Source organism: Mixta mediterraneensis, assembly GCF_030283135.1.
GTDB classification, from domain to species: Bacteria; Pseudomonadota; Gammaproteobacteria; order Enterobacterales; family Enterobacteriaceae; genus Pantoea; species Pantoea mediterraneensis.
The window spans coordinates 173,015-230,685 of sequence record NZ_JASUAZ010000001.1; the positions used below are offsets into that span (position 1 = coordinate 173,015).

At 51.2% G+C, this 57,671-nt stretch carries 46 protein-coding genes, 5 pseudogenes and 1 other annotated feature (2 of these 52 running past the window's edge); of the genes and pseudogenes, 23 read left to right on the forward strand and 28 right to left on the reverse strand.

Annotated elements, in window-relative coordinates; genetic code table 11:
• From yciA to QRY16_RS00840, 4 genes are all read right to left on the reverse strand, one after another.
• Positions 1–315, reverse strand: the 5' portion of a protein-coding gene (gene yciA, locus QRY16_RS00825; protein WP_289775300.1) for an acyl-CoA thioester hydrolase YciA. The gene continues 108 nt to the left of window position 1, outside the view; the window shows 315 of its 423 coding nt (coding positions 1–315); the start codon lies at positions 313–315; its stop codon lies off the left edge, out of view.
• A gap of 1,001 nt (positions 316–1,316) precedes the next feature.
• A complete protein-coding gene (locus QRY16_RS00830) occupies positions 1,317–1,853 on the reverse strand; it encodes a septation protein A (protein WP_289775301.1) in 537 nt (178 codons plus the stop codon).
• A 56-nt stretch (positions 1,854–1,909) separates the two neighbouring features.
• Positions 1,910–2,644, reverse strand: coding sequence for a YciC family protein (locus QRY16_RS00835; protein WP_289775302.1), 735 nt, complete (start codon positions 2,642–2,644; stop codon positions 1,910–1,912).
• 27 nt (positions 2,645–2,671) lie between these two features.
• Entirely contained in the window at positions 2,672–3,088 is a 417-nt protein-coding gene (locus QRY16_RS00840; protein ID WP_193404336.1) for a YkgJ family cysteine cluster protein, read from the reverse strand.
• A 253-nt stretch (positions 3,089–3,341) separates the two neighbouring features.
• On the opposite strand from QRY16_RS00840, the pseudogene ompW reads away from it, so the two are divergent.
• Positions 3,342–3,976: pseudogene (gene ompW / locus QRY16_RS00845) on the forward strand (outer membrane protein OmpW).
• A 47-nt stretch (positions 3,977–4,023) separates the two neighbouring features.
• Here ompW and QRY16_RS00850 read toward each other — a convergent pair.
• From QRY16_RS00850 to QRY16_RS00875, 6 genes and pseudogenes are all read right to left on the reverse strand, one after another.
• Positions 4,024–4,338, reverse strand: coding sequence for a BON domain-containing protein (locus QRY16_RS00850; protein WP_289775303.1), 315 nt, complete (start codon positions 4,336–4,338; stop codon positions 4,024–4,026).
• 144 nt (positions 4,339–4,482) lie between these two features.
• Positions 4,483–5,286, reverse strand: coding sequence for a tryptophan synthase subunit alpha (gene trpA / locus QRY16_RS00855; protein WP_289775304.1), 804 nt, complete (start codon positions 5,284–5,286; stop codon positions 4,483–4,485).
• On the reverse strand, positions 5,286–6,476 hold the full coding sequence (gene trpB, locus QRY16_RS00860) for a tryptophan synthase subunit beta (RefSeq protein WP_289775305.1): 1,191 nt from the start codon (positions 6,474–6,476) through the stop codon (positions 5,286–5,288). Before trpB ends, trpA begins: the two co-directional genes overlap by 1 nt.
• A gap of 46 nt (positions 6,477–6,522) precedes the next feature.
• Positions 6,523–7,884 (reverse strand): bifunctional indole-3-glycerol-phosphate synthase TrpC/phosphoribosylanthranilate isomerase TrpF, encoded by a 1,362-nt coding sequence (trpCF, locus tag QRY16_RS00865; protein WP_289775306.1) that lies wholly within the window; start codon positions 7,882–7,884, stop codon positions 6,523–6,525.
• Between the two features lie 2 nt (positions 7,885–7,886).
• Positions 7,887–9,479: pseudogene (trpD, locus tag QRY16_RS00870) on the reverse strand (bifunctional anthranilate synthase glutamate amidotransferase component TrpG/anthranilate phosphoribosyltransferase TrpD).
• Entirely contained in the window at positions 9,479–11,041 is a 1,563-nt protein-coding gene (locus tag QRY16_RS00875) for an anthranilate synthase component 1 (protein ID WP_289775307.1), read from the reverse strand. The pseudogene trpD and the gene QRY16_RS00875 overlap by 1 nt, the downstream one beginning before the upstream one ends.
• Before the next feature lie 24 nt (positions 11,042–11,065).
• Positions 11,066–11,170 (reverse strand) — a sequence feature (Trp leader region).
• A 154-nt stretch (positions 11,171–11,324) separates the two neighbouring features.
• On the opposite strand from QRY16_RS00875, the gene rnm reads away from it, so the two are divergent.
• Positions 11,325–12,209, forward strand: a complete 885-nt coding sequence (gene rnm, locus QRY16_RS00880; protein WP_289775308.1) for an RNase RNM — start codon at positions 11,325–11,327, stop codon at positions 12,207–12,209.
• A gap of 12 nt (positions 12,210–12,221) precedes the next feature.
• Complete coding sequence (locus QRY16_RS00885) at positions 12,222–12,842, forward strand: L-threonylcarbamoyladenylate synthase (protein ID WP_193404327.1); 621 nt, start codon at positions 12,222–12,224, stop codon at positions 12,840–12,842.
• Positions 12,843–12,869: 27 nt separating this feature from the next.
• On the opposite strand, the pseudogene QRY16_RS00890 reads toward QRY16_RS00885, so the two are convergent.
• Positions 12,870–13,462 (reverse strand): annotated as a pseudogene (locus QRY16_RS00890) (serine protease).
• Between the two features lie 201 nt (positions 13,463–13,663).
• On the opposite strand from QRY16_RS00890, the gene rluB reads away from it, so the two are divergent.
• On the forward strand, positions 13,664–14,551 hold the full coding sequence (rluB, locus tag QRY16_RS00895; protein ID WP_193404326.1) for a 23S rRNA pseudouridine(2605) synthase RluB: 888 nt from the start codon (positions 13,664–13,666) through the stop codon (positions 14,549–14,551).
• 48 nt (positions 14,552–14,599) lie between these two features.
• On the opposite strand, the gene cobO is transcribed toward rluB, so the two are convergent.
• Both cobO and QRY16_RS00905 read right to left on the reverse strand, forming a co-directional pair.
• Positions 14,600–15,190 carry a cob(I)yrinic acid a,c-diamide adenosyltransferase gene (gene cobO, locus QRY16_RS00900; protein ID WP_289775309.1) on the reverse strand — a complete coding sequence of 197 codons (591 nt, stop codon included), beginning with the start codon at positions 15,188–15,190 and terminating at the stop codon, positions 14,600–14,602.
• Positions 15,190–15,951: a YciK family oxidoreductase gene (locus tag QRY16_RS00905; RefSeq protein WP_193404324.1), complete on the reverse strand. Its 762-nt coding sequence runs from the start codon at positions 15,949–15,951 to the stop codon at positions 15,190–15,192. Before QRY16_RS00905 ends, cobO begins: the two co-directional genes overlap by 1 nt.
• 175 nt (positions 15,952–16,126) lie before the next feature.
• On the opposite strand from QRY16_RS00905, the gene sohB reads away from it, so the two are divergent.
• The gene (sohB, locus tag QRY16_RS00910) at positions 16,127–17,173 is read left to right on the forward strand and encodes a protease SohB (protein WP_289775310.1); all 1,047 of its coding nucleotides are present in this window, start codon (positions 16,127–16,129) and stop codon (positions 17,171–17,173) included.
• Positions 17,174–17,227: 54 nt separating this feature from the next.
• Here the strand turns inward: sohB and QRY16_RS00915 are convergent.
• Positions 17,228–17,474 (reverse strand): annotated as a pseudogene (locus QRY16_RS00915) (DUF2498 family protein).
• Positions 17,475–17,846: 372 nt separating this feature from the next.
• Here QRY16_RS00915 and topA point away from each other — a divergent pair.
• The 5 genes from topA (at position 17,847) to acnA (ending at position 25,546) form a co-directional block, all read left to right on the forward strand.
• Entirely contained in the window at positions 17,847–20,444 is a 2,598-nt protein-coding gene (gene topA / locus QRY16_RS00920; protein ID WP_289775311.1) for a type I DNA topoisomerase, read from the forward strand.
• Between the two features lie 187 nt (positions 20,445–20,631).
• A complete protein-coding gene (gene cysB, locus QRY16_RS00925) occupies positions 20,632–21,606 on the forward strand; it encodes an HTH-type transcriptional regulator CysB (RefSeq protein WP_289775312.1) in 975 nt (324 codons plus the stop codon).
• 494 nt (positions 21,607–22,100) lie between these two features.
• Positions 22,101–22,259, forward strand: a complete 159-nt coding sequence (locus QRY16_RS00930; RefSeq protein ID WP_193404320.1) for a YmiA family putative membrane protein — start codon at positions 22,101–22,103, stop codon at positions 22,257–22,259.
• 3 nt (positions 22,260–22,262) lie between these two features.
• Positions 22,263–22,442 (forward strand): YciX family protein, encoded by a 180-nt coding sequence (locus QRY16_RS00935; RefSeq protein ID WP_193404319.1) that lies wholly within the window; start codon positions 22,263–22,265, stop codon positions 22,440–22,442.
• A gap of 419 nt (positions 22,443–22,861) precedes the next feature.
• Entirely contained in the window at positions 22,862–25,546 is a 2,685-nt protein-coding gene (acnA, locus tag QRY16_RS00940) for an aconitate hydratase AcnA (RefSeq protein WP_289775313.1), read from the forward strand.
• 39 nt (positions 25,547–25,585) lie between these two features.
• On the opposite strand, the gene ribA is transcribed toward acnA, so the two are convergent.
• Positions 25,586–26,179 (reverse strand): GTP cyclohydrolase II, encoded by a 594-nt coding sequence (gene ribA / locus QRY16_RS00945; RefSeq protein ID WP_193404373.1) that lies wholly within the window; start codon positions 26,177–26,179, stop codon positions 25,586–25,588.
• Positions 26,180–26,404: 225 nt separating this feature from the next.
• Between ribA and pgpB the strand changes: the two genes are divergently transcribed.
• The 5 genes from pgpB to yciH all read left to right on the forward strand — a co-directional run bounded on the left by pgpB (position 26,405) and on the right by yciH (position 30,022).
• Positions 26,405–27,169 carry a phosphatidylglycerophosphatase B gene (gene pgpB, locus QRY16_RS00950; RefSeq protein ID WP_193404317.1) on the forward strand — a complete coding sequence of 255 codons (765 nt, stop codon included), beginning with the start codon at positions 26,405–26,407 and terminating at the stop codon, positions 27,167–27,169.
• Positions 27,170–27,297: 128 nt separating this feature from the next.
• On the forward strand, positions 27,298–27,603 hold the full coding sequence (locus tag QRY16_RS00955) for a LapA family protein (protein WP_289775314.1): 306 nt from the start codon (positions 27,298–27,300) through the stop codon (positions 27,601–27,603).
• A 6-nt stretch (positions 27,604–27,609) separates the two neighbouring features.
• The gene (lapB, locus tag QRY16_RS00960) at positions 27,610–28,779 is read left to right on the forward strand and encodes a lipopolysaccharide assembly protein LapB (protein WP_289775315.1); all 1,170 of its coding nucleotides are present in this window, start codon (positions 27,610–27,612) and stop codon (positions 28,777–28,779) included.
• Positions 28,780–28,979: 200 nt separating this feature from the next.
• Positions 28,980–29,699, forward strand: coding sequence for an orotidine-5'-phosphate decarboxylase (pyrF, locus tag QRY16_RS00965; RefSeq protein WP_193404314.1), 720 nt, complete (start codon positions 28,980–28,982; stop codon positions 29,697–29,699).
• Positions 29,699–30,022, forward strand: coding sequence for a stress response translation initiation inhibitor YciH (gene yciH / locus QRY16_RS00970; RefSeq protein ID WP_193404313.1), 324 nt, complete (start codon positions 29,699–29,701; stop codon positions 30,020–30,022). The genes pyrF and yciH overlap by 1 nt, the downstream gene beginning before the upstream one ends.
• Positions 30,023–30,082: 60 nt before the next feature.
• On the opposite strand, the gene osmB is transcribed toward yciH, so the two are convergent.
• Positions 30,083–30,298, reverse strand: coding sequence for an osmotically-inducible lipoprotein OsmB (osmB, locus tag QRY16_RS00975; RefSeq protein WP_193404312.1), 216 nt, complete (start codon positions 30,296–30,298; stop codon positions 30,083–30,085).
• Between the two features lie 303 nt (positions 30,299–30,601).
• On the opposite strand from osmB, the gene araD reads away from it, so the two are divergent.
• The 3 genes and pseudogenes from araD to QRY16_RS00990 all read left to right on the forward strand — a co-directional run bounded on the left by araD (position 30,602) and on the right by QRY16_RS00990 (position 32,766).
• Positions 30,602–31,300, forward strand: coding sequence for an L-ribulose-5-phosphate 4-epimerase (araD, locus tag QRY16_RS00980; protein WP_289775316.1), 699 nt, complete (start codon positions 30,602–30,604; stop codon positions 31,298–31,300).
• Positions 31,301–31,312: 12 nt separating this feature from the next.
• Positions 31,313–31,757: pseudogene (locus QRY16_RS00985) on the forward strand (2-keto-3-deoxygluconate permease); the annotation flags it as partial.
• Positions 31,758–31,899: 142 nt separating this feature from the next.
• Positions 31,900–32,766 carry a crotonase/enoyl-CoA hydratase family protein gene (locus tag QRY16_RS00990; protein WP_193404310.1) on the forward strand — a complete coding sequence of 289 codons (867 nt, stop codon included), beginning with the start codon at positions 31,900–31,902 and terminating at the stop codon, positions 32,764–32,766.
• Positions 32,767–32,781: 15 nt separating this feature from the next.
• Here the strand turns inward: QRY16_RS00990 and pdeR are convergent, their stop codons facing one another.
• The 5 genes from pdeR to QRY16_RS01015 form a co-directional block, all read right to left on the reverse strand.
• Positions 32,782–34,767, reverse strand: coding sequence for a cyclic di-GMP phosphodiesterase (gene pdeR / locus QRY16_RS00995; protein ID WP_289775317.1), 1,986 nt, complete (start codon positions 34,765–34,767; stop codon positions 32,782–32,784).
• A 159-nt stretch (positions 34,768–34,926) separates the two neighbouring features.
• Positions 34,927–35,217: a YbdD/YjiX family protein gene (locus QRY16_RS01000; protein WP_289775318.1), complete on the reverse strand. Its 291-nt coding sequence runs from the start codon at positions 35,215–35,217 to the stop codon at positions 34,927–34,929.
• On the reverse strand, positions 35,210–37,276 hold the full coding sequence (locus QRY16_RS01005; protein WP_289775319.1) for a carbon starvation CstA family protein: 2,067 nt from the start codon (positions 37,274–37,276) through the stop codon (positions 35,210–35,212). The genes QRY16_RS01000 and QRY16_RS01005 overlap by 8 nt, the downstream gene beginning before the upstream one ends.
• Before the next feature lie 189 nt (positions 37,277–37,465).
• The gene (locus QRY16_RS01010) at positions 37,466–39,400 is read right to left on the reverse strand and encodes an exoribonuclease II (protein WP_289775320.1); all 1,935 of its coding nucleotides are present in this window, start codon (positions 39,398–39,400) and stop codon (positions 37,466–37,468) included.
• A gap of 114 nt (positions 39,401–39,514) precedes the next feature.
• Positions 39,515–41,818, reverse strand: coding sequence for an FdhF/YdeP family oxidoreductase (locus QRY16_RS01015; RefSeq protein ID WP_289775321.1), 2,304 nt, complete (start codon positions 41,816–41,818; stop codon positions 39,515–39,517).
• Positions 41,819–42,064: 246 nt separating this feature from the next.
• On the opposite strand from QRY16_RS01015, the gene QRY16_RS01020 reads away from it, so the two are divergent.
• Positions 42,065–43,651 carry a PTS transporter subunit EIIC gene (locus tag QRY16_RS01020; protein WP_289775322.1) on the forward strand — a complete coding sequence of 529 codons (1,587 nt, stop codon included), beginning with the start codon at positions 42,065–42,067 and terminating at the stop codon, positions 43,649–43,651.
• A 209-nt stretch (positions 43,652–43,860) separates the two neighbouring features.
• Positions 43,861–44,190: an anti-adapter protein IraP gene (gene iraP, locus QRY16_RS01025; RefSeq protein ID WP_193404303.1), complete on the forward strand. Its 330-nt coding sequence runs from the start codon at positions 43,861–43,863 to the stop codon at positions 44,188–44,190.
• 78 nt (positions 44,191–44,268) lie between these two features.
• On the opposite strand, the gene QRY16_RS01030 is transcribed toward iraP, so the two are convergent.
• The 5 genes from QRY16_RS01030 to betI all read right to left on the reverse strand — a co-directional run bounded on the left by QRY16_RS01030 (position 44,269) and on the right by betI (position 51,218).
• Positions 44,269–44,595, reverse strand: coding sequence for a four-helix bundle copper-binding protein (locus tag QRY16_RS01030; RefSeq protein WP_289775323.1), 327 nt, complete (start codon positions 44,593–44,595; stop codon positions 44,269–44,271).
• A 161-nt stretch (positions 44,596–44,756) separates the two neighbouring features.
• On the reverse strand, positions 44,757–47,168 hold the full coding sequence (locus QRY16_RS01035) for a membrane-bound PQQ-dependent dehydrogenase, glucose/quinate/shikimate family (protein ID WP_289775324.1): 2,412 nt from the start codon (positions 47,166–47,168) through the stop codon (positions 44,757–44,759).
• 254 nt (positions 47,169–47,422) lie between these two features.
• On the reverse strand, positions 47,423–49,114 hold the full coding sequence (gene betA, locus QRY16_RS01040) for a choline dehydrogenase (RefSeq protein ID WP_289775325.1): 1,692 nt from the start codon (positions 49,112–49,114) through the stop codon (positions 47,423–47,425).
• A 23-nt stretch (positions 49,115–49,137) separates the two neighbouring features.
• Entirely contained in the window at positions 49,138–50,610 is a 1,473-nt protein-coding gene (betB, locus tag QRY16_RS01045) for a betaine-aldehyde dehydrogenase (RefSeq protein ID WP_193404300.1), read from the reverse strand.
• 14 nt (positions 50,611–50,624) lie between these two features.
• Complete coding sequence (gene betI / locus QRY16_RS01050; protein WP_289775326.1) at positions 50,625–51,218, reverse strand: transcriptional regulator BetI; 594 nt, start codon at positions 51,216–51,218, stop codon at positions 50,625–50,627.
• A 246-nt stretch (positions 51,219–51,464) separates the two neighbouring features.
• Here betI and QRY16_RS01055 point away from each other — a divergent pair, with 246 nt between their 5' ends.
• The 3 genes from QRY16_RS01055 (at position 51,465) to QRY16_RS01065 (ending at position 56,072) form a co-directional block, all read left to right on the forward strand.
• Complete coding sequence (locus QRY16_RS01055; protein ID WP_289775327.1) at positions 51,465–53,495, forward strand: choline transporter; 2,031 nt, start codon at positions 51,465–51,467, stop codon at positions 53,493–53,495.
• A 130-nt stretch (positions 53,496–53,625) separates the two neighbouring features.
• Positions 53,626–54,939 carry an MFS transporter gene (locus QRY16_RS01060; RefSeq protein ID WP_289775328.1) on the forward strand — a complete coding sequence of 438 codons (1,314 nt, stop codon included), beginning with the start codon at positions 53,626–53,628 and terminating at the stop codon, positions 54,937–54,939.
• Between the two features lie 239 nt (positions 54,940–55,178).
• Positions 55,179–56,072, forward strand: coding sequence for a LysR family transcriptional regulator (locus QRY16_RS01065; RefSeq protein WP_289775421.1), 894 nt, complete (start codon positions 55,179–55,181; stop codon positions 56,070–56,072).
• Here the strand turns inward: QRY16_RS01065 and QRY16_RS01070 are convergent.
• Positions 56,069–57,187, reverse strand: coding sequence for a CMD domain-containing protein (locus tag QRY16_RS01070; protein WP_289775329.1), 1,119 nt, complete (start codon positions 57,185–57,187; stop codon positions 56,069–56,071). The genes QRY16_RS01065 and QRY16_RS01070 overlap by 4 nt on opposite strands.
• Before the next feature lie 216 nt (positions 57,188–57,403).
• Positions 57,404–57,671: the final stretch of an enoyl-ACP reductase FabI gene (fabI, locus tag QRY16_RS01075; protein ID WP_289775330.1), read on the reverse strand. 521 nt of this gene lie beyond the right edge of the window; 268 of the gene's 789 nt are visible here — the last part of the coding sequence; the start codon falls outside the window, past its right edge; it ends in the stop codon at positions 57,404–57,406.

A 57,671-nucleotide genomic window follows, 5' to 3' on the forward strand; every position in this document is an offset into this window, starting at 1 on the left:
CCCAATCGGTTCTGATGACACCTTTTTGAACCACACCTGGACGTTAATTGTCATTGAGCTGTTACCGGAGCGAATACAACTCGCGTGACAGCTCACCACATCGCCCACCGCGACCGGCTTCAGAAAAGTCATGCCGTCAACGCGCACCGTAACCACGCGTCCTTCAGCAATCTCTTTCGCCAGAATTGCGCCGCCCATATCCATTTGCGACATGAGCCAGCCACCAAATATATCGCCATTGGCATTGGTATCCGCCGGCATGGCTAAGGTACGCAACACCATTTCGCCTTGCAGCAATGTATGCTTATCGTCCATTGTTTCCGTTTCTTATGCAGGTGATGGCGACAAGCGCCCAAAAATACCCAGCGTACCGGGCAGGTTCATTTTTTATTCGAGTGAAATCGGCCTGATAGCCGTTTAATCAGCTTATTTACCGTACGTATCTCAAAGCAAACCTGGGACATAAAGTTATTTGCTGCCCGGATAGGTTTAACTGCGAAATGATTAAATGACTTCAGTTTGTCTGCACTTAGGGTAGTGCTACCGAAAACACAACGCTCACTTCAGACAGCGGCCGGGTCAGTGTTACGGGAAAACAGAAGTCATATCAGAGTGACACGGTTGGCCGGTAAGGCCGTTCTCTTGTATCGACAGAGAATACATCCATACCGCTCAGCGTTAGCAATTATCCAGCAATACTCTTGCCGCACGCAAGGAAACACAGGTAACAATTTCGTAACGCAAGGGACAAGCGATAAAGTGCCTGGCTTCAATCCATGCACCGCGATGCGGTGCCTTCACTTTCATTAAGCTGACGGAGGGGAAAGGGCGATGAGTAAAGTGGATAAGCTGGCGTTAGCCCTGGCGACTCTTTTAATAAGCGGCCATGCATTATTCACGTTCATCATTTGAGTAAACCGATAAATGAAGCAGTACCTCTCCCTCCGTTAATAAAAGGGCAGGATGTTGATGAAAGGCTTCATCATTAAGAGACGATCAATAGTTAATGCCAGCAGAAAACGATAAGGCGAGCAGGTTGCTCATAAGCAACCATCCAGCCTGACGGATTTAGCGCTAACAAAGCAGCACATGATTGCCGTTATTTTGGGCAAGAGGAGTAAAAACAGCGACAGAAGCTGTCCGATAAAACTCGCGGGGTGAGTCGCAAGATATTTTCCGCTAATAGCCACTAAGTCAGCGCGATGTCAGGCTATTGACCTGACATCGCTGACTTAGTTTTATTCGCCTGTTACCGATTGCTCATCGTCACGGTGCTTTTTACTCAACGAATGAATATAACGATTAATTGCTGAGGTTTACTCTTTTTCTTGCGGCATTTGTCGCCAGATGTAAAGTCCGCTGAACAGGGTAAATAGCAGGGTGAGGCCTGTCAGACCGAATACTTTAAAGTTAACCCACATTTCCTGAGGTAACCAAAACGCAACATAGATATTTGCCAGACCGCAGATAAAAAAGAACAGCGCCCAGGCAATATTTAAACGGCGCCAGACGTAATCGGGCAGTTGTAGCTCTTTGCCTAACATACTCTGGATCAACGGTTGCTTCATAAACCATTGGCTAAATAGCAGCGCCAGGGCGAACAGGCTGTAAATTACCGTTACTTTCCATTTAATAAACTCATCGTTATGGAAAACCAGCGTCAATGTGCCAAATACCGCAACCAGCACAAACGTGAAAATGGTCATTTTCTCCAGCTTGCGGTACAGCACCCAGCTTGCAACCAGGGCTAAGCCAGTTGCGACGATCAGCGCGCCAGAAGCAACAAAAATATCGTACATTTTGTAGAAAATGAAAAAAACCACTAAGGGGAGAAAATCAAGTAACTGCTTCATAGTCATTCCAGTAAAGGCAGGAGCGTTAATCAGTGCGTCCGAAGACGCACTGACATTTAACGTAACAGCATATAGAGCCGGTACAGATAAATGATCAAGACGACGGAAACCAGATTACCTACCGCAGTCAGCATTACGGAGGTGACATTTACCGGCAACACGGTCAACGACGAGAAGAAAAACATGACCGCGATCTTAGCCAGCAGCCAGAGAATAATGGCAGGCGCAATCAGTTTCACATTCTTCCAGGCCATACTGATGCTGGCGCGTAGCGAACTTATCACCCCCATTTTTTCACTGACTAACATTACCGGGGCCAGCGACAACAGGATCGCCAGAATCACGCCGGGTAGTAATACCACCATAAAGCCAAGTTGAACCAATAGAGTGATCAGGAAAGTTTGCAGTAACAGTTTCGGCAGCAGCGGTGCGGAAGCGCCAATGGCGCGCAACGCACTCACGCGCTGACCGGTAGAAACCATAGGGATCAGACACAGCATGCCACCTAACAGCAAGGTATTACCGACCAGCGCGGCAAAAGTGCCAGCAGCGGAAGCGCGTAGTAATACGCCTTGTTGTTCGGGTGTCATATTCTGGACCATTTCAAACAGGGAAGTGGCGCTGGAATCGCCCTGTTGCAGAATCGCCAGTTGATCTGCGCCGGGCGTCATGACATGAGCCAGCATAACCGTGATAAAAGCAGTCAATAGTGACAACAGCACCACCGTTAAAAGCTGGTAGCGAAAAAAATTTCCAGTGTCACGGTATAACGAACTCGCCGTGATAGACATGTACACTCCTTGGAGGAACCGGGTTAATTAACCCGGCGATTGTACATGTTCTGGCAGCTCGCTGGCACCCGCTGTGGCATAACTTTCTGTCATTACAGGTAAAGATGGATGAAAAAGTGCCGGCAGACCATAACGCGCTCTGGCACGATCGCAGGCTTCATTCCATTCACCGTTTTCACCCGACATGGCAAACTCGCGGCAGGGCGTAGGTCGCTGTTCATAAATGCCGCAGGAAACACAGCCGCCAATCTCGCCCTGCAACGCCACACAGCGCGGGGTACGATCGTTGGTGCCACGCATATTGCGCATGAATAAGCTAAGCGGTTCGGTTAATTCGGTCGGTACAAGACCGCCGGCATCGTCAGCTTCGGCCCAGTAAAAAGAAACGCGGAAATGGGCGCAACATGCACCACAGCTAATACAAGGATTGTTTATTTCGCTCATCTGATCACCCGCCGCTCCTGAGGCATCGAACCAAAATCACCCGTGAAGATCAGCAAAATAATCCTGCCGGAAATGCCCGGCAAGCGAAATTTTTTAGCGCGAGAGAGCGTCAAAATTGATCTGAATCAACTCATTGTTTTATAAGGTATTTAATTCGATTGATTTGGATGCATTTTCCAGAAAATTCAGTTAAATCTTTGCCGACAAATAACTGACATCGTCGTCAACTATCAAATTCTGCAAAGGAGTGACCATGAAACTGGCAAAATGCGCGATGCTGCTGACGTTGGTACTACCACAACTTGCGCTGGCTCATCAGGCTGGCGATTTTTTTATGCGCGCTGGCAGCGCCACTGTTCGTCCTACAGAAGGTTCCGATAATGTGTTGGGCATGGGGTCTTTTAGCGCCAGCAACAACACACAACTGGGCCTGACGTTTACCTACATGGCAACCGACAATATTGGTGTGGAGCTGCTGGCCGCGACGCCATTCCGCCATAAGGTCGGCTTAGGACCAACCGGCACGCTGGCGACAGTACGACAGTTGCCGCCTACGCTGATGGCGCAATACTATTTTTTTGACAGCAAGAGTAAAGTGCGCCCGTATATTGGCGCGGGTATCAACTACACCACTTTTTTTATGACGCTGATTTTAACCAAACCGGACGTGACGCGGGTCTGACCGATTTAAGCGTTAAAGATTCATGGGGCATGGCGGGACAAGTCGGTCTGGATTATCAGATCAACCGCGACTGGATGCTGAATGCGTCAGTGTGGTATATGGATATTGATACCGAAGTGAAATTTAAAGCCAATGGCGCGCAGCAAAATATCAATATGCGCGTCGATCCCTGGGTATTCTTTTTCGGCGCGGGTTACCGTTTCTGACGAAAAAAGGCCGCTGTGAAGCGGCCTTGTTGACGGAGAAATATGCGCTACTTAATCTGCATATTGTTCACGACAGATTTCACACCCGCTACGTTACGCGTCACTTCTACTGCGCGATTCGCCATTTGTGGCGAGCTGACGAACCCGCTTAGCTGAACTTTCCCTTTAAAGGTTTCTACGTTGATTTCGGTTGACTTTAACGTGTCATCTTTCAGTAGCTGACCTTTAACTTTTGTGGTGATTACGGTGCCATCAATGTAGCCACCGGTTCCTTCTTTAGTCGATGTCGGCGCACAGGCGCTCAGCGTCAGCGCAACCACCCCCGCAATTAACGCACTTGCCAGCACTTTAAACCATTTCATTGCTTCTCTCCCTGTCACAAATGTGAGGCGACGTTACCATAACGGCGCATGGTTAATTGTGGTTCAGAAAATTCAAAATGAGCAAATAGCAGGGCACAAGAAAGAGAGAAAAATCATGCCTTCGAAGATAAGGCATGAGGAGGATTAACGGCTGGCCGCTTTAAGATTGCTAACGAAGGCTTTTAACTTGTTCTGCATTACATCAGGTTGTGCGTGATGTTTCTCAATGATCTTCACTATCGCTGAACCAGAGATAGCACCTGCGGCTCCCGCTGCGATGGCTTCTTTCACCTGGCCCGGCTCGGAAATACCAAAGCCTTGCAGCGGCGGAGCGGCATTATATTCACGCAGTTTGGCAATCAGATGATGTAGCGGCAGACTGGCGCGTTTCTCTGCACCGGTAACCCCAGCGCGCGATAACAGATAGGTATAACCGCGACCATGGGAAGCAATTTCACGCAGCAAATCATCGCTGGCATTCGGCGGGCAAATAAAAATTGGCGCGACACCATGACGCAACGCGGCCTGGCGGAAAGGGGCAGACTCTTCCACCGGCACGTCAGCGACCAGCACCGAATCAACACCCGCTTCAGCACAGCGTGCATAAAATGCGTCAATGCCGTTGGAGAACACCAGATTGGCATACATCAATAAACCGATGGGCAGCTCGGGATATTTTTGACGCACACTGGCGAGGATTTCAAAGCATTGCGCGGTGGTGGTGCCCGCCGCAAAGGCACGTAAGGTCGCGTTTTGAATTGTCGGGCCATCGGCCAGGGGATCGGAGAAAGGAATACCCAGCTCCAGCGCATCAGCGCCGCCGTCAACCAGCGCGTCAATCACGCGCAAAGAGAGTTCAGGTGAGGGATCACCTAACGTGACGAACGGTACAAAAGCGCCTTCCTTACTCGCCGCTAAACGTTTAAATAGTTGCTCGTAACGTTCCATCAGATTTCTCCCTGCGCTGTCAAAATATCATGAACGGTAAAAATGTCTTTGTCGCCGCGACCGGAAAGGTTGACCACGATCAGCTGCTCCTTCTCAGGTTCCGCCTGGATAATCTTCAGCGCGTAGGCAAGGGCATGGGACGACTCCAGCGCCGGGATAATCCCTTCAGAGCGGCACAGCTGTTTAAAGGCAGCCAGCGCTTCATTATCGGTAATTGACACGTACTCGGCACGACCAGTGCTGTTGAGATGCGCATGCTGCGGGCCAACAGAGGGAAAATCAAGACCGGCAGAGATTGAATAAGACTCCTCAATCTGGCCTTCTTCCGTTTGCATCATTGGCGCTTTCATGCCGAAGTAAATGCCCACGCGGCCATGTTTAAGCGGCGCGCCGTGCTCGCCGGTTTCAATACCGTGTCCCGCTGGCTCAACGCCGATTAACTTAACACTGGCGTCATCAATAAAGTCAGCAAACATGCCAATGGCGTTTGAACCGCCACCAACACAGGCGATCACGGCATCTGGCAAACGACCTTCTTTTTCCAGAATCTGTTTTTTGGTCTCTTCACCAATCATGCGCTGAAATTCACGCACGATAGTTGGGAAGGGATGCGGACCAGCCGCAGTACCTAACATATAGTGTGCGGTTTCATAGCTGCCAGACCAGTCGCGCAGCGCCTCGTTACAGGCATCTTTCAGCGTAGCGGAACCGCTGTGAACCGGAATCACTTCGGCACCCATTAAACGCATGCGGAAAACATTGGGCGACTGACGTTCAACGTCTTTAGCGCCCATATAAATACGGCATTTCATGCCAAGCAGCGCACAGGCCAGCGCTGATGCGACACCATGCTGACCAGCGCCGGTTTCGGCGATAATTTCGTTTTTGCCCATGCGTTTGGCTAACAGCGCCTGACCTAACACCTGGTTAGTTTTGTGCGCGCCGCCATGCAGCAGATCTTCACGCTTCAGGTAAAGGCGGGCTTTGGTGCCTTTTGTCAGGTTGCTGCACAGGGTTAATGCAGTGGGACGTCCTGCATAGTTTTTCAGCAAATCGGTAAATTCGGCCTGGAAGGCGGGATCTTTTTGTGCATCAACAAAGGCTTCTTCCAGCTGGCGCAGGGCTGGCATCAGGATTTGCGGTACGTACATACCACCAAATTCACCAAAATAGGGGTTCAGTAACGTCATCTTTTTTTTTCCTTATTCTGCCCCGCAGTCATACGGGGCCGGCAAATCAATAGGCGCGAAGCGTCTGGAATACGGCAGCGATTTTGCTGGCATCTTTAAGGCCCGGCGTACTTTCCACGCCAGAATTAAAGTCGAGTCCTGCACAACCTTGTTGTGCGGCTTCAACGCAGTTGTCAGCCCTTAAACCACCTGCCAGCAATACGTTATGTAGCTTTTGATCTTTTAGCAGTGACCAGTCAAAGCGCTGGCCCGTACCGCCGTTACCGTTATCAAATACATAACGATCAACGTGCGTCCAGTCGCGCTCTGGTAATGCCCCTTCAATACGCATGGCTTTCCAGATTTGTATCGTCGCAGGTAAGGCTGCACGTAACGCCGCGACGTAAGCGCGATCTTCATCACCGTGAAGCTGAACCGCAGCCAGATTGAGGGCATCCGCTTGTGTGACAACGTCACTAATTGATGCATTACGGTAAACTCCCACATAGCTAAGCGGAGCGCCCGTCATGACGGATTTCGCCTGAGTGCTATCCACATAGCGTGGTGAGCCTTCAATAAAAATCAAGCCACCAAAAATCGCGCCGGCAGCATACGCGGCCTGAGCATCTTCGGCTCGGGTCAGGCCGCAGACTTTATTACTGCCCAGCGTAACGCGCCGAACCGCGCTTTGAAGATCATCCTCTTCCATTAGCGCAGAGCCAATCAGGAAGCCATTGGCGAAATGGCTGAGTTCGCGAACATCGCCGTAGCTGTTAATTCCAGATTCACTGATGACCGTCACGCCGTGCGATAAGCGCGGCGCCAGTCGGCGCGTACGATCCAGGTCGATGGACATATCGCGAAGGTCGCGGTTATTAATACCGACCACTTTCGCTTCCAGCGCGATGGCGCGCTCAAGCTCTTCTTCATTACTGACTTCGGTCAGCACGCCCATTTTCAGACTGTGCGCAACAGCAGCGAGTTGACGATATTGCTCATCATCCAGCACTGACAGCATCAGCAAAATCGCATCGGCCTGATAGTGGCGCGCCAGATAGATTTGATAAGGATCGATAATAAAGTCTTTGCACAGCGCGGGTTGGGTGATCGCGGCGCTGACAACAGGCAGGAAAGCAAAATCGCCCTGAAAGTATTTTTCATCGGTTAATACGGACACGGCTGAAGCGTAATGACGATAGACACCTGCGATAGCGGCTGGATCGAAATCCTCGCGGATCAGCCCTTTGGATGGCGATGCCTTCTTACATTCCAGGATGAAGGCGGTGCGTGTTCCTTGCAACGCATCGTAGAAATTACGTGTTGCCGGTTCCACACTATTCTGAAAGCGGGTCAGCGGTTGCTGCTGCTTGCGCGCCTCAACCCAAACTGCTTTGTCCTGAACGATTTTATCTAACACTGTACCTTGCATGGTTATCCTCTTGCTGCCAGAGCGACCACGCGCTCGTAAGCCTGTCCGCTACGGATCGCGGCGAGCGCACGCTGTGCATTTTCACGCAGATCTTCATTGCCAAATACTTTGAGAAGCATAGCCACATTCACGGCAACCGCTTCCTCATGGGCTTGTTCGCCATTACCCTGGAGTAAACGTGTCAGAATGTCACGGTTTTCTTCTGGCGTGCCGCCTGCCAGGGCTTCCTTAGGATGGAAGCTAAAGCCGAAGTCTTCTGGCGACAGCTGATAACGGGTAATTTCACCGTCGCGAAGCTCAGCCACATGAGTAATATCATGCAGCGCCACTTCATCCATGCCGCCGCCGTGAACGACCGCGGCGCGTTGATACCCCAACACTTTCAACGCCTGCGCAATCGGTAGCACCAGATCTGCGCTATATACACCAATGACTGCCAGCGGCGGGCGCGCCGGATTGATCAACGGACCCAGCACGTTAAACAGCGTGCGGGTTTTTAGCTGCTGGCGAACCGGCATCGCATGTCGAAACCCTGTGTGATACTGCGGGGCAAACAGAAAGCAAACATTTAGCTCATCTAACGCGTGACGTGCCTGTTCGGCAGGCATATCAAGGTTGATGCCAAACGCTGCCAGCAAATCAGACGAACCGGATTTGCTGGATACGCTACGGTTACCGTGCTTTGCCACTTTCAAACCACAGGTTGCCGCGACAAAGGCGCTGGCGGTAGAAATATTGATACTGTTGCTGCCGTCACCGCCAGTTCCCACAATATCGGCGAAAGGATAATCGGGACGCGGAAAGGGCTTAGCATCTTCCAGTAATGCGGTTGCCGCCCCGGCGATCTCTTCCGGCTTTTCACCACGCACTTTCATGGCGATAAGCACGGCGGCCAGCTGTGTCGGCTCAAGCTGCCCGGTAATAATAGCGCTGAATAACTGGTGACTTTCAGCCTGATTCAGTGTCTGCGCCTGGTAAAGTTTTTCCAGAATGGTATTCATGATTATCTCCCTTTACTTTGCCAGCGCCCAGGCCAGCGTCTGCTCCAGCAGGCGCGCGCCCTGAGTCGTCAAAATGGATTCCGGATGGAACTGGAATCCGCAAACACGATCTGCATCATGGCGTACCGCCATCACCATGCCGTTGAAACTGGCGTTAACCGTCAGCTCATCTGGCGTATTGCTGCCAACCAGCGAATGATAACGTGCCACTGGCAGCGGATTGCTCAGGCCAGCAAACATCGCCTCACCGTCGTGGTTAATGACTGAAGCTTTGCCATGCAGGATTTCTCCCGCCTGTCCCACCTGTCCACCGTAAGCTTCGACAATGGCCTGATGGCCCAGGCAAATACCAATAATTGGCAGACGGCCACGCAGCACGCGCAGCAGCTCTGGCATACAGCCCGCATCTTTTGGTGCGCCCGGTCCGGGAGACAGCATTAACACGGGGTTTTCCATCTGCTGCAAACGTTCGATCAGACGCTCTGCTGGCAAATTGTTGCGGTAGATCACCACGTTATGACCGAAGGTACGCAGCTGGTCTACAAGGTTGTAAGTAAATGAATCGAAGTTATCGAGCAGCAGGATGTCAGCCATCAGAAAATCTCCTTGCAGTGATGGGCGGTTGCAATGGCGCGCAACACTGCGCGGGCTTTGTTGCGGCTTTCATCCGCTTCCGCTTGTGGATTTGAATCCAGCACGACGCCAGCACCGGCCTGCACCGTAGCAACGCCGTCTTCAACGTAGGCAGAGCGGATCACAATGCAGGTGTCCAAATCACCGTGAGCCGTAAAATAGCCCACTGCGCCGCCATAGCTGCCACGACGCGTACCTTCTGCGGCCGCGATCAGCTGCATAGCACGAACTTTTGGAGCACCGCTTAACGTGCCCATGTTCATACAGGCGCGATAGGCATGCAGCACGTCAAGGTCTTCGCGCAATGTGCCGACTACGCGTGACACCAGATGCATGACAAAAGAGTAACGATCGACTTTGGTCAGATCCGCCAGATAGCGACTGCCAGGCACACAAATGCGTGCTAAATCATTACGCGCCAGATCAACCAGCATTAAGTGCTCAGCCAGCTCTTTATGGTCGGTGCGCATTTCCAGTTCAATACGGCTGTCGAGATCACGATCCAGCGTACCGTCAGCATGACGACCACGCGGACGCGTACCGGCAATCGGATAAATTTCAATCTGACGCGAGGATGCGTCATATTTCAGTGAGCTTTCGGGTGATGCGCCAAACAAGGCGAACTCCTGGTCCTGCATATAAAACATATACGGGCTGGGGTTGCTGTTTTTCAGGGTGTCATAAGCGGCCAGCGGCGAAGGACAAGGCAACGAGAAGCGACGAGACGGCACAACCTGGAAAATTTCGCCGATGCGAATCGCTTCCTGCATCTGACGCACTACGGCGCAATACTCTTCATCGCTTTGACTGGTGCTCAACGTCATCTGTTCAACGCGTTGCACAGGCAACGCAGGCGCGGGTTGCAGCATCTGGCCATGCAGTTGTTCGATACGTCCTTGCAGGCGCTGGAATTCGCTGGTGGACGGGCAGAACAGGCTAGCCTGCAGTCGCGCGCTGCGCTCCTGATGATCCAGCACTAATAAGGTTTCCGCTAAATAGAAGCAGTAATCCGGGCAGCGTTGCTGATTTTGCAACGCGGGCAAATCTTCAAAGCCCGCCACTAAATCATACGCAAACAGCCCACCTAACAGCAGCGCTTCACGTTCGTCAGCGGGGACGTTCACCAACTGAGGAATGAGGCGCAATGCATCGAATACCGAAATTGCCTGCAAACGTGAATCTTCATCCTGCAGACTTTCACTAGTGGAGAAAGTCAGTTCACGGCCATCGGGACGGACATCAATTTTTACCGATTCCGGCAGGGCGGCATCCAGCAGTGGTAACAGTGAGCGACCATTTTCTGACAGGGCTTGCAAGGTGACGCGGTTGCCCAAGGCGCTAATACGCAGGGCGCTATCCACGATCAACAGGCTTTTTAAGTTACGCTTGCTGTCAATATCGGCAGACTCAAGCAGCAAGGTTGCCGGACGTGCGCCGCATAACTGATGAAACACTGCGGCCGGATCTTCGCGATAGGGCGCGATGCCGGTAATTAACTTCAATGTAGGTTTCGCATTTGGCATGATGGATTCTCTGAATGACGCTCAAAAAAAAAGCCCGCTAAGTGGCGGGCCCAGGTATCTGCACAGCGTTTACGCAAATTGTGCACGACGACATCGCCCGTATCTGGGAATATCGCGCCACCAACCGTTAAAAAGCGTATGAACAACAGCCATGATTAAATACCCGCTACGTGTGAACTTGTGTACTAGTTAACGGGTTCGGGGCGGAAATGTCAATACACTTTTTCTCTGGGTAGCAAAATCGTTATCATGCTGGTCGGGTTAGTTCGTTACAGGAGTTAGTTTGAGCAATATCACCCGTTTTCCTCTTTATGATCTCCACTGCCACACGCGGGCATCAGATGGTTTGCTTTCGCCTCAGGCGGTGGTCCAGCGCGCGGTCGATATGCGCGTTGGCGTATTAGCTATTACCGATCACGATTGCGTAGCGGGTGTAAGCGCTGCGCAACAGGCGGCTATTGACCAGAATTTACCTGTCAATGTTATCGCAGGGGTTGAGTTTTCAACCGTGTGGGAAAATCATGAGATTCACATTGTTGGACTCAATATTGATATTCATCATCCGGTAATGACGGGTTTTTTGGCCGCGCAGCATGATTGTCGCCAGACGCGCGCCAAACACATTGCGGAACGTCTGGAAAAAGCGCAGATCCCCGGTGCGCTAGCCGGTGCGACGCGCTTAGCCGAAGGGGGCGTGATTACCCGCGGTCACTTTGCGCGTTTTCTGATTGAACAGGGCCGGGCCGATAATTTTGCTCAGGTTTTCAAATCCTATCTTGCTCGCGGCAAAACCGGTTATGTCCCGCCACAATGGTGTACAATAGAACAAGCTGTTGATGCAATTCATCATTCTGGTGGCTGTGCGGTGTTAGCTCACCCTGGACGCTATGGGTTATCTGCCAAATGGCTTAAGCGGCTGGTGGCACATTTCCGTGAAATCGGCGGTGACGCGATGGAAGTTGCACAATGCCAGCAAGCGCCAAACGAGCGTACCCAGCTGGCGCAATACGCCAGAGAAAATGATTTAGCCGCATCACAAGGTTCTGATTTTCATCAACCCTGTCCGTGGATTGAGCTGGGCCGCAAATTATGGCTGCCCGCAGGCGTCGAGCCGGTTTGGGAACGTTTTCCTGAGCTGGCACCTGTCTTTGAATGCGCGGAAAGGTGACACGAGGTTTCTATGAGTCAACTGTTTCATATCCATCCTGACAATCCACAACCGCGCCTGATTAATCAGGCGGTGGAATATCTTAATAAAGGTGGTGTGATTGTTTATCCCACCGATTCAGGCTATGCGTTGGGCTGTCGTTTAGAAGAAAAGGGGGCAATGGAGCGTATCTGTCGCATCCGGCAGTTAGACGGCCACCACAACTTTACCTTGATGTGTCGCGACCTGTCCGAATTGTCGGTCTATTCCCAGGTCGATAATTCCGCGTTTCGCCTGTTAAAAAACAATACGCCGGGCAATTACACCTTTATTTTGAAAGCGACCAAAGAGGTGCCGCGTCGGCTGATGAATGACAAGCGTAAAACTATCGGCCTGCGCGTACCGTCAAATCCGGTTGCGTTAGCGTTGCTGGAAGCGTTGAACGAGCCCATGATGTCAACTTCGCTGATTTTGCCCGGCAATGATTTTACTGAATCAGATCCGGAAGATATTCAACACAGCATTGGCAAACTGGTCGATTTAATCATTGACGGCGGCACGCTGGGACAGCAGCCAACCACGGTGATTGATTTGACGCGTGATGCGCCCGAAATCATTCGCGCAGGCGTTGGCGATACGCGTCCGTTTCAGTAATCGTCGTCAGGCACCGCGTGTCGGTGCCTAAACGATAGTCTCCCGTAACCAGTTTTTAAACGCACCATAAGGAATATAGAGCGACACGTCTTTTAGAATGATTTTCCGCTGCGTCCATTCTTAATGGCAGAAGAATAGCCCACAATAACGCCGCCCAGAGTTTCATCGCTATTATATACACCGCCGCCCGACATTCCCTGTACGACACCCGCATTTGACGCCATCGCCATGCGGGGACTTTTATTCCAGCCATTACGAATAGCCGTGCGCGCTAAATTAACGTCTGCTGATTCAACCGGCATGGCTGAAATAAAACTGTAACCGTACATTTAAATTGAATCACCCACGTCACTGCTGCGAAATTTAGCCAGAGTGTTAGCGTCATTCTTATGATAAATAATCGCGAGATCGCAATAAGGATGATAAGCCTTAACATGTTGTGCCGCATATTTAGCAACATGTGCAGCGGTCAGGCTATATTCTGGTGTAAGAGGGATGCCGGTGCCCAGTGTACCAGGCCCAGGTATCATCGGGATGCCGGTCACGCTCATATCGACATGCTGCATCGCCGTGCGGCTGTATTCTGTATGGCCTACAGAACAACCGTTCGAAACCAGCATGGCAAATGCTGAGCACAAAAACAGTCTATTATAAATTTCTCACAGCTTCGCTATTATTAAGCGTAAAGTCCTCGGCATAAAGCGCGTTACATCAGGGTTAAATGTCTGTATAATAGACCCAACTTTTTAAGTTAAGCCGTTGATTTAAAAAGACTTACTACCCTACCGTGACGCCTGGGAAGGCGACAAAGAGGAAGCTCAATGAGCGAAAAGTTACAGAAAGTTTTAGCGCGAGCCGGTCATGGTTCGCGTCGTGAAATCGAAACAATGATCGCCGCCGGACGCGTCAGCGTTGATGGCAAACTGGCTACGCTGGGCGACCGTATCGAAAATAGTAAAGCCCTTAAAATCCGTATTGATGGTCATCTGGTCTCAATTGCTGAGTCAGCAACTGAAGTATGCCGCGTGCTGGCGTACTACAAACCAGAGGGCGAGCTCTGCACACGTAGCGATCCGGAAGGGCGTCCAACGGTTTTTGATCGTCTGCCCCGTCTGCGTGGCTCACGCTGGATTGCTGTAGGCCGTCTGGATGTGAATACCTGCGGATTAATGCTGTTCACTACGGACGGCGAATTAGCCAACCGTCTGATGCACCCAAGCCGCGAAGTTGAACGCGAATACGCTGTGCGTGTATTTGGCCAGGTTGATAACGATAAAATTCGTCAGTTGAGTAAAGGTGTGCAGCTGGAAGATGGCCCAGCCGCGTTTAAGACCCTGAAGTTTACCGGTGGCGAAGGTATCAACCAGTGGTACAACGTGACGCTGACTGAAGGTCGTAACCGCGAAGTGCGCCGTTTATGGGAAGCCGTTGGCGTGCAGGTTAGTCGTCTGATGCGCGTCCGTTATGGCGATATTAATTTGCCAAAAGGTTTGCCGCGTGGTGGCTGGACCGAGCTGGATCTGTCTGCGGTCAACTACTTACGCAACCTGGTGGGTATGGACGATGAAACCGTTACCAAACTGGGCGTTGAAAAAGATCGCCGGCGTACCAAAGCTAACCAAATTCGTCGTGCCGTGAAGCGTCACAGCAAGACGAGTGGCACGCAGCGTCGCACTGGCGGTAAAAGCAGCAAGCGAACGTCATCTTAATTTCTGCTCAAACCAAAAAACGCAGCCTGATGGCTGCGTTTTCTTTTACTACCAGTCAATGCCTTGCTGTGCCTGAATCCCTGTATCAAAAGCGTGTTTAACTGGCCGCATTTCGGTCACGGTATCGGCCAGCTCCGTAATGCTGCGATGACAACCGCGACCAGTAATAATAACACTTTGCTGAGAAGGACGCTGACGAAGGGCTGTAAGCAGCGCCTCTAACGGCAGATAGTCCATGCTGACCATATAAGTTATTTCGTCAAGAATGACTAAATCCAGGCTGCTGTCGGCTAACATACGTTTAGCGTGCTGCCAGACTTCCAGACAGGCATCGGTATCAGCCTGACGATTCTGCGTTTCCCAGGTAAATCCCGTTGACATCACCTGAAATTCAACGCCATGTTGCTCAAGTATATTGCGCTCGCCGTTGGGCCATTCGCCTTTAATAAACTGGATTGCGCCGACACGCTTGCCGTGCCCACAGGCACGCAATGCCGTACCAAATGCCGCGGTCGTTTTACCTTTACCATTACCAGTAAATACCATCACGATGCCGCGCACGTCGGTTGCGGAGGCGATACGTGCATCGACTTGCTCTTTTAGACGCTGCTGACGCTGCTGATGACGATCCTCATTCATTATTCGGCCGCCCCTGCTTTTCGACCCGGTTGAGCATCGAAACTGATGCCGGTTTTACGGCGGCTGTCATCACCCATTAAATAAAGGTAGAGCGGCATCAAATCGCCTGGGGTTTTTAGCTTTTTAGCATCTTCCTGCGGAAAAGCGCTGGCACGCATTTTGGTACGCGTTCCGCCAGGATTAATGCAGTTTACCCTTAAATGATGATTTTTATATTCGTCGGCCAGCACCTGCATCATGCCTTCGGTGGCAAACTTCGACACCGCATAAGCTCCCCAGCCGGAACGTCCGGTTCGGCCAACGCTGGAAGTGGTAAAGACCAGTGAACCCGCGTCAGATTTCAACAGCAGTGGCAGTAAGGCCTGGGTGAGATAGAAGGTCGCATCCACATTGATTTTCATCACCTGCTGCCAGATTTGCGGGTCGAGTTCCGCCAGTGGGACAATCTCACCCAGAATACCGGCATTGTGTAACACCCCATCTAGATGGGAAAATTTTTGCGCTAATTGTTGTCCAAGCTGCTGGCAGTTCTCAGGCGTTGCCTGCGCCAGATCGAAAACTATGTGATGAGCAGGACGTTTATTTAGCTGGTTAATGGCGTTTTCAGTTTGCTGCAGTCGCTCAGGGTTGCGGCCTAATACAATCACTTCCGCGCCGTAGCGCGCGTAGGTCAAAGCAGCTTCACGGCCAATGCCGTCAGATGCGCCAGTAACTAAAATAATTCGGTTATTGAGCAGATCGCTTTTCGGTTGATAATGCACAGCGGATTCCTCTGGCGAAGGTCAAAGTGTTTGTGTTTTATGCCTCAATTTCCTGTCGTGTGCAATCATCGACAGGCGCATTCTGTGCCAGGTGCTGGCATTTCAGGCGACGGGTATAGGTAAAACGGTTAAACTAGCCTATTGTCTTTAATTCTCTGTTTACTAAGGCGATGCAATGGATCTTCTTTCAAATTACGGACTTTTTCTCGCAAAAATAGTGACGGTAGTGATTGCCGTTGCGGCGATCGTGCTGATCATTTTAAATGCGGCGTTGCGTAAACGCGGTCAAAGCGGACAGCTGCGTCTGACACATCTGGGTGATGATTATCAGCAGATGAAAGAAGATTTGCAGCTGGCGAAGATGAAACCACAGGTGCAAAAGCAGTGGTTAAAAAATCATAAAAAAGCCGAAAAGCAGAAAGCCAAAGCGGAAAAACGTGCGGCAAAACAGGGTGAAAATGAAACGTTAAAGCCAACGCTGTACGTTATTGATTTTAAAGGCAGCATGGATGCCAGCGAAGTGGCTTCGTTACGTGAAGAGATTTCTGCCGTTCTGGCCGTCAGGCAAACTGGCGATGAAGTGTTGCTGCGTCTGGAAAGCCCTGGCGGCGTGGTACACGGTTATGGATTAGCCGCTTCACAGCTGCAACGCCTGCGTGATGGCGGTCTGCGCGTGACGGCAGCGGTAGACAAAGTTGCCGCCAGCGGCGGTTATATGATGGCTTGCGTTGCGAATCGCATTGTCGCCGCGCCTTTTTCTATCATTGGCTCGATTGGAGTCGTCGCGCAAATCCCTAATTTTAATCGTTTGTTAAAACGTAATGATATTGATGTGGAGCTGCACACGGCCGGTCAATATAAGCGCACGCTAACGTTGTTTGGTGAAAACACGGAAGAAGGTCGGGAAAAATTCCAGGAAGATCTTAACGAAACGCATTTGCTGTTTAAGGATTTTGTCCACCAGATGCGCCCGACACTGAATATTGATAACGTGGCAACCGGTGAACACTGGTATGGACGCCAGGCGTTGGCTCTCGGTTTGATTGATGAGATTGGCACCAGTGATGATCTTATTATTCGCCAGATGAAGTCTTTTAATGTGTTAGGCGTGCACTATGCCCGTCGCCGTAAAATGATTGATCGCGTCACGCATAGCGCAGGTTCGGTGGTTGAAAATTTAATTTTAAAACTTTGGCAACGTGGCGAAAAGCCCCTGTTGTAATAGTAAAACAGCAGGGCAAGACCCGGCGAAAGCCGGGTTTTTTATGCGATGAGGTTATTCCAGATGGTATTGAGCGGATAACACGACCGCGAGATATTTAAAATGTTAAATACCGCCATGGTTTTTTGTGTAGGAACCTCATCTGCATCGAGAAAAAAGGGCCGTGGAACATCAGAACCTCACCTTGTTGCACAACATCGGTCGCTTCCTGACCGGTAAAATAATCCTCATGTTTTTTGATCAGGATGTTTGCTTTTTCCAGTAACGCACGGCGTGTAATAGTCTGGGTATTATTCTGCATATGTTCACGCCTTTTTTGACAGCACCTTAATCCTTTCTATATTACTTGCGAGCCCCATTGTTCGACAAAGGAACGCTGGGGCTGAAAAATTGGCGCTAATTTGGACAGAGTGCTATTTAAGTTGCGTAACGGATTTTATCAGGTAGAGTGTGGGCGATTCAGATTTCAGGGAGATCGCACCGGGATGTGTGATTTTGTCAGGCATAAAAAGCGCTTTTTATCATAAAGTTGCACAATGCCAGTCTGTCTGACCTGAGATTGATCCCGCCGCCTTGAAAAGTTAAACAGGCGCAGCAATATTGAACCCGTTGGGTTTTTGGGCATCAAATCTTCTCCCGTTTAGCAGGACGATTTCATTAGGTAAAGGTAAATATGGGTAAAGCACTCGTTATTGTTGAGTCCCCGGCAAAGGCCAAAACAATCAATAAATACCTCGGCAATGACTACGTGGTTAAATCCAGCGTCGGTCATATTCGAGATCTGCCGACCAGTGGTTCAAACACCAAGAAAAGTGCTGACGCCTCGACAGATAAAAAAGTTAAAAAGGTTAAAAAAGACGAGAAGGCCGCCCTGGTCAGTCGCATGGGCGTCGATCCTTATCATGGCTGGGAAGCTGATTATCAAATTCTGCCAGGTAAAGAGAAAGTTGTCGCGGAACTTAAAGCGCTAGCTGCTAATGCTGACCACGTCTATCTCGCAACCGACCTTGACCGCGAAGGGGAAGCCATTGCCTGGCACCTGCGGGAAGTGATCGGCGGAGATGATAAGCGCTTCAGCCGCGTAGTGTTTAACGAAATCACCAGGAATGCGATTCGTCAGGCGTTTGAAAAGCCCGGCGAACTGAATATAGACCGTGTAAATGCTCAGCAGGCGCGTCGTTTTATGGACCGCGTGGTGGGTTATATGGTGTCTCCGCTGCTGTGGAAAAAAGTGGCGCGTGGTTTATCGGCGGGTCGCGTGCAATCCGTTGCCGTACGTCTGGTGGTAGAGCGTGAGCGCGAGATAAAAGCGTTTGTGCCAGAAGAGTACTGGGAATTACGTGCCAGTCTCGCCACGCCGAAAGGGGACGATTTACCGATGGAAGTCACGCATTATGCTGACAAAGCCTTCCGTCCGGTTAATCGTGAACAGACCCACGCCGCCGTGGCGCTGCTGGAAAAAGCGCGTTATGAAATCGTAGACCGTGAAGATAAACCGACCAGTAGCAAACCTGGCGCACCTTATATTACTTCCACGCTACAGCAGGCAGCCAGCACCCGACTGGGTTTTGGCGTGAAGAAGACCATGATGATGGCGCAGCGCTTATATGAAGCGGGTCATATCACCTATATGCGAACTGACTCGACCAACCTGAGCCAGGACGCGGTTACAATGGCGCGTGGCTATATTGAAAGCAACTTTGGCAAAAAATATTTGCCGGAGTCTGCTAATACCTACGCCAGCAAAGAAAATTCTCAGGAAGCGCACGAAGCGATTCGCCCTTCTGATGTGGATGTGGTTGCTGAAAAACTCAAAGATATGGAAGCGGACGCGCAAAAGCTGTATCAGCTGATTTGGCGTCAGTTCGTTGCCTGTCAAATGATGCCAGCGCAATACGATTCCACCACCCTTACAGCCACCGCTGGCGACTATAAATTGAAGGCCAAAGGGCGCACGCTGCGTTTTGATGGCTGGACTAAAGTTATGCCCGCGCTGCGTAAGAACGATGAAGATCGCACCTTACCTGCGGTGAATGTTGGTGATGTGCTTGATCTGCAACAGCTGATGCCAGGCCAGCATTTTACCAAGCCGCCAGCACGTTTCAGTGAAGCCTCTTTGGTGCGTGAGCTTGAAAAGCGCGGAATTGGCCGTCCTTCCACTTATGCTGCAATCATTTCCACTATTCAGGATCGCGGTTACGTGCGCGTTGAAAACCGGCGTTTCTATGCGGAAAAAATGGGTGAAATCGTTACCGATCGTCTGGAAGAGAACTTCCGCGAATTGATGAATTATGATTTCACCGCGCATATGGAAAACAGCCTTGATCAGGTTGCAAATAACCAGGCGCAATGGAAAGCGGTGCTTGATAACTTCTTTAGCGATTTTAGCCAGCAGCTTGACCAGGCAGGAAAAGATCCTGAAGAAGGCGGCATGCAGCCAAATCAGATGGTGCTGACATCCATTGATTGCCCGACCTGTGGACGCCAGATGGGGATTCGTACTGCCAGTACCGGTGTTTTCCTGGGATGTTCAGGCTATGCGCTGCCGCCGAAAGAGCGTTGCAAACAGACCATCAATCTGATTCCAGAAAATGAAGTCCTCAATATTCTGGAAGGTGACGATGCCGAAACCAATGCGCTACGTGCTCGTCGTCGTTGCCAAAAATGTGGTACGGCAATGGACAGTTATCTGATCGATAATCAGCGCAAATTGCATGTCTGCGGTAATAATCCAGAATGTGACGGCTACGAAATCGAGCAGGGCGAATTCCGGATTAAAGGCTATGATGGCCCGATTGTTGAATGCGAAAAATGTGGTTCTGAAATGCACCTGAAAATGGGGCGTTTCGGTAAGTACATGGCCTGCACCAATGATGAATGTAAAAATACCCGTAAGATCCTGCGTAACGGCGATGTTGCTCCGCCAAAAGAAGATCCTGTTCCGTTGCCAGAGCTGCCATGCGAAAAGTCAGACGCTTATTTTGTCTTGCGCGATGGGGCTGCGGGCGTGTTTCTGGCTGCTAACACGTTTCCAAAATCACGCGAAACACGTGCGCCGTTAGTTGAAGAGTTACAGCGTTTTAGCGATCGCCTGCCTGAAAAATTGAAATATCTGGCAGATGCTCCGGCTGCTGACCCAGAGGGAAATAAGACGATGGTGCGCTTTAGCCGCAAAACTAAGCAGCAATATGTCTCTTCTGAAAAAGAGGGCAAAGCGACCGGCTGGTCAGCGTTTTATATTGATGGCAAATGGCAGGAAGCCAAAAAGTAATCTCTCCAGGCCAGCTTTCGCTGGCCTTTTTCTGAGCCTTATATCAATCCGTTCTACATTTGACTGTTAAATGATATAGTGGTTATAGCATTTCCGACCTTTCTGATACCTGGCATTCAGCACTTTATTAAGGCGACATTACGTCAGCCGGGGATGCGGCTCTGTAACTTACCGGGATGGAACAGATATGAAATTACAGCAGTTGCGTTATATCGTCGAAGTGGTTAATCACAATCTTAATGTATCTTCAACGGCAGAGGGTCTCTATACCTCGCAACCCGGCATCAGCAAACAAGTCCGTATGCTAGAAGATGAACTAGGCGTACAAATCTTTGCCCGAAGTGGCAAACATTTAACTCAGGTGACACCGGCTGGCGAAGAGATTATCCGTATTGCCCGCGAAGTTTTGTCGAAGGTTGATGCCATTAAGTCAGTAGCGGGCGAGCATACCTGGCCTGATAAAGGTTCGCTATACGTCGCAACCACTCATACACAAGCTCGCTATGCACTACCTGGCGTAATCAAAGGCTTTATTGAACGTTATCCACGTGTTTCGCTACATATGCATCAGGGTTCACCCACGCAAATTGCAGAAGCCGTGTCGAAAGGGAATGCTGATTTTGCTATTGCTACTGAAGCGTTGCATCTCTATGACGACCTGATTATGTTGCCGTGCTATCACTGGAATCGCGCGATTGTCGTTACGCCAGATCACCCTTTAGCAGGAAAAGCGCAGGTAACGATTGAGGAGCTGGCAGATTATCCGCTGGTAACCTATACGTTTGGCTTTACGGGTCGCTCTGAACTTGATACCGCCTTCAATCGGGCAGGGTTAGTGCCACGTATTGTTTTTACCGCAACCGTTGCAGACGTCATCAAAACTTACGTTAGATTAGGATTAGGCGTAGGGGTGATTGCCAGTATGGCCGTTGATCCTGTATCTGATCCTGACCTGGTCAGGATTGAAGCTGCTGAAATTTTCATAAACAGCACCACGAAAATTGGCTTTCGCCGCAGCACCTTTCTGAGAAGTTATATGTATGATTTTATACAACGTTTTGCCCCTCATTTGACCCGTGATGTGGTGGACGCTGCGGTTGCATTACGTTCAAATGAAGATATTGAAGCGATGTTTAAAGACATCAAATTGCCATTTAAATAATTGCGTTATTCATTAATATTACTAAAGGCCGCTTGAAGCGGCCTTTTTTACGGCTAGCAGTTAGCGCCAGCCTAATGTCGAATTTTTTTTATTATTTTTTGTAAATGAAACATCGGTCACATGTTTCCTTACTGCTGTTCCTTAAATGCGAATTAGTACACATTTTTTGTGTTAGCGCTTTGCGGCCTACCAGGAATATTCCCATACTCTAGTTAAAACAGGATGTGAAACCGCGCTTTATCAGGATCTGAATTTAAAACTTTAGTTTTAGCTGGCACTAATAACAATTTAAGCCAAATTTACAATGTAATGTTTTAATTAAAATGCTGCGCCGAAGTTAATGATTCCTTAAGTTATTCGGCCATTTTGATAAATAGCGTTAATCGTTGTGTTCAATAAAAATAACTGGATTTTTGGTCTTAACGAGTTTAGGATTCATCCTAATTCTTTATCGGCATTAACAATCATTTTATTGAGAGTGATTATAAAAAACTATGACTACGAGACTGACTGTACAAACGGGATTCCCGACTAAAAGTACCAAGGTTGAGCGTTCAGGCAATACTCGCCGCAAAGCCTGGTTAACTGTATTTGCTGCTTCTGCACTGTTCTGGGTAGTCGTAGCTTTAATGATCTGGCGTATGTGGGGCTAAGCTATGTGGGCAAACACACTCAACCATAAACGTTCTCTGACAGCGCGCCAGCACAAGCCTTCTGCCTGTAAAGCAAAAGAGCCAGTCGCGAAGCAGGAAGGAACGGCAATCCCGGTTTCCTGGGAGTTGAGTGATACCCAGCGTAACTTCATCGAATCCTTCATGGATCCGAAAAGTAAATAATGCAGTAAGCCGTAAACAATTATTTATTAATCTATTCGTCTCTTCTTTCCGGTTATTCCGGCGGGTACGTTAAAAACCCATCCTCACGCTCAGCATAAAAGATGTCGTCCATAACGGGATAAGCACATAACTTTTTGCGCCGTTTTCGGCGGGAGTGAACCTATGAACATTATCAAACTGTCCTGGCTTAGCGCCTACGCCTTTTCTCTGGCGTTTTGGTCTGCAGCTGTATGGATCGCATTTTAATTTGAATTAAATCACCTCTTTCTGATGCCTCGTAGCTACTACGGGGCATTTTTGTTTACATTAGAAGGTAGCAATCTGTGGTGTAATCAAAACGTTAACGGAATTGTGGTCTATATTTAACATAAACCTTATTATCGCTGAGGTTTAAAGATCATGATTATAAAGGAGGAGCTATGCCGTTAACCCTACGAGAGCAAAGTCAGGAAACATTACAGGCCGACAACCAAACCTATCATTTTTTTAGCCTGCCACGCGCTGCACAACACCTCGGTAATATTGATCGTCTCCCTAAATCCATGAAAGTTTTACTGGAAAACCTTTTGCGCTGGCAAGACGGCGATTCCGTGACGGCAGAAGATATTCAGGCAATTGTTGACTGGCAAAAGACAGCCCACGCCGATCGTGAAATAGCCTATCGTCCGGCGCGCGTATTGATGCAGGATTTTACCGGCGTTCCCGCTGTGGTCGATCTGGCAGCCATGCGTGAAGCGGTTAAACGTTTTGGCGGCGATGTAGCAAAAGTGAACCCGTTATCTCCGGTTGATTTGGTCATTGACCATTCGGTAACGGTTGACCATTTTGGCGATGATGATGCCTTCGAAGAGAACGTTCGGCTGGAGATGGAACGTAACCATGAACGCTATGTCTTTTTACGTTGGGGCCAAAAAGCTTTCGACAAATTCCGCGTTGTGCCGCCGGGCACCGGGATTTGTCACCAGGTTAACCTGGAGTATCTGGGTAAATCCATCTGGCACGAAAATATCGACGGTAAAGAATATGCCTGGCCGGATACCTTAGTTGGCACCGACTCGCATACGACAATGATCAACGCGCTTGGCGTTCTGGGCTGGGGCGTGGGGGGAATTGAGGCTGAAGCCGCAATGCTGGGTCAGCCGGTATCAATGCTGATCCCGGACGTAGTAGGCTTCAAGTTAACCGGCAAGTTGCGGCCCGGTATCACCGCAACAGATTTAGTTCTGACCGTAACGCAAATGCTGCGTAAGCACGGTGTGGTAGGGAAGTTTGTGGAGTTTTATGGCGATGGCCTGGCCGATTTGCCGCTGGCGGATCGCGCAACGATTGCCAACATGGCTCCAGAATACGGCGCAACCTGCGGCTTTTTTCCGATTGACGAAGTTACGCTGAGTTATATGACTTTAACGGGTCGGGAAGCAGAACAGGTGGCGCTGGTTGAAGCCTACGCTAAGCAGCAGGGGATGTGGCGTAATGCGGGCGATGAACCTGTATTTACCAGCACCTTAGCATTAGATATGAATGATGTTGAATCAAGCCTGGCGGGGCCGAAGCGTCCACAAGATCGCGTTTCGCTGGGGGATGTTCCTGCCGCTTTTGATGCCAGCAATGAGCTGGAAGTGAATCAGGCGCAAAAAAACCATAAAACTGTCAATTATACCGATAGTGAAACAGGCTTAAGCCATGCGCTTACTGACGGCGCGGTGGTCATCAGCGCGATAACGTCTTGTACTAACACGTCTAACCCCAGCGTTTTAATGGCGGCCGGTTTGCTGGCGAAGAAAGCGGTCGAGCGGGGCCTTAAGCGTAAGCCGTGGGTCAAAGCGTCGCTGGCTCCCGGATCTAAGGTTGTTTCGGATTACCTTGCTGTGGCGCAGCTAACGCCTTATCTGGATAAACTGGGCTTTAACCTGGTGGGGTATGGCTGTACGACCTGTATCGGTAACTCCGGTCCGCTGCCTGATGAAATTGAATCCTCGATTAAAGAAGGCGATTTAACCGTTGGAGCAGTACTGTCCGGCAATCGTAACTTTGAAGGCCGTATTCATCCCCTGATAAAAACAAACTGGCTGGCTTCGCCGCCGCTGGTGGTGGCGTATGCCCTGGCGGGGAATATGAAGGTTAATCTGCAAACCGATCCCATCGGTAACGATCGTAACGGACAGCCGGTTTATCTTCAGGATATCTGGCCTTCCCCGGAAGAAATCTCAACAGCCGTTCAGCAAGTTACCAGCGACATGTTTCATAAAGAATATGCCGAAGTCTTTGATGGCACGCCGGAATGGCAGCAGATTAAAGTCAGTGAAGCTGCTACCTACGACTGGGATGAAGGCTCAACCTATATCCGCCTTTCCCCCTTCTTTGATGATATGGAAAAACAGCCGAAGCCAGTTCAGGATATTAAGGGCGCGCGCGTACTGGCAATGCTGGGCGATTCCGTTACTACCGACCATATTTCGCCAGCAGGCAGTATTAAAGCGGAAAGTCCAGCCGGGCGTTATTTACTGGCGCATGGTGTTGAGCGCAATGATTTCAACTCCTACGGTTCGCGCCGTGGTAACCATGAAGTTATGATGCGCGGTACGTTTGCCAATATCCGTATCCGTAACGAAATGGTGCCTGGCGTAGAAGGGGGTTATACCAGGCATCATCCTGATGGCGAACAGTTAGCAATCTATGATGCTGCAATGAAATACCAGGATGAGGGGATTCCCCTGGCCGTCATTGCCGGTAAAGAGTACGGTTCAGGCTCAAGTCGTGACTGGGCAGCGAAAGGGCCACGTCTGCAGGGCGTTCGTGTTGTCATTGCCGAATCGTTTGAACGTATTCACCGCTCAAACCTCATTGGTATGGGGATTTTGCCGCTGGAGTTCCCGGTGGGTACGACACGTAAAACGCTGGGATTAACCGGCGAAGAGTTAATCGATGTTGAAAATCTGGAGCAGTTGCAGCCAGGCTGCACGGTTAACGTCACCTTAACGCGGGCTGATGGCAGTAAAGACATGCTTGAAACCCGATGCCGTATAGATACAGGTAATGAACTGACCTATTACCGTAATGATGGCATTTTGCACTATGTGATTCGTAATATGCTCAACGAATAAAAAAGCCGGGGTTCGTTGCAGAACCCTGGCTTTTTTACATCAAGACTTCGGCAGTAAATGTCCCATCTTGGCTGCTTTAGTATCGAGATAGTGCGAATTTTTCGGATTGCGGCCCACAATCAACGGCACACGCTCAACGATATTAATGCCGGCTTCCGATAAGATCTCTACTTTGCGTGGATTATTGGTTAACAACCGGACTTCATTAACCCCAAGCAGTTTAAACATGTCTGCGCAGAGCGTGAAATCGCGTTCGTCAGCGGCGAAACCCAGTTGATGATTGGCTTCAACGGTATCGTAACCTTTATCCTGCAATGCGTAAGCGCGAATTTTATTCAGCAGGCCAATATTGCGACCTTCCTGGCGATGGTAAAGAAGCACACCACGACCTTCTTCAGCAATCGCGTTTAAGGCTGCTTCTAGCTGGAAGCCACAGTCGCAACGCAAACTAAAAAGCGCATCGCCCGTCAGGCACTCCGAATGGACGCGCGCCAAAACCGGATCGTTATCATTAATCTCACCAAAGACCAGCGCGACATGGTCATGGCCGGTTGCCAGTTCTTCAAAACCTACCATCAGGAAATCTCCCCATGGCGTTGGCAGTTTGGCTTCTGCCACCCGTTTAAGCTGCATGTGACTCTCCAGAACCTTCAGCGGATGCACTATCATCATGATAGCGCCGGGCGAGTGTAGCCCGATAAACGTTAATATTGTGCCACAACCCACAGGTAGGCTGGTAATCTGTCAGAGCGATTGTAGTGATAAAGCACAATTATCCAATCTGCAATGGTTATGTTATTCTTTTTTAAGCTAAAGTTATTCGCCTGACGCTAATCTGGCCCTGTAAAAGGAAAATGGATGTATAAGATTTTGCGCCGCACCACGGTAGGGCTGCTGCTGCTTTTGATTATGCCGCTAACAGTGTGGGTTTCTGGCTGGCAATGGCAACCCGGCGAAAGCGGTACGGTATTAAAATTTTTATTTTGGATGACTGAAACCGTCTCCAGCCCGTGGGGGACATTAACCAGTTTGCTTTTAAGCGCGTGGGTAATGTGGTGTCTGCGCTTTCGCTGGAAGCCTGCGATTTTGCTGCTGTTGATTATGAACGTCACTATCCTGACCGGACAGTACACTAAATCTTATATCAAAGATCGGGTTCAGGAACCGCGTCCGTATGTGGTGTGGCTGGAACACAGTCATGATCTGGACGATAAAGCGTTCTATGCGTTAAAGCGCAAACAGCGCAGCCAGAGGGTGGAAACATTGATGGCAGACGATACGCTGTTACCGGCCTGGCTAAAAAGACATTGGGCGCACGAAACCGGCTTTGCATTTCCTTCGGGACATACTATGTTTGCCGCCAGCTGGGCATTACTGATCGCTGGATTACTGTGGCCACGTCGGCATTACAAAACGGTAGCAATAGTGTTCTTGTGGGCCAGCGCCGTAATGGGCAGCCGTCTGTTACTCGGTATGCACTGGCCGCGTGATTTGGTGATGGCGACGGGATTGTCATGGTTGCTGGTGACCATCGCAACCTGGCTGGCGCAGCGTTTCTGCGGGCCGCTTAGCTTGCCTCCTGGTGAGCAAAATGAAGTCGCACAACGCAAGCCTGAATTGTAATTCCACGCGTCGGCTTCATATTTTTGATTGCGCTTGCGTAAAAACGAATCGTCCGGTGCTGCTGGCAGCAGCATTTTTGCAGTAATTTTGGCATAATTATTCCCGATAACCTCACAACAGGATGCACTGTGAAATATTTGCTGATTTTTTTAGTGGTTTTGGTCATCTTCATCATTTCCGTCACCTTAGGCGCGCATAACGATCAGGTCATCACCTTTAACTATCTGCTCGCACAGGGCCAATTCCGTATCTCTACCTTACTGGCAGCCTTGTTTGGCGCAGGATTTTTGCTCGGCTGGGCAATTTGCGGTTTGTTCTGGTTACGCGTCCGCGTTTCGTTGGCAAATGCACAGCGCAAAGTAAAACGTATGCAGGCGCAAATTGAACAGGGCAGTACGTCAATGACGACGACATCATCGTCTGCCCGGGAATAATCGTCCATGCTTGAATTGCTGTTTCTGTTGCTTCCAATTGCTGCTGCGTACGGCTGGTATATGGGCCGACGTAGTGCGCAGCAGGGCAAGCAACAGGAAGCGAACCGCTTATCTCGCGAATATGTCACGGGTGTGAACTTCCTGCTGTCCAACCAGCAAGATAAAGCGGTTGATCTGTTTCTGGATATGCTGAAAGAGGACAGCGGCACGGTTGAGGCTCACCTTACGTTAGGTAACTTATTCCGTTCGCGTGGCGAAGTTGATCGTGCCATTCGTATCCATCAGTCATTAATGGAAAGCGCGTCTCTGAGCTACGATCAGCGTTTACTTGCCATTCAGCAGTTAGGGCGCGATTACATGGCTGCCGGTCTTTATGACCGTGCAGAGGACATGTTCAAGCAATTAACTGATGAAACAGATTTTCGTCTCAGCGCATTACAACAGCTATTGCTGATTCACCAGGCTACCAGCGACTGGCAGCAGGCAATAGACGTTGCCGAGCGTTTAGTTAAATTAGGTAAAGATAAACAAAAAGGCGAAATTGCCCATTTTTATTGCGAACTCGCGTTGCAGGCGATGAGCAGCGACGATCTCGATCGCGCCATGAATTTACTGAAAAAGGGCGAAGCCGCCGATCGGCAAAGTGCGCGTATTTCTATCATGATGGGTCGCATCCTGATGGAGAAGGGCGATTATGCCAAAGCCGTTGGACATTTGCAGCGTGTGCTTGATCAGGATAAAGAGTTAGTGAGTGAAACACTCCCTATGCTGGAAACCTGTTTCCAGCGCCTGAACCAGCCGGAAGCCTGGGCTGATTTTCTGCAGCGTTGCGTTGAAGAAAACACCGGGGCTGCGGCCGAGCTTTACCTGTCCGAAATACTTGAGCAGCAGCAGGGCCCGGAAGCGGCGCAGCTGTATATCAATCGACAATTACAACGTCATCCCACGATGCGGGTGTTTCATCGCCTGATGGATTTCCACCTGCACGAAGCTGAAGACGGGCGCGCAAAAGAAAGCCTTATGGTATTACGCGATATGGTGGGCGAGCAGATTCGCACCAAACCGCGCTATCGCTGCCAAAAATGTGGCTTCACTGCACATGCGCTTTACTGGCATTGTCCTTCCTGCCGTACCTGGTCCTCTGTAAAACCCATTCGTGGTCTCGACGGACAATAAAGCGGGGGGATTGCAGAGCGAAAGCACGTCGGCACATATTTTAGTTACAACATACAAATAAAAATACTTATTCCATTGCCAGCATCGAGCAGCTTCTTGTCATACAGGCAAGAACAGCGATTGTGATGATGCAGGGCCGCAGGTAGAATGCTTGCCGTTTGAATCATGCGCCTGCGGGTGCCCACTGCAGAGGAAATGCTATGCCTTCACCCCAAACTGTGACCGCTTCGCCGATTCTGGTGGCGCTCGATTATCACGACCTTAATAGCGCGTTACGTTTTGTTGACCAGATCGATCCTCGCAGTTGCCGACTGAAAGTGGGCAAAGAGATGTTCACCTTATTTGGCCCAACGCTGGTAAAAGACCTGCAACAGCGCGGTTTCAATGTATTCCTTGATCTCAAATTTCATGATATTCCAAACACTACCGCGCATGCTGTTGCCGCAGCCGCCGATCTTGGCGTCTGGATGGTGAACGTGCATGCCAGCGGCGGGGCGCGAATGATGAATGCCGCACGTGAAGCGTTAATACCGTTTGGCAAAGATGCCCCGTTGCTTATCGCTGTTACGGTATTAACCAGCATGGATGCCGACGATCTTAAAGGTTTGGGTATTACGCTCACGCCAGCAGAACAGGCGGAGCGGCTGGCAAAATTAACCGCCGAATGTGGACTTAACGGGGTAGTGTGTTCCGCCCATGAAGCCGGACGTTTCAGGCAGGCAATAGGACAGGATTTTACGCTAGTCACGCCAGGTATTCGTCCGGCGGGTAGCGATGCCGGCGATCAGCGCCGCATTATGACGCCACAACAGGCGAAACAGGCTGGCGTAGACTATATGGTAATTGGGCGTCCGATCACCCAATCAGCCGATCCGGCCGCTACCCTGCAATCCATTCTGCACAGCCTGGGAGAAGCTTAATGAGTCGCGATAATCCTCTGGTGTATTCGACCGGTGTGGGGCGCATAGAACAGCCGCAGCCTAAAGCCGAACGGCCTAAAGGTGATGGCATCGTTCGCATACAGCGACAGACCAGTGGCCGTAAAGGTAAAGGCGTCTGCCTGATTACTGGTATCGATTTGGATGATGCGGCATTAACCCAGCTTACCGCTGAGCTGAAGAAAAAATGCGGCTGCGGTGGTTCATTAAAAGATGGCGTTATCGAAATCCAGGGTGATAAACGTGATCTGCTCAAAAATCTGCTGGAAGCGAAGGGGATGAAGGTCAAGCTGGCGGGCGGTTAAGGCAATGAATCGGGCTAGTTAGTTAGCCCGATGTACAGGTAGCCGCGTTTAATTAGGCTATTAATGGACCTGATGACCGATAATACCGCCTACCGCTGCACCGCCCACGGTGCCAAGCCCGCTGCCATTAGTCAGAACAGAACCACCAATGGCGCCAGCACCGGCCCCAATAGCCGTATTGCGATCGCGCTTCGACCAGTTTGAACAACCGCTTAACGCGACAATCAACGTGGTAGCAAGAACGGCTGCACTAATTCGCTTCATTGTAATTGTCATAAACTTCTCCTTTAGTGTGCTCACAGAGGCAACACGTTAAGTATAGCGCCGAAATAAATTTCACCCGCTACCGTCATTCTGTTACCCCTCCCTTAAGAGCATTAAACCCAGGCAAACAGGGCCGCTCTATATTTGAAAATATTTTAAACATTCTGTGAAATTTCCGAAGGCAGACAATTCTCAATTCACACCACAATTTTGCTTTCATAGCCAATTCATTCTGCGTTTATAGCTATTTGCTCCATAACCTTTTACCCGCTTGCTCCGCAAACTTTAAGCACGATTGTCAGCCGGAGAAAAGGAATGCTGGAACAGCTTAAACAACAGGTTTTAGAAGCCAATCTGGATTTGCCCAAATATAATTTAGTGACGTTTACCTGGGGAAATGTCAGCGCTATCGATCGCGAGCAAAACCTGCTGGTAATCAAACAGTCGGGTGTGCGTTACGACGTAATGAAGCGGGATGATATGGTAGTGGTTGATCTTGCTACCGGTGAAGTCGTTGAAGGGGACAAACGTCCTTCTTCTGACACGGCAACCCATCGCGCGCTTTACCTTGCCTGGCCAGAAGTTGGCGGTATTGTGCATACACATTCGCGCCACGCCACGATCTGGGCGCAGGCGGGACGCGCAATACCTGCATGGGGAACTACCCATGCGGATGATTTTTATGGCGAAATCCCCTGTACGCGTGCAATGCGCGATCAGGAAATTAAAAGCGAATATGAATGGAATACCGGCGAAGTGATTATTGAGACCTTTGCTCAACGTGAACTCTCTCCCAGTGCTATTCCCGCTGTGCTGGTTAATTCGCACGGACCTTTCGCATGGGGAAAAGACGCACATGCTGCTGTTCACAGCGCTGTAATATTAGAAGAAGTGGCTTATATGGGTTTATTCAGCCAGCAATTAACCGCCAGCTTGCCGCCGATTCAGCAAACCTTGCTTGATCTCCATTATCTGCGCAAACACGGTGAAAATGCCTGGTATGGACAAAAGTAAATAACCTAAAGGGGTTTTGCGCTGGGTAATCCCGACCCGGAACGACGTGAATTTTTTGGCAAAGCGGTACATACGCTGATCCCGTTCTTCGCTTTTGCCTTAGGCAATACGATTAACCTGGCGGTGGTTGCCGAAACCGGCTTGCTGGGCATTATGCCTGGTGTTGCGGTGAATTATAATTACCGGCATTCCGTTAATCATCACCGATCGCCTTATTGGTGGTGGTGATGGAACCGCAGGTATCGCCGCGTCCAGTACCGCAGGTACTGCCGTCGCCACGCCGGTATTAATTGCTGAAATGCTGCCCCAGTTTAAACCGGTTACACCTGCCGCAACTGCACTTGTTGCGACTTCAGTTATTGTCACTTCCGTCCTGGTACCGATTATCATCGCTGTTTATTCAAAACGCGTTAAGCGTTCGCAGATTGCGATAAGTCAACGCGCGGCCATTAAGTAACCCTCCTAATCAATCCCTGATAGACGTGTCGGGGATACCTCTGGATTTCGTGTTATAAATCAATCACTCATTTGGTCTGGCCTCGCTCTGCATTACGCTGATGTAGCGTAAAAAACGCATCTAATAAACAGAGGATGAGACTATGACAGTAATTAACCAAGCAACTTGCAGATTGTTTACCGAAGTCGGACATACCACACAGTTGGTGGCTTATTACGAGGAAGGACGCCGCACCATGTGGATGATGTTGCGGGCGCAACCGCGTCCCAGCTTCAATCATGAATTGATCGAGGAAATCATGAACCTGAGTTACGCCGCTCAGCGTTCGGGCTTGCCGATTGATTTCTGGGTAACTGGCTCGCTGGTGCCGCAGATGTTTAATGCGGGCGGTGATTTACGCTTTTTTGTCGAGTGCATTCGCAATAATCGTCGCGAGGCTTTACGTGCTTATGCCCGCGCCTGTGTGGATTGCATTCACTCAGCAGCGCGTGGGTTCGATACCGGTGCGGTAACGTTAGCAATGATTGAAGGCAGTGCATTAGGCGGTGGATTTGAAGCCGCACTGGCACACCATTTTATCCTGGCGCAAAACAATGCACGCATGGGCTTCCCTGAAATCGCCTTTAACCTGTTTCCGGGCATGGGCGGATATTCGTTGGTGGCTCGTCGTGCAGGTATGAAACTGGCGGAAGAGCTAATCTGTGAAGGGGAATCACACAGCGCCGAATGGTTCGAAACGCGCGGCCTGGTCGACAAAGTGTTCCAGCCGGGCGAGAGTTATCGCGCCACGCGTACGTTCATTGACACCCTCCGCCCTAAACTGAATGGCGTGCGGGCAATGCTCAAAGCGCGTCAGCGCGTACTGCAACTGTCGCGCGCTGAGCTAATGGACATCACTGAAGATTGGGTTGATTTTGCTTTCACCATTGAACCAAAAGATATTGCTTATATGGAACGTCTGGTGCAATTACAAAACCGCCATAGCGCTTCGTTGCGTAAAGCGGGATAGTAATATAAGCCAGCGTTAAACGCGGGCAGGATGCTTAGCCAGCCAATGCCCAAACTGCTCTGCGGGCATTGGTTTTGCATAGTAGTAACCCTGGCGTCCATCAACTCCGCTATTGAGAACAAATTTTTCTTCAGCTTCAGTTTCAATGCCTTCAGCAATCACCTGCAAATCAAGTGCCTTGGCTACGGCAAAAATCGCACGAACCAGCGACTGTGAAACCGGTTGTTGATTAATATTACGAATAAAGCTCTGATCGAGCTTAATAGCGTTGATTGGCATACGGGCTAACTGTGACAGCGACGAATAACCCGTACCAAAATCGTCAAGATGAACCTGAGCACCCAGCGCCTGAAACTGTTTCATTAGCGTCAGGGCTTCGGCTTCATTCTCAATCAGGCAGCTTTCGGTCAGCTCAATATCGATTGGGCAATCGCTCAGTCCGGCGTCGGTTAAGGCTTGTTTCAGATCACAATAAATACTTTTATCGAGCAGCTGACGCGCCGAAACATTCACCGCCACGCGCAGGTCAATATCCTGCTGACGCCAGGTAAGCACCTGTTGCAGGACGTTGAGCATAACCCAGCGCCCCAGCGGGACGATCAATCCGGACTCTTCCGCGTATGGAATAAATTCTGCGGGAGACACCATGCCACGCTCCGGCGAGTTCCAGCGCACTAACGCTTCTGCGCTGCGCACTTCGCCATCGCTGTCGATTTTTGGCTGGTAAAATACGATTAAATGATCAAGCACAAGTGCTTTGCGTAAGTTGGTGTCCAGCCATAAATATTCAAACACGCGCTGATTCATCTCAGCGGTGAACACACAAAATTTACCGCGACCGTTCTCTTTGGCGTGGTACATCGCCGTATCGGCATTACGGATCAGGCTTTCGCGATCTTCACCGTGCAGCGGGGCGAGGGCAATACCAATGGAACAGCCGCTATACACTTCGATCAGCCCAATGCGGAATGGCTGGTGCAGGCGATCCAGAATGCGGGATGACATCGCTTCCAGAGAAGCCTGGCTGGTATGTTCTGCCAGCACCACAAACTCATCTCCACCCAGCCGCCCTAGCGTTTGATCTTTATCCAGGCAGCTTAAAATCGCCAGCGACACGGCTTGTAACAGCTGATCGCCAAACATGTGCCCATAGGCGTCGTTAACTTTCTTAAAGTTATCCAGATCGAGGTACACGACACCCGTTTCATCGTCACCTGCCTGTTCCAGTGCCTGGCTCATCCGTTGCTGAATAGCATTGCGATTAGGTAGGCCCGTCACCGTATCGGTGTTTGCCAGCACCCGCAGGCGTTCCTGAGCGCGCCTTTCCTCTGTTATGTCCATTCCTGAACAGATGAGAAAAATTTCATTTTTCCCGCTACCGCTGTGCACGAACTTATTACGAAACAGAAACAATCGCTGGCCCTTTTTGGTTTTAATCCAGCGTTCTACTTCATAAGAGTTGCCATCACGAAAGAAACCGGCAATGTTGCGACGCGAAGCCGCAGCTTCCTGTTTACTCATAAAAAGCTGAAAAACGTTGCGCCCGATGACTTCATGCTCATGCAGGCCGGTATATTCTTCACTCAGGCGGTTAAATCGTTGAATATTGCCGCGTTGATCGAGAATAACGATGACCGAATTGGCTTCTGAAACCACCTGCTCAGCAAAAGAGAGACCCTGCGTTAAATCACGCGCCACGGCAGTAGTATCGCCCCAGGCCGACGCTGTACCGCCCCAGCTTGATTGGTTCACCTTACGACCAACGAAATGCATTGGCACGGGTACGCCATGCAGCGGTAGCGTCAGGTTAATACTGGAGGTGATAACCGGCATGCTGCGCAATAAACTGGCCTGACCCGGCGTTAACGGCAGGGCAATATGGGTATTTGATGATTCATCTTCAGCAAAATGCAACGCATCACTGTCCGCGGTGAGACGCCAATGAGGGCTGGTTGTACCAAATAAGGTATACAACAAGGTTTGCCCTTGTTCATCGGTCATGAAACTTCCTCCCGGGGAGTACTTAGTCAGTGTTATCTCATTATTTTAGCAACAGTATTCATCATCAGATGTCAGTACAAGATACAAATCTAATATATTTTTTTGTCCAGCTATAAATGGCACAAAAAAGCCCCGTCAGCGCGGGGCGATAAGAAGTATTTAACAGGGGCATTTTCCCAGTTTGCCAGCCTGGCTGGGAAAACGCGCGTCCAGACAATATCGATGAAATTCGCGTTCCGTCATCGGTGTCTGGTTCGCATGATGACAGCGCATATGCTGTAAATATTTTTGATAATCCTGTACGCCGACCATTAAGCGAAAGCTTTGCTGTAAGCCTCGCCACAACCCACGCCAACTAAAACACGTTGCCGCCGGTGCTGACAACATCAGGCAGCGTTCGATACGCCAGACGCCTTGCGGGCGTAACGCGCGATGAACAGCATCAGACATGACGCACCTCCTTACGAAGCGACGGTTCGGATTCATGTGTTGTTGGAACGTTGCTGTGCAACGCACGACGGATAACAAATATCGCTGCAATCAACATGGTGACAGCAACCAGCATAAAGAAGCCGCACAGCGCCGCGTTGATTTGATTGCTGAACACAATGGTTTGCATATCTGCAATGCTTTTCGCTGGGGCAATAATTACCCCTTCATCCAGCCCTTTGCGGAACTTGTTGACCTGTGCAAGGAAACCAATGGCGGGATTCTCGTGGAAGATTTTCTGCCAGCCAGCGGCCATTGAGGTAATAAACAGCCAAATCGTGGGCAGAATCGTTACCCAGGCGTAACGCTGTTTTTTCATCTTGAACAACACAACTGTACCCAGTATCAATGCCATTGAAGCCAGCATCTGATTGCCGATACCGAACAGCGGCCATAAAGTGTTAATGCCGCCAAGCGGATCAACGACGCCCTGATAGACGAAGAAACCCCAGCCAGCAACCGCCACCGTCGTACCGGCCATACTGCCCAGCCATGATCGGTTATTCGCCATGGATGGCACCACAGTGCCTACAAGATCCTGCACCATAAAACGGCAGGCACGCGTGCCCGCGTCAACCGCAGTCAGAATAAACAACGCCTCGAACAGAATGGCGAAGTGATACCAGAACGCCATCATCACGCGGCTGTTGAATACGTCGGTGATGATGTGCGCCATGCCGACGGCGAAGGTCGGCGCGCCACCAGCACGGGAAAGAATTGAATTTTCGCCAACGTCGCGGGCGATGCCACTGAGCACTTCCGGCGTGACGACAAAGCCCCAGCCATTAATAATCTGCGAGGCGCTCTCCACCGTAGTGCCAATCAACGCCGCCGGGGAGTTCATGGCAAAATACACGCCAGGGTCCAGTACCGAGGCGCAGATTAACGCCATAATCGCCACAAACGACTCCATCAGCATGGCACCGTAGCCGATAAAACGCATATGGCTTTCGCGTTCGACCAGCTTCGGCGTAGTGCCGCTGGACACCAGCGCATGAAACCCGGAAATGGCACCACAGGCGATAGTAATAAACAGGAACGGGAACAGTGCGCCAGAGAAGACCGGGCCGGTACCATCAATAAACCGCGTCACCGCAGGCATTTTCATTTCAGGCATGGCGAAAATAATACCCACCGCCAGCCCAGCGATCACGCCGATTTTCAGGAAGGTTGAAAGATAGTCGCGCGGCGCCAGCAGCAGCCAAACCGGCAGTACTGAGGCAATAAAGCCGTAAATCACCAGCACCCAGGTCAGCGATGTGCCTTTCAGAGTAAAGAACGGTCCCCAGAAAGGATGCTGCGCCACGTCGCCACCATAAATGATGGCGGCCATCATCAGCACGAAGCCAATTAATGACACTTCAGCAATTTTTCCCGGACGGATGAAGCGCATGTAAACGCCCATCAGCAGGGCGATCGGGATAGTCGCAGCAATGGTGAACAGGCCCCAGGGACTGTTTGCCAGTGCTTTGACCACAACCAGGGCCAGCGCGGAGAGAATGATGATCATCACGCCAAGCGCACCCAGCATAGTAATCACGCCAGCAAAGGCTCCCAGTTCCTGACGCGCCATTTCACCCAGCGAACGTCCGTCGCGACGGGTGGAAATGAACAGAATCAGAAAATCCTGCACCGCTCCGGCCATCATTACGCCAACCAGAATCCAGATAGTGCCAGGCAGAAAGCCCATTTGTGCCGCCAGAATCGGCCCAACCAGCGGGCCTGCGCCCGCAATAGCCGCAAAGTGGTGGCCAAACAGCACCCATTTATTGGTGGGAACATAATCCAGACCGTCATTAAGACGCTCAGCTGGCGTGCGACGGCGATCGTCCAGCTCAAAAATATTACGGGCAATAAACAGACTGTAGAAGCGATAGGCGATGCTGTAACAGGCAACAGAGGCGATAACCAGCCATACCGCGTTAACGTGTTCGCCACGGCTTAATGCAAGCATGGCGAAAGCGCCCGCACCTATTAACGCCACCGCTAACCAGACGATGCTGGTTTTGACGTTTTTCATAACTGACTCCTTGTAGAGATCGAGAGAGAAGCGATCGAAAACAACGAGACAAAGGTAATGTAATGGAATGTAAGTGGAAGTTAATCGATGGGGAAGTGTGAGGCGAAGAACAAATTTAACATTTATGCTAACTTTTTCGCAGCCAGGAGAAGAGCGGGACAACCTGAGTTGCCCCGCAGACTTGCCTGCTTATACGGCTGGACGCGCGACGACGCTGCGCGTTTCCATACGCACTTCGGCGATGGTCACATCAATAACATCGGTTACGCGGAAGGCCACTTCGCCTTTGATCTGCACGGTGCCGTTTTCCTGGCTGCACACCAGTTCGTCACGCACCGCGTGAATGAACGGGGCAGGGATAAATGCAACCGCGCCAAATTCAAGCAAACGAACGCGCATACCGCCACGCGACACGTCGATAATCTCAGCGCTGAATTTACGATCGCTACCGGCAAAAGGCGCCAGATAGCGTACATACAGCCAGTCACCTACATCGCGCTCGGCCATACGATTCAGACGGCGACGCTCGCTCATGGTGACGGTCAGCGCATCATCAGGACGGGCAATCTCCTCACCACGAATAATTGCTTTCAGCAGGCGATGGTTGATCATGTCGCCAAATTTACGAATCGGCGAAGTCCAGGTAGCGTACGCCTCAAGTCCCAAACCAAAGTGCGGACCTGGCTCGGTACTGATTTCGGCAAAAGTCTGGAAGCGACGAATGCGGCTGTCGAGGAACTGGGTTGGCTGAGCGTCAAGCTCACGACGCAGCACGCGGAACCCTTCCAGCGTGGTGATCGCTTCTGCGTCCACGGTAATACCGTGGGTTGCCAGCACGGCAGCAGCCTGCTCGGCATTGGTAGTGTCAAAGCCAAGGTGGACGTTGTAAATACCAAAGCCAAGCCGTTCGCGCAGCACACTGGCAGCACAGACGTTAGCCAGGATCATCGCTTCTTCAACAATGCGGTTAGCAATGCGGCGTGGCTCAGCGATAATTTCTAATACTTCGCCTTTTTCACCCAGCAGGAAGCGGTAATCCGGGCGATCTTTGAACACCAATGCATGAGTCTGTCGCCATACACTCCGTGCCAGACAGAGGCGATGCAGTCTGCGAATTTGGTCAGCAATCGCGTCGCTTTCCGGTTTCCATTCGCCGCTGTTTTCCAGCCAGTCAGAAACCTCGTCGTAGACCAGCCTGGCTTTTGATTCAATCCAGGCGGCGAAAAATGCCACATCATCACCCAGGCTGCCATCTTTTGCCACGGTTACGCGACACGCCAGCGCTGGACGACGCACATGCGGACGTAGCGAACAAACGTCATCAGACAATTCGCGTGGCAGCATGGGAATATTAAAGCCCGGCAGATAGTTAGTGAATGCACGTTGCGCCGCCAGTTTATCCAGCTCGCTGCCTTCCGGCACGTAGGCGGTAGGATCGGCGATCGCAATGGTCAGGCGTAATGCGCCATCGGCCATTTCTTCGACATACAGCGCATCATCCATATCTTCGGTGCTGGCGCTGTCGATGGTGACGAAATCCAGCGCGGTCAGATCTTCACGCGATAGATTCTCCTCCAGCATGTCGCCAAAACTGACGTCAGGCGCTTCACGTTCAAGATTATGACGCGACAGCGTTACCCACCAGGGCGCAAGGTGATCGTCAGCGGTAACAATGAATTCCGTCAGTTCAGCATAGAAGCTGCGATCGCCTTTCAGCGGATGGCGGCGCATCTCAGCCACGGCCCAGTCGCCAGCCTGAAAGTCATGCGTCACGCCACGCGCTGGGCGGCATTGGATAGCCTCTTTCAACAGCGGATGATCCGGGACAATAGAAAGGCGATCGTCTTTCTTCTGCACGCGACCAACAAAGCGGCTCAGAAACGGCTCAACCAGCGTTTCTGGCTCTGCGCTTTCCCGGTCTTTGTCGCTGTGGATAATGGCGACAATACGGTCACCGTGCATCACTTTCTTCATCTGCGGAGGCGGAATGAAGTAGCTTTTCTGCGCATCAACTTCGAGGAAGCCGAAGCCTTTTTCGGTGCCTTTTACCACACCTTCGGCGCGAGGCGTTTGCGAGTGGAGCTTCTTTTTGAGCTGCGCGAGCAGCGGGTTATCCTGGAACATAATTTTTTTAGTTTCGTGGCCTAAGAGCGGCTGACAGTTTTACGCGAATCGACGCCGCGCGGCAAGGCAAAAAGCCGGTTAGACCGGCTTTTTAACAAGAGCATAACAAGGTTTTTAGGCAATACGTTGCTCGGGCAAAGCCTGGGTCAGTTCCAGCTTGACAGGTACTGATTTCGAGGTTGGCGTACCGCTGTCGTCACCAAAGCTGTTCAGCGGAACCAGCGGGTTGGTTTCAGGATAATAAGCCGCGAGATTACCGCGCGGAATATTGTACGGAACCAGCCTGAAGCCGCTGACACAGCGGGTTATGCCGTCATTCCACAGCGTTTCAATATCAACCCGTTGCCCCTCACTAAACCCTAGCGCTGCCATGTCATCCGGGTTGATAAACACCACTTCACGTTGACCGTACACGCCGCGATAGCGATCGTCGAGCCCGTAAATCGTGGTGTTATATTGGTCATGCGAGCGCAGGGTTTGCAGAGTAAATGGCACCTCGATATCCAGGTTTGGAAATAACGAGGTTGGCAGCGAAGCCGCGCTAAACTCCGCTTTTTCCGAAGGCGTGTTAAAACGCAGCTCAGCCGCCGCATTGCCGAGATAGAAGCCGCCTGGCTGGTCGCATTTCTCATTAAAGTTGGCGAAACCGGGAAGCGTGGCAGCAATATGATCGCGGATCAGATTGTAGTCAGCAGCCAGATCCCGCCATTTCACTTTATCGTCACCCAAAACAGCATGGGCAATTCCTGCCACAATCGCGGTTTCTGAGCGCTGCGTCTCTGCCAGAGGAATACCAATACCTTCTGAGGCGTGGACCATGCTGAAGGAGTCCTCGACGGTAATAAACTGGTTACCTGTCGCCTGTTCATCACGCTCAGTGCGGCCCAGAGTGGGCAGAATTAAACTTTCCTGACCCGGTACCAGATGACTGCGGTTCAGTTTGGTACTGATATGCACGGTTAAACCACAACGCGATAATGCCGTTTCGGTACGCGGTGAGTCCGGCGCGGCCGCCGCGAGATTGCCGCCAAGCGCAATCAGCACGTTAACCTCATTGCGTAGCATGGCGTTTAAAGCTTCAACGGTGTTATGGCCGGGCGCCCGCGGAGGCTCAAAACCGAAATGCGTACCCAGCGCATCAAGGAACGCTTTGCCGGGTTTCTCATCGATCCCCATAGTACGGTTGCCCTGTACATTACTGTGACCGCGAACCGGACACAGGCCAGCCCCTTTCTTGCCCAGTTGACCAAACAGCAGCTGCAGGTTAACGATTTCACGCACCGTATCAACCGAATGTTTGTGCTGAGTAATGCCCATGGCCCAGGCACAAATTACGCGGTCGGCGCTTTGGTAGATAGCGGCAGCTTCGCGGATTTGCGCTTCACTCAAACCAGATTGCGCCACGATATGCGCCCAGTCGGTGGTATCTACCGCGTCAAGATAAGCGTCCACGCCCTGCGTTTTTGCATTCAGAAAAGCCTGGTCAAACAGACCGCTTTCACCCGCCGCCAGTCGGGCGCGATGGGTTTCCAGCAGCGTTTTCACCATGCCGCGGATCGCCGCCATATCCCCGCCCAGATTCGGCTGGTAATAGGCCGAGCTGATGGTGCCCGCCATTGATGTGACAATTTCCAGAGGCTTCTGCGGATCGGCAAAACGTTCAAGGCCACGCTCGCGCAGGGTATTAAACGTGACAATTTTTGCCCCGTGATCGGCGGCATGGCGCAAGCTATGCAGCATACGCGGATGATTAGTGCCGGGATTCTGACCAAAGACGAAAATCGCGTCGGCGTGATCAAAATCGTCCAGACGAATAGTGCCTTTGCCTACGCCAATACTGCGCTTCAGGCCGGTGCCGCTGGCTTCGTGACACATGTTTGAACAGTCAGGAAAATTATTGGTGCCCAGCAGACGACCAAACAGTTGATACAGCCAGGAGGCTTCATTACTGGCGCGTCCGGAAGTATACAGCTCTATCTGGTCAGGATTATCCATCGCTTTGATGTGACGCGCGATCAGCGCAAAGGCGTCGTCCCAGCTAACAGGTTCGTAGTGATCGCTTTTGGCGTTATAGCGCAGCGGCTGGGTTAAACGTCCTTGATATTCAAGAAAATAATCGCTTTGCGCATACAGCGTGGTCACGCTGTGCTTAGCGAAAAATTCACCATCAACCACACGACGCGTCGCTTCCCAGGTCACGGCTTTTGCCCCGTTTTCACAGAAGCTGAAGGTACTTTTATTGTCATCACCCCATGCACAGCCTAGGCAATCAAAACCGCGTGCTTTGTTCATGCGCAGCAGGTTACGCATATTTTTCAGTGCAGCTTTGCTGTCAAAGACGAAACGCGTGGTGGCTTCCAGTGAACCCCAACCGCCCGCAGCCGCGCGGTAAGGTTTGATTTTGCGTTTAAATTTCATAGTGCAGGCTTATATATTGTAGGAAGTTTGTTATTGGGATATGGCTTAATAGTAAAGGAAAGTGTGCAGCTCGCAGGAAAAGTTGTCTAATTGATTGACTTAATGGTGCGATAGCTGCTGTTTATCGTGCACGGGATTCAAATGTGATAGAAGTCAAATTTTACGGGTGATTAACCCGGCGATGACGGGTGAACTTTCAACATCGCGCTAATACTGTTTTTTCACCACAGAAAAGGGCGCGACACCATGAAACAGCTCACCAGCCAGATTCATGCTTTTGGCAAAGCGTTGATGATGCCAATCTCTGTCATTGCCGCTGCGGGGATATTTCTCGGCCTGGCCGCGGCGATGCAGAACCCGGCGATCACCGGCGATGCGTTTGCACAGATGCAGGTGCCACAGTTAATCATTGGCTTTATTCGCAAAGTGGCTGGCGCGCTGTTTGCCAACCTGCCGGTATTTTTCGCAGTTGCCAGCGCCATCGGGTTAGCTAAGGCAGAAAAACCCACTGCCGCTTTTGCTGCGGTGATTGGTTATCTGGCCATGAACGTGGGTATCAATGCCACTCTGGCGGCAAAAGGCTTAACCGCCGCTACCACCACGCCGGACGCGCTGCAGCAGGCAGGCATGGATCAAACCACTGCAATGATGACGTCGGCTGAGTATATCGAGATGCTTGGCGTTTTTACGTACAACATGAGCGTTCTCGGCGGGGTAATTGCGGGTCTGGTCACCGTCGTGCTGCACAATCGTTTTTATACCCAACAACTGCCGACGGCGATCAGCTTCTTTGGCGGCCGTCGCTTCGTGCTGATTGTGACCGTTGTCTGTCTGCCGTTGATTGGGGTGTTACTGGCGCTAATCTGGCCAACGATTGGGGAAGGTATTGCCTGGATCGGGCAGATGATTGGCAAAAGCGGTCAATACGGCGCGTTCTTACTCGGCGCCTTCGAGCGCATCTTAATTCCCACCGGTTTGCACCATATTCTGAATGAAACGGTGCGTTTCACCCCGATTGGCGGTATGGCAACGGTCGATGGGCAAAGTATTGTCGGCGCGCTCAATATCTTTAATACCTCATTAACCAATCCAGGCATGATCCCGGATAACACCCTGCGCGCTGCCACACAATTTCTGGCACAAGGCAAGATTCCTGTGATGATGTTTGGTTTACCGGCGGCAGCGCTGGCGATTTATCACACCGCGCGACCGGAACATAAACAGCGCGTCAAAGCGCTGGTGATGGCAGGCGCATTAACTTCATTTACCACAGGCATCACCGAACCGCTGGAGTTCTGCTTCATCTTCGTCTCACCGGTACTCTATTTATTACATGCTTTTCTGACGGGCCTGTCGTTTATGTTGATGTCGATGCTGCATCTGATGATCGGCAACGTGCAGGGTGGCGCAATCGACTTGATCGTGTTTGGTATTCTCGGCGGCAGCAAAACCCACTGGTGGTGGACACTGGTGCTCGGGGGCCTGTATGCGCCGCTCTATTATTACGCTTTCCGTTTTGTTATTACCCGCATGAACGTCGAAACGCCGGGACGCGAATCCGGTGATGAAAAGCCACAGGCGGTTGCCGCCGATGAACGGACGCAGGTAATCATCAGCGGGTTAGGCGGGCAGGCTAATATTGAGGATGTTGACTGCTGCTTTACCCGCTTACGCGTGCGCGTCAAAGACATGAAAGAAGTAGTCGATCAAACCTTAATGAGCACAGGCGCTAATGGCGTTAATCGCGTCAGTGATAATGATGTGCAGGTAATTTATGGCCCGCAGGTAGAAAAAATTGCCAATGAAGTCAAAACAGCGTTAGGCGTAGCGTAAAGCGAAAAGGTAAACATCGAACATCCTTTATTTATTGTGATGATTAAAATGCCCTGTTTAATAACGGCTGGAAAATTAAGCGCCCGGTAATATTCAGATAAGTCGGAGGGTGAGCTGTTCATGTAGCATATTAATCGCCTTTTCAGGTATGCTGAGTATATTCAGCGCTAAGCGCCCATTGTTTTTCTGAATAAATGCCAGGAGGTCAGATGAATAATGTCATACTGAGTATGCTCGCTAAGATTTCAAAGATGGACGCTCAGGCAAAACAGCTAGCCGCTCGGGTAGAAGCGCAATCGTTAATGATGAGTGCGTTGCTTTTTACCATCGGTCAAAGCGGTGGGATTAATGAACTCATTGGCAGCGTGAATAAAGCAATCAACTCCGTGCGAGTTGATCTAAACGATCCTTGCCAGGCTGAAACAGAATTACTGCTGCAAGAGTTCGAGGATATGGTTAAAGTTTCTCAACTTATTGCCCGCGAGAATGACGTTTTGAATACAGGTGATGCAGGTCCATTTGAAACAAAAACCACTTGATAGTCGCCCCTTCGTTTAGGATTGTACCTTTCCTTAACGCAGGAAAAACAACCGCCTGACAGGCGGTTGTTTTTCACTTTATGCGGCCATTTTTTGACAAGCTTCTGCACAATGCAGACAGGCTTTAGAACATTTCTGGCAATGATCATGCTGATGTTTCCCACACTCTTCACCACATTGCCGACATATATCGGCACAAATCGCGCATAATTCTTTCGCTGACTGACTATCCAGCGCCATAAATTGCGCGCTCAGGCGACATATATTGGCGCACTGCATATCCAGACGGATACAGTCGCGCATCATTTCCAGATCTTCTTCTTTCAGACAAGAGGCTGCACAGTTATCACAGGCAGCGGCACATAAATAGCAGGCTTCAATACAATTGCGATATTGTTCAGGCATAACGCCTCCTTATTTAGATTCTGTTTAAGCCTGGAAGCGACAGTCACTTTATGCAAATAATTAATGCATTAAAAACTTTTACTGCATATGAATTATGGGTAATAACCAGGCTCAGACTATTAATAAAAGGGCTGCAAGCACCGCAGCCCTGAAAGAATGAATTAATGTGCAGGAAGCGCATAGGCCATCAGAGAATCACCCGAGCGGGTACCCAGCCCGCCGTGACCACCGGCGGCGATAACGACATATTGTCGCCCATCTTCCCCCATGTAAGTCATTGGCGTAGCCTGTCCGCCAGCCGGTAAACGGGTGCGCCACAGTTCTCGTCCGCTGGTTTCGTCATAAGCACGCAGGTAATCATCGGCGGTTGCGCCCATGAAAATCAGCCCGCTTTGCGTAATGACGTTGCCACCCATCATAAAGATACCGGTAGGCAGCGGTGCGTTGGTATGGGTACCAAAAATATTCATGTCGCGCGTGGTGCCAGCCGGACGCTCCCAAATCACTTTGCGACTGGTCAGATCGATAGCGTAAATTTTGCCCCATGGTGGCATGCTACACGGCGCGCCTAATACGCCAAGCCACGGTTTGACTACCGCTGCCCACGGCGTGCCATATTGCGGACCTACCGCAAACTCTTTTGGTTTTGGATAGGGTTGCCCGCTGGCCCAGCCAGCCCATTTCTGCATTAGCCCTTGCTTGATGGCTTCATCGCTTTTCATCATTTGCATGGTGAAAGGAATGTAGCTGGTATTGGCGATCATCACGTTATGGCGTGGATCGACTGACGCACCATACCAGTCCATCACGCCATCAAAGGCGGGGTAAGCAATGGACGTTCCGGCTGCTGGCGGCGTGAAATTGCCTTGATAGCGATAACGATGGAACTGAATGCGGCACAACAGCTGATCAAAAGGCGTCGCGCCCCAGGTCTCGCTGGCTTTTAACACCGGTGGGCCAAGATCCGGCATACCAACGGAATCCGGCTGGGTGGGCGAAAGTCGCTCACCGGGTAGCGAAGGCGATGACGGCACCGGCTTTTCATTTACCTGCGCCAGCGGCTTACCGGTACGGCGATCCAGCATAAAAATCTGTCCCATTTTAGTCGTTTGCACCAGCGCAGGAACGGTGCTGCCATTCGATGAGGGCAAATCCACTAAGGTTGGGCCGATCGGCAAGTCAAAGTCCCAGACATCGTGATGCACCGTCTGGAAATGCCACTTTTCTTCACCGCTGTGAATATCGAGCGCCACAATCGCGCTGGAATATTTCTCGTCGAAAGGACGTCTGCCGGCACCGTAATAGTCTGGCGTTGCATTGCCTAGCGGGATATAGATCAAACCCAGCTTCGCATCGGCAGTGTAAGTTCCCCAGCCATTTGGTGTTCCGCGCGTATAGGTTTCACCCGGCTTTAATGGTGCATTGGCTGGATTTCTACCCATATCCCATGCCCAGCTCAGTTTGCCGGTTTTTTCATCATAAGCGCGGATCACGCCCGACGGTTCCCCGGTGGCTTGGTTATCGTAAATCCAGCCTCCTAACACAATGCGTCCATCCATCACCATGGGCTGCGAAGTGATGTAGTGGAAACCAGGCGGCACGTCGCCCATATGGTCGGTCAGGCTGACATAACCATGATCGCCAAAGGACTCACAAGGTTTACCGGTACGGGCATTCAGCGCCACCATGCGCGCATCCGCCGTGGTAGTGATAATTTTTTCCGGGCAGGTAGCGTCACTTTCAACCTGACTCCACGCTACGCCACGACAGGCAAGATATTCATTGGCCGCGGTGTTTGCTTTCGGTTCAAACTTCCAGCGCTGTTTTCCGCTGGTCGCATCCAATGCAATCACGGCACGGTGGGGCGTACAGATATACAGGCTATTGCCGACTTTGATCGGAGTGACTTCAAAACTGAATTCGCGTCCGGCTTTGTCTTCACCTTTACGCATAACATCACCCGTGTCATAACGCCACGCGGGTTTCAGCTTACTGACGTTTTGCGGCGTGATTTGCGTTAGCGGTGAGAATCGTTGTCCGGCGGCCGTGCGGCCATAATGCTTCCAGTCATTATCATTATCGGGTGTGGCGCTGTTTTGCCCGATTTGCGTAGCGGGGAAGGGCTGATGATGAATGAAGCGCGCGTCAGTGACCTGCCAGCCGCTATACAGAATGCCAACGATAGCGAGGAGATAAATAAACCCGGCACCCAGAGTTGCACGGCGTTGCGCAGGCACGGCGACAACAGGACGCACCACCCAAGGCATACACAACCAGATGCCAAGGATTGCCAGTGCAAGCAGACGAGGCAGCAGCTGCCAGCCATCTAGTCCCACTTCGGCTAATGACCAAATCATCACGATCAGGAAGGTGAGCAGATAAAGCCAAATGCCAGCCGATCGACGACGTAAAATGAAGATTCCACTGATTAAAAAACCGATGCCAAAAAGCAGGTACCAGGGTGTACCGCCTGAAACTGCCAGCCAGCCGCCGAGTATCAGATAAGCCAGTCCAGACAGGCTAACCAGAATACCGCTAAGCGTTGGCCATAAACGAAACCATGTTGATGTCACTGTGCGTCCCTCTGTAAATGATTGTCAAACAAGCGTATAAAAAAACTGACAATTTGCAGCCGAAAACCGGAAACCCCCGGCTTTTTTGGCAAAATACCCTTGTTTTTCAGTTAAAAGAGGTGAGTAATTTATTGTCTCTGAAAATTTCTAAGGACGCTCAGAGCAGGCCAGCTACAGGGATGGTCGAATAAAGCAGAGCAGGATGAAAAAACGCCAGCAGTCTTGCTGTTGGCGCTTATTTAATTCAGGTAACGTTACGCTTCTGATGTTTTGCGCTGAGGCGCTTTGCGCACGGGGGTCTCACCGGCAACAAAGTATTTCGCCGTACTGCGCGGCAGCGGCTGGCGACCGCGAATGCGGTCAGCAATCTTTTCGCCTATCATAATGGTGGTGGCGTTCAGGTTACCGGTAATGATGAGCGGCATAATTGACGCATCGACCACACGCAGCGCTTCCAGTCCATGAACGCGCCCCTCACCGTCCACTACGGCCATACTGTCGCTGCCCATTTTGCACGTGCCGCATGGATGGTAAGCCGTTTCGCCATGGTTACGCACAAACTCATCCAGTTGTTCATCGGTCTGGCAATCCAGACCCGGACTGATTTCGCGGCCGCGATAGTTATCTAGCGCAGGCTGCTGAATAATTTCACGGGTGATGCGAATCGCATCGCGGAATTCATGCCAGTCCTGTTCAGACGCCATATAGTTGAACAAAATCGACGGATGCTGTCGCGGATCGCGCGATTTTAAACGCACATGGCCGCGACTTGGCGAACGCATCGAGCCCACATGGCACTGAAAACCGTGCGCATCGACCGCGTTCGAACCATTGTAATTAATGGCAACCGGCAGGAAGTGGTACTGGATATTCGGCCAGGCGAACTCTTCACGACTACGAATAAACCCACCCGCTTCGAACTGATTGCTCGCGCCGACACCACTGCCGTTAAACATCCATTCAGCACCGATTTTCGGCTGGTTCCACCATTTTAATGCCGGATAGAGCGAAACCGGTTCTTTACATTCGTACTGCAAGTACATCTCCAGATGGTCCTGCAGATTCTCGCCGACGCCAGGAAGATCATGCACCAGCGGAATAGCAAACTGCTTCAGCAAATTAGCCGGGCCAACACCTGAACGCTGTAAAATTTGCGGCGAAGCGATGGCACCCGCACATAACAGTATTTCACGGCGCGCATAGGCTTGTTGCGCGGTATGGCTGTCGCCAACCAGATACTCTACGCCTGTGGCACGTTTGCCTTCGAACAGAATACGGTCGGTGGTGGCGTGGGTAATAATCTTCAGGTTAGTACGGCCTTTGGCCTGATCGAGATACCCGCGCGCGGTGCTGGAACGACGGCCCTGGGGCGTCACAGTACGGTCCATTGGACCAAAGCCTTCCTGCTGATAACCGTTCAGGTCATCGGTGCGCGGATAACCTGCCTGGACACCCGCTTCGATCATCGCCTCGAACAATACATTATTCCCGGCTTTCGGCGTCGCGACGCAAACAGGCCCCTCGCCGCCATGATAATCATTCGGTCCGATGTCGCGTGTTTCCGCTTTACGATAGTAGGGCAGGCAATCCAGATAGCTCCACGATTCCAGACCAGGCTCAGCGGCCCAGTTATCAAGATCCAGCGCATTTGCGCGGATATAGCACATGCCGTTAATCAGCGATGAGCCGCCCAGGCCTTTACCGCGTCCACACTCCATACGGCGATTGTTCATATGGGGTTCAGGATCGGTTTCGTATGCCCAGTTATAGCGTTTTCCCTGGAGCGGGTACGCTAACGCCGCAGGCATCTGAGTGCGAAAATCGAAACGATAATCAGGTCCGCCCGCTTCTAACAGGAGAACGTTGACGTCGCTGTCTTCGGTCAGGCGTGTTGCTAAAACATTCCCTGCGGATCCGGCTCCGATAATGATGTAATCAAATTCCATTCGTCGTTCCTCAGGTTAAAAAATTAAAATACAGACTGAAAACGCGTGAGTTCGACTTGCACCGATTTTAGCTGGGTATAGTTTTGCAGCGTTATCAGGCCATTTTCACGACCAACGCCGGAATGCTTGTAGCCGCCGACCGGCATCTCGGCAGCCGATTCACCCCAGGTATTGATCCAGCAGATACCCGCTTCAATTTGATGAATAACCCGATGCGCGCGGTTCAGGTCTTGCGTGACAACACCCGCAGCCAGACCAAACTCGGTGGCATTGGCGCGGCGGATCACCTCTTCTTCATCGTTATAAGTCAGAATGGACATCACCGGACCAAAGATCTCTTCACGCACAATTTTCATCTGGTCATGACAATCAGTGAACACGGTTGGGGCAACCCAGGCACCATTATCAAAACCCGGACCGGTTAAACGCTTACCGCCGCACAGCACGCGTGCGCCTTCAGCAATACCGGATTCGATATAGCGCATTACATTATCGCGATGGGCAAAACTGACCAGCGGGCCAAAGTTAGTTTCCGGCTGACGCAGATCGCCAGGGCGAATCCGTGCCACCCGTTCAGCAATTTTCGCTTCGAAAGCGGCTTTCAGCGGAGTAGGGATAAACACGCGGGTGCCGTTGGTGCATACCTGACCAGAACTGTAAAAATTGGCCATCATGGCGATGTCGGCCGCCAAATCGAGATCGGCATCATCAAATATGATCAGGGGAGACTTACCGCCCAGCTCCATGGTGACCTCTTTCAGCGTGGAGCCTGCCGCGTTCGCCATCACTTTTTTACCGCTGGCAACGCCGCCGGTAAACGACACTTTGTCGATTCCTGGATGTTCGGTCAGTAGCTGACCGGTTACCGGACCGGTGCCAGGCAGCACGTTGAATACACCATCGGGCAGGCCCGCTTCGGTATAGATCTCTGCCAGTTTTAATGCGGTCAAAGGCGTGACTTCGCTGGGTTTGAAAATCATGGCATTGCCTGCTGCCAGAGCCGGTGCCGATTTCCATAAAGCGATCTGGATGGGATAATTCCATGCGCCAATGCCCGCTACCACACCTAACGGTTCACGGCGGGTATAAACGAAAGAGGTCGCGCGCAGCGGAATCTGCTGGCCTTCCAGAGAAGGGACCAGGCCCGCATAATACTCCAGCACGTCGGCGCCGGTCACAATATCAACGCTCGCGGTTTCGCTGTAGGGCTTGCCGGTATCAAGCATTTCCAGTTCGGCCAGTTCATCATTTCGCTCACGCAGAATATCAACGGCACGACGCAGGATGCGTGAACGTGCCATTGGCGTCATCGCCGCCCAGACTTTCTGTCCTTTTTGGGCAGCAACAACTGCGCGATCTACGTCAGCCGGTCCGGCCTGATGTACTTCAGCCAGCACTTCGCCGTTGGCCGGGTTAATAGTCTGGAAGGTCTCGCCTTCAGCCGCGGCAACACAGGCGCCATCGATATACAATTTTTGCTCGGCGAATGGAAACATCTCTTCTCCTTCCTTTATTCGTGCTCGCCAGCCAGCTGCTGACGGATAAATTGTGTTGTTAACGCGCTGGCGTCATCAGGATTAAAAGGCTTACCGCTTAATGCGATACGCAGCCATAAGCCGTCGATCAATGCGGCTAATCCATAAGCTGCCAGGCGCGCCTTTTCGCGCGGCATCTCGCGGCGAAACTCCGCTGCCAGCGTAGAAAATAAACGACGGCTGCTGACGCGTTCGAGGCGATTGAGCTGAGGTTGGTGCATGCTGCGGGACCAGAAATCCAGCCAGGCCTTCATGGCCGCGTTATGCACCTGCGTTTCATCGAAATTGCCTTCGACGATAGCGCACAGGCGTGCTTCGGTGGAGCTGTGGGTCAGAGGCCTGAGCCTGGCGGCAACCGCATCGCGCAACTGGCGCGTGACATCACGCATCGTCGCTTCTAACAAGCCATTTTTATCATTGAAATAGGGGCTGATGATCCCTGTCGATACGCCTGCACGGCGTGCAATCTGGGCGATCGTTGCATCATTAATGCCGACTTCATTAATGGTGCTCAGCGTCGCATCAATCAGCTGCCGACGTCTTATCGGCTGCATTCCCACCTTCGGCATAGTTCCAGCTCCACCTTCAATTCGAACCACTATTAAAACTTTTTTTGATTGCACGTTCAATATAAAAAGAATTTTGTTAGGATGCAGTGAGTTAGTTGTTACATAAACACAGCGGTGGGGCAGGCAACACGCTTTCGATCGCGATTCAATAATCTGGACAGACATGGGAAGGAAGCCGATCAGAAATTTGCTGATCGTAAAAAGCGACTTATTGATTTTTTGCAGTAAATTAACCAGAGGTAAACGATGATTAATCCACCTGCCAGTGAAAAAGACAGAATCAATCCCGTTGTGTTTTACACATCAGCCGGACTGATTCTGACATTTTCACTGGTTACAATCTTGTATAGCGATTTAGCCGCAGGCTGGATCCTGGACGCGGTAAACTGGGTCTCCGCTAAATTTGGCTGGTATTACATGCTGGCCGCTACCGTATATATCGTGTTTGTTCTTTATATGGCCTGCTCGCGTTTTGGTGCAATCAAGCTTGGCCCGGAACAGTCGAAACCCGAATTTAGTATGCTGAGTTGGTCGGCAATGTTATTTGCGGCCGGTATCGGTATCGATCTGATGTTCTTCTCGGTCGCTGAGCCGGTTGCACAATATATGCAGCCACCAGAAGGGGCCGGGCAAACCCTGCAAGCGGCCCGTCAGGCAATGGTCTGGACGCTGTTCCACTACGGCTTAACGGGCTGGTCGATGTATGCGCTGATGGGCATCGCGCTGGGCTATTTCAGCTACCGTTACAACCTGCCTTTGACCATTCGCTCTGCGCTGTACCCGATTTTCGGCAAACGCATTAACGGCCCAATTGGACACTCGGTAGATATTGCTGCGGTGGTCGGCACTATCTTTGGTATCGCCACCACCCTGGGCATTGGCGTGGTGCAGTTAAATTACGGTCTGAAAGTGCTGTTTGACGTTCCAGAGGGCCTGACAGCACAAACGGCGCTGATTATCTTGTCGGTTGTGATTGCGACGATTTCAGTCACCTCTGGCGTCGATAAAGGCATTCGTATCCTTTCAGAACTTAACGTCGCGCTGGCGCTTGGCCTGATTCTGTTTGTCCTGTTTATGGGCAAGACTGAGTTCCTGCTTGATGCGCTGGTGCTGAACGTGGGCGATTATATTCATCGCTTTATGGGCATGACGTTGAACACCTTTGCCTTTGATCGCCCAACCGAATGGATGAACAGCTGGACGCTCTTCTTCTGGGCGTGGTGGGTTGCCTGGTCGCCGTTTGTCGGCTTGTTTCTGGCACGTATTTCACGTGGACGTACCATTCGCGAGTTCGTTGTCGGCACGCTGATTATCCCGTTCACCTTTACGCTGCTGTGGCTGTCGGTATTTGGTAATGCTGCGTTATATGCAATCATCCACGGCAATGCCGGTTTTGCTCAGGAAGTGATGGGTCATGCGGAGCGTGGCTTCTACAGCCTGCTGGCGCAGTACCCCGCCTTTAAATTGAGCGCATCGGTGGCAACCATTACCGGGCTGCTGTTTTATGTCACCTCAGCCGATTCCGGCTCGCTGGTGCTGGCTAACTTCACCTCGAAGCTCAAAGACATCAACAGCGATGCACCAAACTGGTTGCGTATCTTCTGGTCAGTCGCCATCGGCGTATTAACCCTGAGCATGTTGATGACCAACGGCATCTCCGCGCTCCAATACACCACGGTCATCATGGGTCTGCCATTCAGCTTTGTGATTTTCTTTGTGATGGCGGGGCTGTATAAGTCAATGAAAATTGAAGATTACCGGCGCGCCAGCGCAACGCGTGAAACCGCACCGTATCTGATCGCCGCTAATGATCGTCTGAGCTGGAAAAAACGCCTGTCGCGCCTGATGAACTATCCCGGCACCCGTTATACCCAGCAGATGATGGAAACGGTAGTATTCCCGGCAATGCAGGACGTGGCGAAAGAATTAGCGTTGCGAGGCGGTAAAGTGGCGCTGGATAACATGCCAGCCGAAGAGGGCAGCGCAATTGGTTATCTTGATCTGCGCGTTAATCTGGGTGAAGAGCAGGACTTCGTTTATCAGGTCTGGCCGCAACAGTACTCCGTTCCAGGCTTTACCTATCGCGCGCGTAGCGGTAAATCAACGTACTATCGACTGGAGACCTTCTTACTGGAAGGCAGCCAGGGCAACGATTTGATGGATTACAGTAAAGAGCAGGTGATTATTGATATTCTCGATCAATACGAACGCCACCTGAACTTTATCCATCTGCACCGCGAAGCGCCGGGAAATAGCATCACTTTTCCTAACTTCTGATTAGTAACACCAAGGCCGGCGAGACTGTTCCGGTCTTTGCTTTCAGCTAGCCGATTCTCCGAAACGGGAAAAAATTGTCTATCTTTAGGGATTTAGAACTGATGCCTTTCTGCTATTGACAGGGAGTCGTATGAAAAAAATCTTTAGCACCTTTCTGCCCCTCTACGCCACCACCTTGCTGATGCTGCTGGGTTCCGGCCTTTTGACTACTTACGTCTCCCTTCGCCTGGCACATGAACAGGTCAATGGCGCGTTAATCGGCACCATTACTGCCGCGAACTATGTTGGCTTAGTGATTGGCGGTAAAGTTGGCCATAATTTAATCGCCCGCGTTGGGCATATTCGTGCTTATGTTTCCTGCGCCGGTATTATCACCGCCTCCGTTATCGGTCATGGCTTAACAGACATCATTCCACTTTGGGTATTTCTGCGCTTAATCATCGGATTGTGCATGATGTGCCAGTATATGGTGCTGGAAAGCTGGCTGAACGATCAGGCGGAGTCATCCCAGCGCGGCGTGATTTTCGGCTTCTATATGGTGGCGACTTATTTAGGTTTGAGCGGTGGTCAGGTGCTGTTGACGCTACAAAGCGGTTTTGGCGTGAGTTCTCTGCTGATCGTAGCGCTGTGTTTTGCCCTGTGTCTGGTGCCGATTGCCCTTACCACACGCACAAACGTACAGGCGATGTCGCCCGCACCGATGGAGCTGGGCTATTTTATTCGCACTATCCCTAAGCTCTTAAGCACCATCCTGATCACCGGCATGGCCGTCGGCGCGTTTTACGGATTAGCGCCGGTATACGCGAGCAGTAAAGGCTTTTCCACCGGCCAGACCGGGTTGTTTATGAGCCTGACTATCTTTGCCGGATTGGTTTCGCAGTTTCCGCTGAGCTGGCTTTCTGACCGCTACGATCGCCAGCGCCTGCTGTTCTTTATTTCCGCGCTGTTTGCCATGACGGCGCTGCCGCTGGTGTTATTGCCGCATTTGACATTTGGCTGGCTGCTGGGCACCGCGTTTGTCGTCAGTATGATGCAGTTCTCGCTTTATCCGTTGCAGGTGGCGCTGGCAAATGATCAGGTAGCAGCAGAACGCCGCGTTTCCCTCACCGCTTGTTTGCTGATGGCGTTTGGTATCGGAGCCAGTATCGGGCCGCTGGCGGTTGGCGCCTTGATGCAGCCACTTGGCAGCAATATGCTGTACCTGTGTTTTATACTGTGCGCGCTCCTGATTGCTCTGCTTAGTTACACCGTAAAACAGGTTCCCATGCCTACCACTGAAGTGCCTTTGCCTCACGTTGTTTTGCCCGACAGCCTGGCGACGTCACCTTTAGGTGCGGCCCTGAATCCAACGCTTGAAGAAGAAGTGATCCAGGCAACAATGGTCAGTAACGAGGATGAAGAAAAGCAAGAGCAGGAACCAGAAGAGGAACGCCGACCTGAATGATGAGTTTACATTGACATCCGCAGCGCTGACCATGACATTAACGCGGCATAAAATATAAAAGCGGCGGGACTCGCCGTGTTAGCGTGTGGAGAGCCTGTAGATCCTAAACCGATTAACGCGGCTTAGGTTTGGCTCAGCGAAACAAGAATCCCCTTCCTTTCGGAAGAGGAGTGTTAATTAGTACATAATTATATTTATACTCATAGAAATCCTTGTTATCCCATTGATAGGTAAAGAAAATAGACATAAAACAATTGATTTATCTTTGTAACCTGGAGCGCGAGCGCCACTTTGGCCGTGCCGCCGAAGCCAGTTTTGTTACGCAACCTACATTATCGATGCGGCTCAAGAATCTTGAGCGCGAACTCGGATTGTCTTTGATTAACCGCAGCAACAATTTTGCCGGTTTTACGCCAGAAGGCGATCGCGTTTTAGCCTGGGCGCGGGAAATCGTCTCGGTTTATCAGGGGTTAAAGCTGGAAGTGGAATCGCTGAAACACGGCGTCAATGGTACTTTGCGTCTTGGTGTAGTGCCACAATGTAGCGTCGCCTTGCCACAATTGCTGAAGGCGGTAGAGGCGCGTTATCCCCAGTTGAATTACCGCATTGCAGTGTTAAGTGCCGATCAGCTACTGGAGGCGCTAAACAGTCATACGGTTGATGTCGGCATCGGTTTTTTTGAAATGGCGACACTGCGTGAGCTGCATTTTCAGGCCGCGCTACCCGCCGATCGCGGCGTTGAAATCATTTTCCATCCTGAATATTTCCAGGATTTAGCGCAATATGATGTGATCGAACTGGCAACGCTGGCGCAGCAACCGCTGTGTCTGGCCGAGCCGACGCGCTATTTCCGTCGCTATCTGGATACGGTGTTTCGCGAAGCGAGTGTAACCCCGCGTGTGATTGTTGAAAGCGCATCGATTATGCAGCTACTACAGTGCACACAAGTGGGCTTAGGCGTACTGATTTCGCCAAAAGGGCACCTGCTCCCCGAACCGTTGCACGATTTAGCGCAACGTCCAGTCAACATCACAAAAATGACGCGCGAAGCGGCATTGGTTATTGCCGAACCGGGGCGCGCCACGCCACTGGCTCAGCATTTCTTTGATGCGGCACGTGGACATTTGGCTTAACGCGCCTCGCCCAGGGCGTAATACAGGCGGCTGTTCCAGTTACTTAGCGCAACCGACTGAATGAGCGCAAATAACGTCTCCATTTTCCATCCGCGATTCATTAACGGCTGCAACTGTGCGGCACTAAAACGCTCTGGCACGCGCGTTAACTGGGCCGCCAGCGTAACAATTTGTCGCTGTTCTTCATCTGACACGGCTTCATCGACCGAAGCGATAAGCGCCTCTGCTTGAGGAAAATGCTGGAATGCCCAGCGGCTGCCGAGAATACGTTCACAGGCGGCTTGCGCCAGCTGGTTGAACTGCTGGGTTTCTAATCGCTGGCGTAATATTATCCAGCCGTACAGCGCTGCCGGATCGTGGGCCAGCAGCCATTTCGCCTCGGTCAATTCGTGGTATGGCTGGCAGAGGGTAATGGCCGCAAGCTGTTCGGCGCTGGCATAACGTAACTCCAGCGGTTTGAGCGTCGGTTGCCAGCGCTGTGCCTGCCCGAATCCTGCACTGCCTGCATCGGGCGGTAGGGGAATACCCGGTAACCAACGAACCGGGGAACCTTGTAATGCATGCAATCCCGCTACCACGCGCGCTTGATAGCAGACAAAGCCGATCAGTTGATTCAGCGTGACGATGTCTGGCTCGCTCAACCCGACCACATCAAGGGCAGTGATAGACGCCGCGTTGATCAACTCAGGCTGCATTGCCAGCTGGCGGGCATATTGGGTGATCTGCGTCAGGCGATTATTGCTTTCATGCGAGGAGTCAGGCCCCGGCAGCGGATTCAACCGGGCGGAATAGTGGTTACACAGGCGCTGCACACCGGCCACCTGGGCAACGGTAAGCGCGGTGCTGAGGCGATCATACAAGGTCAGCGTGTGGGATAATGTTGGCGTAAGGCTGTCGGGAAATAACACCTGGCTGAGATCGCGCGCCGCCAGTAGCGCGGGCTGATTAACATGCAACAATGATTGCAACGCGTGAGCTTCCTGCTGTAAACCCAGCAGGAAACGATCGTTAATGTGGGCTGCTTCAGGAACCAGCGGCGCCGCTTGTGAGGTGCGTGGGCTGGTCTGACTCTCGTAAAACCAGTGATTATGGCCAGGGTAGCGGCGTTGTTCCATGGTCAATCCTTTTGCAAATTCTGGCACGCCTGCACGAGGAAAATCTGAAAACGTGCCAGGCGTCGAGGGGCTAACTTATCGTCGCCGAACGGGACGTCAGGACAAAAGAATGATCGGTGATAAATAATAGCGTTTGAATATAACGGCAGGAAAACAGGGGCAGGCGAGAAATAACCACAGAGGAAACAAGGGCGAGACAGGCTCGCCCTGAAGAACTTATTTGAGTTCCAGCTCGTTCATAGCCGCGATGCTGAAGCCACCATCTACGTGAACAATTTCACCGGTAATGCCGCCAGCCAAATCAGAGCACAGGAATGCTGCTGAGTTGCCGACGTCTTCAATGGTTACGGTACGACGAATTGGGGTAACCGCTTCGCAGTGTGCCAGCATTTTACGGAAGTCTTTGATGCCTGAAGCTGCCAGAGTACGGATTGGGCCAGCAGAAACGGCATTGACGCGGACGCCTTCTGGTCCCATCGCGTTC

Bases quoted from the DNA above. Each gene is read 5' to 3' on its own strand.
- QRY16_RS00830 (WP_289775301.1), bottom strand. From the start codon at position 1,853: ATGAAGCAGTTACTTGATTTTCTCCCCTTAGTGGTTTTTTTCATTTTC.
- QRY16_RS00835 (WP_289775302.1), bottom strand. From the start codon at position 2,644: ATGTCTATCACGGCGAGTTCGTTATACCGTGACACTGGAAATTTTTTT.
- QRY16_RS00840 (WP_193404336.1), bottom strand. From the start codon at position 3,088: ATGAGCGAAATAAACAATCCTTGTATTAGCTGTGGTGCATGTTGCGCC.
- QRY16_RS00850 (WP_289775303.1), bottom strand. From the start codon at position 4,338: ATGAAATGGTTTAAAGTGCTGGCAAGTGCGTTAATTGCGGGGGTGGTT.
- trpA (WP_289775304.1), bottom strand. From the start codon at position 5,286: ATGGAACGTTACGAGCAACTATTTAAACGTTTAGCGGCGAGTAAGGAA.
- trpB (WP_289775305.1), bottom strand. From the start codon at position 6,476: ATGACGTTACTGAACCCCTATTTTGGTGAATTTGGTGGTATGTACGTA.
- trpCF (WP_289775306.1), bottom strand. From the start codon at position 7,884: ATGCAAGGTACAGTGTTAGATAAAATCGTTCAGGACAAAGCAGTTTGG.
- QRY16_RS00875 (WP_289775307.1), bottom strand. From the start codon at position 11,041: ATGCCAAATGCGAAACCTACATTGAAGTTAATTACCGGCATCGCGCCC.
- QRY16_RS00885 (WP_193404327.1), top strand. From the start codon at position 12,222: ATGAGTCAACTGTTTCATATCCATCCTGACAATCCACAACCGCGCCTG.
- rluB (WP_193404326.1), top strand. From the start codon at position 13,664: ATGAGCGAAAAGTTACAGAAAGTTTTAGCGCGAGCCGGTCATGGTTCG.
- cobO (WP_289775309.1), bottom strand. From the start codon at position 15,190: ATGAATGAGGATCGTCATCAGCAGCGTCAGCAGCGTCTAAAAGAGCAA.
- sohB (WP_289775310.1), top strand. From the start codon at position 16,127: ATGGATCTTCTTTCAAATTACGGACTTTTTCTCGCAAAAATAGTGACG.
- topA (WP_289775311.1), top strand. From the start codon at position 17,847: ATGGGTAAAGCACTCGTTATTGTTGAGTCCCCGGCAAAGGCCAAAACA.
- cysB (WP_289775312.1), top strand. From the start codon at position 20,632: ATGAAATTACAGCAGTTGCGTTATATCGTCGAAGTGGTTAATCACAAT.
- QRY16_RS00930 (WP_193404320.1), top strand. From the start codon at position 22,101: ATGACTACGAGACTGACTGTACAAACGGGATTCCCGACTAAAAGTACC.
- QRY16_RS00935 (WP_193404319.1), top strand. From the start codon at position 22,263: ATGTGGGCAAACACACTCAACCATAAACGTTCTCTGACAGCGCGCCAG.
- acnA (WP_289775313.1), top strand. From the start codon at position 22,862: ATGCCGTTAACCCTACGAGAGCAAAGTCAGGAAACATTACAGGCCGAC.
- ribA (WP_193404373.1), bottom strand. From the start codon at position 26,179: ATGCAGCTTAAACGGGTGGCAGAAGCCAAACTGCCAACGCCATGGGGA.
- pgpB (WP_193404317.1), top strand. From the start codon at position 26,405: ATGTATAAGATTTTGCGCCGCACCACGGTAGGGCTGCTGCTGCTTTTG.
- lapB (WP_289775315.1), top strand. From the start codon at position 27,610: ATGCTTGAATTGCTGTTTCTGTTGCTTCCAATTGCTGCTGCGTACGGC.
- pyrF (WP_193404314.1), top strand. From the start codon at position 28,980: ATGCCTTCACCCCAAACTGTGACCGCTTCGCCGATTCTGGTGGCGCTC.
- yciH (WP_193404313.1), top strand. From the start codon at position 29,699: ATGAGTCGCGATAATCCTCTGGTGTATTCGACCGGTGTGGGGCGCATA.
- osmB (WP_193404312.1), bottom strand. From the start codon at position 30,298: ATGACAATTACAATGAAGCGAATTAGTGCAGCCGTTCTTGCTACCACG.
- araD (WP_289775316.1), top strand. From the start codon at position 30,602: ATGCTGGAACAGCTTAAACAACAGGTTTTAGAAGCCAATCTGGATTTG.
- QRY16_RS00990 (WP_193404310.1), top strand. From the start codon at position 31,900: ATGACAGTAATTAACCAAGCAACTTGCAGATTGTTTACCGAAGTCGGA.
- pdeR (WP_289775317.1), bottom strand. From the start codon at position 34,767: ATGACCGATGAACAAGGGCAAACCTTGTTGTATACCTTATTTGGTACA.
- QRY16_RS01000 (WP_289775318.1), bottom strand. From the start codon at position 35,217: ATGTCTGATGCTGTTCATCGCGCGTTACGCCCGCAAGGCGTCTGGCGT.
- QRY16_RS01005 (WP_289775319.1), bottom strand. From the start codon at position 37,276: ATGAAAAACGTCAAAACCAGCATCGTCTGGTTAGCGGTGGCGTTAATA.
- QRY16_RS01010 (WP_289775320.1), bottom strand. From the start codon at position 39,400: ATGTTCCAGGATAACCCGCTGCTCGCGCAGCTCAAAAAGAAGCTCCAC.
- QRY16_RS01015 (WP_289775321.1), bottom strand. From the start codon at position 41,818: ATGAAATTTAAACGCAAAATCAAACCTTACCGCGCGGCTGCGGGCGGT.
- QRY16_RS01020 (WP_289775322.1), top strand. From the start codon at position 42,065: ATGAAACAGCTCACCAGCCAGATTCATGCTTTTGGCAAAGCGTTGATG.
- iraP (WP_193404303.1), top strand. From the start codon at position 43,861: ATGAATAATGTCATACTGAGTATGCTCGCTAAGATTTCAAAGATGGAC.
- QRY16_RS01030 (WP_289775323.1), bottom strand. From the start codon at position 44,595: ATGCCTGAACAATATCGCAATTGTATTGAAGCCTGCTATTTATGTGCC.
- betA (WP_289775325.1), bottom strand. From the start codon at position 49,114: ATGGAATTTGATTACATCATTATCGGAGCCGGATCCGCAGGGAATGTT.
- betB (WP_193404300.1), bottom strand. From the start codon at position 50,610: ATGTTTCCATTCGCCGAGCAAAAATTGTATATCGATGGCGCCTGTGTT.
- betI (WP_289775326.1), bottom strand. From the start codon at position 51,218: ATGCCGAAGGTGGGAATGCAGCCGATAAGACGTCGGCAGCTGATTGAT.
- QRY16_RS01055 (WP_289775327.1), top strand. From the start codon at position 51,465: ATGATTAATCCACCTGCCAGTGAAAAAGACAGAATCAATCCCGTTGTG.
- QRY16_RS01060 (WP_289775328.1), top strand. From the start codon at position 53,626: ATGAAAAAAATCTTTAGCACCTTTCTGCCCCTCTACGCCACCACCTTG.
- QRY16_RS01070 (WP_289775329.1), bottom strand. From the start codon at position 57,187: ATGGAACAACGCCGCTACCCTGGCCATAATCACTGGTTTTACGAGAGT.